Source organism: Neobacillus sp. NPDC097160, from assembly GCF_044762155.1.
In the GTDB taxonomy this organism is placed as follows: Bacteria; Bacillota; Bacilli; order Bacillales; family Cytobacillaceae; genus Neobacillus.
Genome location: NZ_JBIWDU010000026.1, coordinates 1 through 55,888, shown reverse-complemented (window position 1 = coordinate 55,888; position 55,888 = coordinate 1). Strand labels below are relative to the sequence as shown.

At 35.7% G+C, this 55,888-nt stretch carries 45 protein-coding genes and 1 pseudogene; 30 read left to right on the top strand and 16 right to left on the bottom strand.

Features of this window, described 5'->3' with window-relative positions; all coding sequences use genetic code 11:
* Positions 1-464: 464 nt before the first annotated feature.
* The 3 genes and pseudogenes from ACIQXV_RS26825 to ACIQXV_RS26815 all read right to left on the bottom strand — a co-directional run.
* Positions 465-2,147 carry a GMC family oxidoreductase gene (locus ACIQXV_RS26825; RefSeq protein WP_402964528.1) on the bottom strand — a complete coding sequence of 561 codons (1,683 nt, stop codon included), beginning with the start codon at positions 2,145-2,147 and terminating at the stop codon, positions 465-467.
* Positions 2,148-2,799: 652 nt separating this feature from the next.
* Positions 2,800-3,096: a heterocycloanthracin/sonorensin family bacteriocin gene (locus tag ACIQXV_RS26820; RefSeq protein ID WP_402964537.1), complete on the bottom strand. Its 297-nt coding sequence runs from the start codon at positions 3,094-3,096 to the stop codon at positions 2,800-2,802.
* Between the two features lie 1,331 nt (positions 3,097-4,427).
* Positions 4,428-4,738, bottom strand: a pseudogene (locus ACIQXV_RS26815) (tyrosine-type recombinase/integrase); the annotation flags it as partial.
* A 63-nt stretch (positions 4,739-4,801) separates the two neighbouring features.
* Here ACIQXV_RS26815 and ACIQXV_RS26810 point away from each other — a divergent pair.
* Positions 4,802-5,101, top strand: a complete 300-nt coding sequence (locus tag ACIQXV_RS26810; protein ID WP_402964534.1) for a DUF3291 domain-containing protein — start codon at positions 4,802-4,804, stop codon at positions 5,099-5,101.
* Between the two features lie 161 nt (positions 5,102-5,262).
* On the opposite strand, the gene ACIQXV_RS26805 is transcribed toward ACIQXV_RS26810, so the two are convergent.
* Positions 5,263-5,733: a DUF3888 domain-containing protein gene (locus ACIQXV_RS26805; protein WP_402964525.1), complete on the bottom strand. Its 471-nt coding sequence runs from the start codon at positions 5,731-5,733 to the stop codon at positions 5,263-5,265.
* Positions 5,734-6,131: 398 nt separating this feature from the next.
* Between ACIQXV_RS26805 and ACIQXV_RS26800 the strand changes: the two genes are divergently transcribed.
* The 3 genes from ACIQXV_RS26800 (at position 6,132) to ACIQXV_RS26790 (ending at position 9,835) form a co-directional block, all read left to right on the top strand.
* Positions 6,132-7,790, top strand: coding sequence for a cell wall-binding repeat-containing protein (locus ACIQXV_RS26800; RefSeq protein WP_402964522.1), 1,659 nt, complete (start codon positions 6,132-6,134; stop codon positions 7,788-7,790).
* 243 nt (positions 7,791-8,033) lie between these two features.
* On the top strand, positions 8,034-8,834 hold the full coding sequence (locus ACIQXV_RS26795; protein ID WP_402964519.1) for an alpha/beta fold hydrolase: 801 nt from the start codon (positions 8,034-8,036) through the stop codon (positions 8,832-8,834).
* Between the two features lie 20 nt (positions 8,835-8,854).
* Positions 8,855-9,835, top strand: coding sequence for a sensor domain-containing diguanylate cyclase (locus tag ACIQXV_RS26790; RefSeq protein WP_402964516.1), 981 nt, complete (start codon positions 8,855-8,857; stop codon positions 9,833-9,835).
* A 187-nt stretch (positions 9,836-10,022) separates the two neighbouring features.
* Here ACIQXV_RS26790 and ACIQXV_RS26785 read toward each other — a convergent pair whose 3' ends face one another.
* The gene (locus ACIQXV_RS26785) at positions 10,023-10,151 is read right to left on the bottom strand and encodes a hypothetical protein (protein WP_402964513.1); all 129 of its coding nucleotides are present in this window, start codon (positions 10,149-10,151) and stop codon (positions 10,023-10,025) included.
* Positions 10,152-10,590: 439 nt separating this feature from the next.
* On the opposite strand from ACIQXV_RS26785, the gene ACIQXV_RS26780 reads away from it, so the two are divergent.
* From ACIQXV_RS26780 to ACIQXV_RS26760, 5 genes are all read left to right on the top strand, one after another.
* On the top strand, positions 10,591-10,809 hold the full coding sequence (locus ACIQXV_RS26780; RefSeq protein ID WP_402964510.1) for a DUF1659 domain-containing protein: 219 nt from the start codon (positions 10,591-10,593) through the stop codon (positions 10,807-10,809).
* A gap of 107 nt (positions 10,810-10,916) precedes the next feature.
* Positions 10,917-11,135 (top strand): DUF2922 domain-containing protein, encoded by a 219-nt coding sequence (locus ACIQXV_RS26775; RefSeq protein WP_402964507.1) that lies wholly within the window; start codon positions 10,917-10,919, stop codon positions 11,133-11,135.
* A gap of 67 nt (positions 11,136-11,202) precedes the next feature.
* Positions 11,203-11,346 (top strand): YvrJ family protein, encoded by a 144-nt coding sequence (locus ACIQXV_RS26770; RefSeq protein WP_149871858.1) that lies wholly within the window; start codon positions 11,203-11,205, stop codon positions 11,344-11,346.
* Between the two features lie 717 nt (positions 11,347-12,063).
* Entirely contained in the window at positions 12,064-12,264 is a 201-nt protein-coding gene (locus ACIQXV_RS26765; protein WP_402964503.1) for a hypothetical protein, read from the top strand.
* 319 nt (positions 12,265-12,583) lie between these two features.
* Entirely contained in the window at positions 12,584-12,976 is a 393-nt protein-coding gene (locus tag ACIQXV_RS26760) for a hypothetical protein (RefSeq protein WP_402964500.1), read from the top strand.
* Positions 12,977-13,117: 141 nt separating this feature from the next.
* Here the strand turns inward: ACIQXV_RS26760 and ACIQXV_RS26755 are convergent, their stop codons facing one another.
* A complete protein-coding gene (locus tag ACIQXV_RS26755) occupies positions 13,118-13,408 on the bottom strand; it encodes a hypothetical protein (protein ID WP_402964497.1) in 291 nt (96 codons plus the stop codon).
* Positions 13,409-13,837: 429 nt separating this feature from the next.
* Here ACIQXV_RS26755 and ACIQXV_RS26750 point away from each other — a divergent pair, with 429 nt between their 5' ends.
* The 4 genes from ACIQXV_RS26750 (at position 13,838) to ACIQXV_RS26735 (ending at position 15,966) form a co-directional block, all read left to right on the top strand.
* On the top strand, positions 13,838-14,272 hold the full coding sequence (locus tag ACIQXV_RS26750) for a CBO0543 family protein (protein ID WP_402964494.1): 435 nt from the start codon (positions 13,838-13,840) through the stop codon (positions 14,270-14,272).
* 201 nt (positions 14,273-14,473) lie between these two features.
* Positions 14,474-15,013, top strand: a complete 540-nt coding sequence (locus tag ACIQXV_RS26745) for a CBO0543 family protein (RefSeq protein WP_402964491.1) — start codon at positions 14,474-14,476, stop codon at positions 15,011-15,013.
* A gap of 82 nt (positions 15,014-15,095) precedes the next feature.
* Positions 15,096-15,239 (top strand): hypothetical protein, encoded by a 144-nt coding sequence (locus ACIQXV_RS26740; RefSeq protein ID WP_402964488.1) that lies wholly within the window; start codon positions 15,096-15,098, stop codon positions 15,237-15,239.
* Positions 15,240-15,651: 412 nt separating this feature from the next.
* Positions 15,652-15,966: a hypothetical protein gene (locus ACIQXV_RS26735; RefSeq protein WP_402964485.1), complete on the top strand. Its 315-nt coding sequence runs from the start codon at positions 15,652-15,654 to the stop codon at positions 15,964-15,966.
* A gap of 224 nt (positions 15,967-16,190) precedes the next feature.
* Here the strand turns inward: ACIQXV_RS26735 and ACIQXV_RS26730 are convergent, their stop codons facing one another.
* Both ACIQXV_RS26730 and ACIQXV_RS26725 read right to left on the bottom strand, forming a co-directional pair.
* Complete coding sequence (locus ACIQXV_RS26730) at positions 16,191-16,508, bottom strand: hypothetical protein (protein WP_402964482.1); 318 nt, start codon at positions 16,506-16,508, stop codon at positions 16,191-16,193.
* 602 nt (positions 16,509-17,110) lie between these two features.
* Positions 17,111-19,285: a transglycosylase domain-containing protein gene (locus ACIQXV_RS26725; RefSeq protein WP_402964479.1), complete on the bottom strand. Its 2,175-nt coding sequence runs from the start codon at positions 19,283-19,285 to the stop codon at positions 17,111-17,113.
* A 532-nt stretch (positions 19,286-19,817) separates the two neighbouring features.
* On the opposite strand from ACIQXV_RS26725, the gene ACIQXV_RS26720 reads away from it, so the two are divergent.
* The gene (locus ACIQXV_RS26720; RefSeq protein WP_402964476.1) at positions 19,818-20,129 is read left to right on the top strand and encodes a hypothetical protein; all 312 of its coding nucleotides are present in this window, start codon (positions 19,818-19,820) and stop codon (positions 20,127-20,129) included.
* Between the two features lie 145 nt (positions 20,130-20,274).
* Here ACIQXV_RS26720 and nagZ read toward each other — a convergent pair whose 3' ends face one another.
* Both nagZ and ACIQXV_RS26710 read right to left on the bottom strand, forming a co-directional pair.
* Positions 20,275-21,483, bottom strand: a complete 1,209-nt coding sequence (gene nagZ / locus ACIQXV_RS26715) for a beta-N-acetylhexosaminidase (RefSeq protein WP_402964473.1) — start codon at positions 21,481-21,483, stop codon at positions 20,275-20,277.
* A gap of 67 nt (positions 21,484-21,550) precedes the next feature.
* Positions 21,551-23,314 (bottom strand): O-antigen ligase family protein, encoded by a 1,764-nt coding sequence (locus ACIQXV_RS26710; protein ID WP_402964531.1) that lies wholly within the window; start codon positions 23,312-23,314, stop codon positions 21,551-21,553.
* A gap of 932 nt (positions 23,315-24,246) precedes the next feature.
* On the opposite strand from ACIQXV_RS26710, the gene ACIQXV_RS26705 reads away from it, so the two are divergent.
* Entirely contained in the window at positions 24,247-25,050 is an 804-nt protein-coding gene (locus tag ACIQXV_RS26705; protein ID WP_402964470.1) for a cell wall-binding repeat-containing protein, read from the top strand.
* Positions 25,051-25,121: 71 nt separating this feature from the next.
* On the opposite strand, the gene ACIQXV_RS26700 is transcribed toward ACIQXV_RS26705, so the two are convergent.
* Positions 25,122-25,271, bottom strand: coding sequence for a hypothetical protein (locus tag ACIQXV_RS26700; RefSeq protein WP_402964467.1), 150 nt, complete (start codon positions 25,269-25,271; stop codon positions 25,122-25,124).
* 436 nt (positions 25,272-25,707) lie between these two features.
* Here ACIQXV_RS26700 and ACIQXV_RS26695 point away from each other — a divergent pair, with 436 nt between their 5' ends.
* On the top strand, positions 25,708-26,805 hold the full coding sequence (locus ACIQXV_RS26695; RefSeq protein ID WP_402964464.1) for a PspC-like choline-binding domain-containing protein: 1,098 nt from the start codon (positions 25,708-25,710) through the stop codon (positions 26,803-26,805).
* 95 nt (positions 26,806-26,900) lie between these two features.
* Here the strand turns inward: ACIQXV_RS26695 and ACIQXV_RS26690 are convergent, their stop codons facing one another.
* The 3 genes from ACIQXV_RS26690 to ACIQXV_RS26680 form a co-directional block, all read right to left on the bottom strand.
* The gene (locus ACIQXV_RS26690; protein WP_402964461.1) at positions 26,901-29,189 is read right to left on the bottom strand and encodes an EAL domain-containing protein; all 2,289 of its coding nucleotides are present in this window, start codon (positions 29,187-29,189) and stop codon (positions 26,901-26,903) included.
* A 466-nt stretch (positions 29,190-29,655) separates the two neighbouring features.
* On the bottom strand, positions 29,656-33,438 hold the full coding sequence (locus ACIQXV_RS26685; protein WP_402964458.1) for an Ig-like domain-containing protein: 3,783 nt from the start codon (positions 33,436-33,438) through the stop codon (positions 29,656-29,658).
* Positions 33,439-33,744: 306 nt separating this feature from the next.
* Positions 33,745-37,485 (bottom strand): Ig-like domain-containing protein, encoded by a 3,741-nt coding sequence (locus ACIQXV_RS26680; RefSeq protein WP_402964455.1) that lies wholly within the window; start codon positions 37,483-37,485, stop codon positions 33,745-33,747.
* A 433-nt stretch (positions 37,486-37,918) separates the two neighbouring features.
* Here ACIQXV_RS26680 and ACIQXV_RS26675 point away from each other — a divergent pair, with 433 nt between their 5' ends.
* The 3 genes from ACIQXV_RS26675 (at position 37,919) to ACIQXV_RS26665 (ending at position 41,772) form a co-directional block, all read left to right on the top strand.
* Positions 37,919-38,074 carry a hypothetical protein gene (locus ACIQXV_RS26675; RefSeq protein ID WP_402964452.1) on the top strand — a complete coding sequence of 52 codons (156 nt, stop codon included), beginning with the start codon at positions 37,919-37,921 and terminating at the stop codon, positions 38,072-38,074.
* A gap of 244 nt (positions 38,075-38,318) precedes the next feature.
* Positions 38,319-38,522: a hypothetical protein gene (locus tag ACIQXV_RS26670; RefSeq protein ID WP_402964449.1), complete on the top strand. Its 204-nt coding sequence runs from the start codon at positions 38,319-38,321 to the stop codon at positions 38,520-38,522.
* Between the two features lie 667 nt (positions 38,523-39,189).
* On the top strand, positions 39,190-41,772 hold the full coding sequence (locus tag ACIQXV_RS26665; protein ID WP_402964446.1) for a DEAD/DEAH box helicase family protein: 2,583 nt from the start codon (positions 39,190-39,192) through the stop codon (positions 41,770-41,772).
* A 78-nt stretch (positions 41,773-41,850) separates the two neighbouring features.
* Here the strand turns inward: ACIQXV_RS26665 and ACIQXV_RS26660 are convergent, their stop codons facing one another.
* Both ACIQXV_RS26660 and ACIQXV_RS26655 read right to left on the bottom strand, forming a co-directional pair.
* Complete coding sequence (locus tag ACIQXV_RS26660; protein WP_402964443.1) at positions 41,851-42,093, bottom strand: hypothetical protein; 243 nt, start codon at positions 42,091-42,093, stop codon at positions 41,851-41,853.
* A 97-nt stretch (positions 42,094-42,190) separates the two neighbouring features.
* Positions 42,191-42,982, bottom strand: coding sequence for an SGNH/GDSL hydrolase family protein (locus tag ACIQXV_RS26655; RefSeq protein WP_402964440.1), 792 nt, complete (start codon positions 42,980-42,982; stop codon positions 42,191-42,193).
* Between the two features lie 223 nt (positions 42,983-43,205).
* Here ACIQXV_RS26655 and ACIQXV_RS26650 point away from each other — a divergent pair, with 223 nt between their 5' ends.
* The 11 genes from ACIQXV_RS26650 (at position 43,206) to ACIQXV_RS26600 (ending at position 55,612) form a co-directional block, all read left to right on the top strand.
* Complete coding sequence (locus ACIQXV_RS26650; RefSeq protein WP_402964437.1) at positions 43,206-43,955, top strand: YveK family protein; 750 nt, start codon at positions 43,206-43,208, stop codon at positions 43,953-43,955.
* Positions 43,945-44,646, top strand: coding sequence for a CpsD/CapB family tyrosine-protein kinase (locus tag ACIQXV_RS26645; RefSeq protein WP_402964434.1), 702 nt, complete (start codon positions 43,945-43,947; stop codon positions 44,644-44,646). Before ACIQXV_RS26650 ends, ACIQXV_RS26645 begins: the two co-directional genes overlap by 11 nt.
* A gap of 87 nt (positions 44,647-44,733) precedes the next feature.
* Complete coding sequence (locus tag ACIQXV_RS26640; RefSeq protein WP_402964431.1) at positions 44,734-45,495, top strand: tyrosine-protein phosphatase; 762 nt, start codon at positions 44,734-44,736, stop codon at positions 45,493-45,495.
* A gap of 311 nt (positions 45,496-45,806) precedes the next feature.
* On the top strand, positions 45,807-47,633 hold the full coding sequence (locus ACIQXV_RS26635; protein WP_402964428.1) for a polysaccharide biosynthesis protein: 1,827 nt from the start codon (positions 45,807-45,809) through the stop codon (positions 47,631-47,633).
* Positions 47,634-47,719: 86 nt separating this feature from the next.
* A complete protein-coding gene (locus ACIQXV_RS26630; protein WP_402964425.1) occupies positions 47,720-48,973 on the top strand; it encodes a DegT/DnrJ/EryC1/StrS family aminotransferase in 1,254 nt (417 codons plus the stop codon).
* Positions 48,966-49,589, top strand: a complete 624-nt coding sequence (locus ACIQXV_RS26625; RefSeq protein WP_402964422.1) for a sugar transferase — start codon at positions 48,966-48,968, stop codon at positions 49,587-49,589. Before ACIQXV_RS26630 ends, ACIQXV_RS26625 begins: the two co-directional genes overlap by 8 nt.
* Positions 49,590-49,603: 14 nt before the next feature.
* Complete coding sequence (locus ACIQXV_RS26620) at positions 49,604-50,332, top strand: GNAT family N-acetyltransferase (RefSeq protein WP_402964419.1); 729 nt, start codon at positions 49,604-49,606, stop codon at positions 50,330-50,332.
* Complete coding sequence (locus ACIQXV_RS26615; RefSeq protein WP_402964416.1) at positions 50,329-51,558, top strand: glycosyltransferase family 4 protein; 1,230 nt, start codon at positions 50,329-50,331, stop codon at positions 51,556-51,558. Before ACIQXV_RS26620 ends, ACIQXV_RS26615 begins: the two co-directional genes overlap by 4 nt.
* A gap of 75 nt (positions 51,559-51,633) precedes the next feature.
* The gene (locus ACIQXV_RS26610) at positions 51,634-52,710 is read left to right on the top strand and encodes a glycosyltransferase family protein (RefSeq protein ID WP_402964413.1); all 1,077 of its coding nucleotides are present in this window, start codon (positions 51,634-51,636) and stop codon (positions 52,708-52,710) included.
* A 111-nt stretch (positions 52,711-52,821) separates the two neighbouring features.
* Positions 52,822-53,976 carry a glycosyltransferase family protein gene (locus ACIQXV_RS26605; RefSeq protein WP_402964410.1) on the top strand — a complete coding sequence of 385 codons (1,155 nt, stop codon included), beginning with the start codon at positions 52,822-52,824 and terminating at the stop codon, positions 53,974-53,976.
* 274 nt (positions 53,977-54,250) lie between these two features.
* The gene (locus ACIQXV_RS26600) at positions 54,251-55,612 is read left to right on the top strand and encodes a hypothetical protein (protein WP_402964407.1); all 1,362 of its coding nucleotides are present in this window, start codon (positions 54,251-54,253) and stop codon (positions 55,610-55,612) included.
* Positions 55,613-55,888 lie beyond the last annotated feature (276 nt).

Genomic DNA, 55,888 nt, shown 5'->3' with positions numbered 1-55,888 from the left:
AAAGGGACTAATCATTAATCTACTTCAACTATCGGGTGCTTTAGTTGAACATCGAGGATTACTGCGGTAACCCTTTTTCTTGTTCCACTAACGGGCAGGTTAGTTGAAGAATATAATTTAACTTAATTTACTTTAAACCAAATAAAAGCAACAACTACCTTCACATGGTTGTAATTACGGTTTTTATTGAATTGTGTCGCCAAGGTAAAAGCTGAGCTTCCACCACAGTGTAAAAATCACCTGTTCAGGATATTGCTGCGAATCAGAACGGCATTTTGTTATTCATAACGGAGAGGTGATTAGGAGAAATCGAACCCAAAGATTGTTGAGAACAGAATATTTCGAATTATTTATGAGATAAAAAAACGTTGGTCAAATTCTAACCAACATCCTTTTTCATCATTAATAGAAGATGGACTTCTTGTTATATATCTTAGTCTTAAATTAAACTAGATTTCATCTACTCATTCTTGGTCCTGAATAAATTTAACAGCATTTAAACCAATCATTTGGGAAGGCATGGAAGTGTTGCCATCTGGTAAAATGGGGGAGATGGAAAGATCGGCGACTTTCAGGTTCCTAGTGCCAAAGACATTCAGATATCCATCTACAACTCCGCCATTAATACTCCTGGCCATCTTGCATTGACCTCCAAAGTGGAAAATATTGCGATAAGAAGCCCTTACGTAACTTTCTAATTTTTTTCGCTGTTCTTCCTTATTGCTTATCTCAAAGATTTTTTCAGGTGGATATACCACTTTATAAATGCCTTCAGGGTCAAGTTTACGTGCCTTCTTCATAATGTGGAAGGTCTCAATATACTGATCAACCATGAAATCGAGGTCATCAAGATCTCCAAGTGGATTTAGGTCGATGGTAGGATAGGCTTCAGGATCGCTATGTGCGGCCAATATAGTACCCCTACTTTTTGGGTTTAGGTCAAAAAGGCCAATGCTCATAATATTGCTCTTCTTTTTAGGATCAAACCCCCAATTATTAACCAGTACATCTTGAGTGGGGAGAAACGTTGGTGTTGGGGATCCATATATTTGAAGGCGTCGGCCTCCACTTCTGCCGTCTCCTTTAAAAGCTCCCAGTGGAAATGGATTGTCTGGGTCTGCAGTCATGAGATCTAAAATCCGCTTGGTATTAACTTCTACTCCCATTCCCGTCGTAAAATGGGCTTGAAAGTTATGCCCCACATTGGGGCTGTTTATAATTGTTTTAATACCTGCTCTAGCCAGATCATCAGGGTTCCCTATTCCAGAACGTTGTAATATAACAGAGGAAAAATTTCCTGCACTAACAATAATCCCCTTTTTACCGTATACTCTATTTGATTTACCGTTTCGGACAAATTCAACGCCCACGGCAATTTGAACTCCTCCATCATCTTCAAAAAGAATTTTATTCACGGTTGTTTTAGCCAAAATAACTAAATTTCTGCGGCAAACCCCATCTTCATCTGGATGGAACTCATTTCCTTGTGTTACAATTTGTCTATTTAAATAACCTGTAGCAGTGGATGAACGAACGAAGTGTACATTCACTTCCTTATTTAAAAATTGTGATTTAAAAAATGTACAATCCCTTATACCAGTATTGTAATCCTCGACAATGGGAATATTTAATACATCTGATGCTGCTTTTGCTAGCGTATAAGTAAGCCCATCGTTTGGAATGTTTTGCTGTCTAACAAAAATAGGGCCGTTTCTTCCGCGTTCTTCGGGTTCCTGCGTCTTTCCTGTATAAGTTTCATTTTTTATGAATAAAGAACAGACATTGTTATAACTCCATTGAGATCCAACTATTTGTGCCCACTCATCATAAAGTTCACTGCTTCCCCGTACAGCATACATGGCATTATGCTCGGAGCTTCCCCCGATTGTTCTGCCGCTTGATATTCTAAGCTGCTGATTCCCAATACTTGGCTCTGCATTTGTAAGGATATTAAAGGAATGCCTATTATCAGAAGCCAATATCCCTGATACTGCCCCAGAAGGACTGCTTAGTTCTTTAACCATATTTGTTCCTGGTTCCAGGACAATTACAGAGTTTGTTATGTCATCCGATAATTTCTTTGCAATTACCCCACCAGCAGTACCCGCACCTATTACAATATAATCGAAGGTATTTTTTGCGGACATTTCATCATTCCTCTCCAAAGCCTATAAAGTTTGACTAAGAGTCTTATTTAATATGTATTACGAACATCACCAATGTGTGAGTGTCCATATTACCTTCGTACCTTTGCGTCTTTGGTAGAGGTATTACTTTTTTAGGTCAAATGTAATTAATAGCGGTTTGCTTCTCTTAAAGGAAATAGTATGTATTTATAAATGTGTTGCAAGTTATTTTTTTGTATTAACTGGACATCTTTATGCAATTTCACCTCAACAGTCATAAAGCCCAATTAGGAAATATAGGTATGTTAAAATTTAGTAAGTTATTTGGAGAAATTAAAATGAGGGTCAGAGATAAAATTGACACATTTATGTTAGTAACTGCTATGATTCTTGCAATGTAAGTGATTTACCTTAATCCACACTGAAAAGATGGATATTGCTTAATTCCTATGGGGATTTATTGGATTTGTAGGTATTTTTATAGAATCAGCAAAATAGGAGAAAAAACAAATCAGAGTAAGATTGTGAAAAAATGTACTTACACTAACGGGTAGTTTAGTGAGTGCAGGAAGTTCTAATCGTTACGATTAGAACTATCATTAAAGAAGTGCCCTTGCGGCAAATTATGCATGGGCACTTTGTTTCCTTAGATATCCATTTTTTCTTTGGTGAATTAGTAACCGTACAAACCGTTGTATCCGTTGTATCCGTCGTAACCGTTGTAGCAGCTGCCACAGCCACCACAGCCACCACAGCCGCCACAGCCGAAGCAACCGAAGCAACCGAAACATCGGAATCCTCCGCAACGGAATCCTCCACAACGCATTCCACCGCCACAACGCATTCCACCGCCACAACGCATTCCGCCGCCACAACGCATTCCGCCGCCACAACGCATTCCGCCAAAATGACGTGGATCATTGAGGTTTGGATCGATTGGAATTAAATTACCGACTTGGAAATTATCCATTCCTAAAGTTTGAAGTTCATTTTGAAAATTGTGCATTTTTACCTCCCCTTTTTATTTAATTATTAGGCTAAACTGACATCTAAAAAGAGATTTGAACGAAGAAATTTTTTCAGTTTTGTGCAAATAAGAGATACTACGTGTACTCTCTTTAACAAATTATGAATCCTTTTAGGTCGCTGTTACTGATTTAACAGCCTATTTCAAGTTACCCTTCAGCCTTATTTTGTTTTTGGACTAAAGATTGGACTACTCCCCCTGTTTGTATCGGATTGGGTATGTGAAGTGTTTCACTTAAACTATAGAGTGCTTATGTTCCATAAGAGGTCGATGCGGCGACTTTTTTTCTTTGATCCACTAACGGACAGGTTACTTGAAGAAGGAGTATGAAATAAAGGAATTAATTTCGTGTATCAAATAATGAAGAATATAGTAGAATACGCTAGTTGATAATAATGAAAACAGTTATTTGTGAAGAAATTATGAATTTATTCTTATAAAAATGTAAGTGAGGGTGAATAAATTGAATCAACTCCAGAGGCTTACCATATTGGAGCGTTTGTTGATTGTAATAGGAGTTGTTATGATCATTATCCGCTCATTCTTAGTCCCATCTGAAACTTCGTTTACGATATGGCTTACCAGATTGGGCTATCTTTTCTTTTTTTGTGGTGTCATTATGGGTGGGGTTGAAGAATATATGAAAAAACACAAAATTTCCGCTTACATTTTGTTTGGGATAGACATCCTTATAATTTTTGATTATTTTTGGTGGAAAATTTTTTTAAATGGCTTGAAACTTCCTTAACGTGGTAATTCAGCATTTTCCCGACGCAACTCCTTTAGAGAACAAAAGCCTTCCCTTACTTCACTAACGGGTGCATTACTGGAACAACGGTAATGCCCTTTTCTTCTTCAAGTAACGAAGCAGGATTGTTGATCAAGGAGAAAAAAGTAAATATTAATTATTATGTTTGGAGGTGAAGTAACAATATGGATTTGTTTGATAGTTGTTTTTTTGCATTCATAGCTATTATTTATGTTATGAAGTCTAAAGATAAGAAATTAGCAATACTTGTTTTATTAGTAATTTTATCTGTTTACTGTGTTTATCATTTAATAAGTTACTTTTTTAACGTTAATAATATTTTTGGGTTTATTATAACATTCGCTACTTTAGTTATAGTTTTATATTTTACCGAAAAAATATATAGACAAAAGAAAAAATAAGTAGCCGTTGTACAACTAACGGGTGCAATAGTGTAAAAAAGCAGCGGAAGTGTGGTGACCCCAAAAGTTAGAATTTACTCAAACTTTTGGGGTGCAGTACAAAGTATTCTACCCCCCGTTGAAAACATAAATTCAAATAAAGCCTCTTCCATCGGAGTAATGCACGCTTCTCTTAAATGTTCAATTTCCCTCTCCGTTAAAATTTTGGAATTCGTTTCCCTCGTTTAGGTTTTTTGATTTTCGCAGCTTGATTTTTATATTAGCCCTTCTTCGTGTGACCAACGAAATATTGATTTAATAAATCGAATCGATGAGCTAAACTTGATGGTTTTAAGTGTGCACTAGACTTTGCTAAGTATCCTTTCAACTGATCGGTCGTTACTAATTCAATATTCACATCGTTAAAGTGTTGAATGAGTAATTTTGATTGAAGTCTTTAAGCTTTTAATGTTTGTGAAGAGAATCTCCTGAAGAAGCTATAAAGGGGGATGGTTTCCCTGTTCTTACACTAACGGTATGGAAGGACCTTCAATCCTTATATTGTTTTACCTATTCAGGTAAGCATAGGCAAGCGTTGCGAGATAGGAGCAAATGGATGGAGCCTTACCAAGAGAAACACCTTTCATATGTTGTGTGGTGGACAGAGAAGCTGAAGGATGTCTCATGGGCGGAAGCTTCCAAGAGGTACAACTATTATATTCAGAATGGACCCACTCCTTTTGCATTTGATTTTAAGCAAGCGTTTAATGAAAAAGGGGAGACGTGCATGGTTAAGTAGCAGTGGGTTCGCTTGATTCATTGTGAAATCATCCATTTAAACTAAAGATGGCGTTGATCCATGAGGATTGACGGTTTTTTTATGTACTTTATTAGCGGAGTGAATTAAGTCCATTTTTCAAAGAGAAACACCTTACCTTGGAATGATTGGTTAAGCATGACCTAATAGGGTTTTGAAAGAACATACTTAAATAAACGTGGCAGATGATTAAAATTAAACGATGTTGGTTCTTGTAATTCAGGTGGTAATTCATATGTCGCTAAGTGAGTGTGTTCAATCAACTCAACTGAAGGACCGTAAGAGATTCGATAAGTAATGCGGTCCTTGCCAATAGAAACGTTGTGCCCCGTGGTAGGCTCTATTTCAAAAGTAATATCTAACATAAAGCCACGGAAATGTTGTACTCTTTTGGTTTGGATGATATGGATTTTCCACGGAGTAATCCCAGGCGTATTTGGACCGTAGTAGTTCCGCAGCACTTCACTAATATTCGGAGTTAACATAATCATTAGCATATCTTGTAACCGAAGTTCTTCGGAGTCTTGAGTTAGTTCATTTGCTGAAGCCAATTTTATTTGAAAAAATGTAACAAGCACAAGGGATAGTATACAAGCGATTAGCATCTTTTTCATTCTTTGCGATACACCTCTTACCTATATTATTACCTTTTCTAACCAGAAAATGATTTCATTCTTTGGAAACAACATCGTTCTCCCCTTTATCCCTTTTTTTCACACAACTAAACGTTTGATTAAATATGCCGGATCGCTTGATAGGTAAGTCCTTTAATTCATCTAACAGAAAAAAATCTGTCGAAGGAAGTGTAATAAAATAGGTTATATTTATAAATCACATCAAAAATCATTCCGACATTAATAGGTATAATCTAGAGTATCTATTTTTTAGGAAAAATCACTTATCCTTTCATAGACTAATAGGAAAAAAGTAATGCGAATAATATGACAATATCATCAAAATATAGTAATATATTCCTTGTTAATATTTACTAAATTAATAGGGGGAATTGGCTTTGAGAAACAAGTTAACGGCATTCATGCTCGCTGCGTTGCTAGTTTTATTCGCATTACCAGCATCTAACGCATCTGCAGCTCAGAATCAATGGCAGTATCAAAATGGTCATTGGTACTACTATAATGCAAGTGGAGCGCTGCAAAAAGGGTGGCTCTTCCAAGGGCAAAAGTGGTACTACTTGGATTCAAAAGGAATGATGAAAACTGGCTGGGCGACTATTCAAAACGAATGGTATTTCTTTGATGGATCCGGTGCCATGAAAACGGGTTGGCTGAAAGATGGAGTGAACTGGTACTATTTGAATAACAGTGGAGCCATGAAGACCGGCTGGTTAAAAGATGGTGCAAATTGGTACTATTTAAGTAATAGTGGAGCCATGAAGACAGGCTGGTTGAATGACGGCGCGAACTGGTACTACTTAAATAATAGCGGAGCCATGAAGACAGGCTGGTTGAATGACGGCGCGAACTGGTACTACTTAAATAACAGCGGTGCTATGAAGACAGGTTGGTTGAAAGATGGAGCGAGCTGGTACTACTTAAATAATAGTGGAGCCATGATGACCGGCTGGATTAAAGACGGAGGTAAGGATTACTTCCTTCGTGATAACGGTTCATGGGATGAAAATGCTACATTAGAGCCTGATCATGCGATTTATTATACTGTAAATGGAACAGACGCCATTAGTTCTGGAATCTACAAATCTGAACCTAATGGAACGAGCACATTGGTGATAAAGGAAAATGTTTATGATTTAAAGGGCAATCCAAAACCGGCAATCGCTATAGATGATCTTCATCATTACTTTCAAAAAGGTGATATTGCCACTGAAAATTTCGAATGGGCAATAAACCCAATTAAATCGGTTCAAGCTGTCGGGGCGGATCTATATTATACCAACTACCTTTTCTCTGGTGAATATGCAGGAGGGTGTGGCGGCGGTTATGCTGAAATCCTAGAACTATTGAAACGGGATGCCTCAGGTAAAATAACAAAGGTAACGGACGATAAGGTATCATCGACCACACAGGATCAATTCTTTGTTTCTGGTTCCTATATTTATTATGCAAAGGTTGAAAACAAAGCATTCAGTAATTTTACTGTCGTGAAAATAAATCTTACGGATAACAGCAAAGCCACACTTGCAACCGGAGTTGTCGATTTCTGGGTAAAACAAAATACAATTCATTTTGTAAAAGATGGAAAATTACAAACAATGGATTTAAACGGAAATAATATTCAAACTGTTTCAAGTCTTAATGTAAAGCTCTATGGTAAGAACGGCTGTGGTGACTCAAACTATACAGTATCCAATAATGGACTAATAACAGAGGATTACATAAGCGACGAATCTGTTACTTATTTCTACGATTTTGCGACGAAAGCAGTAAATACTTTTTCAGAATCTACTATTTTTGATACTCTTAACGGATATGCTAATATTCTAGATGTTGATGTCAAAAACAAACGTTTTGCCGCATATGTAAATGACTATGACACTGATGAAACTACTCTTGGAATCTATGATTTTAATGGTAATCTCATCAAAAAGCTTATGACAGTTGACGATTACCTCCCAGACCCTCTTTCTATTGATTTTCAAAAGGGAGAATTCCTTTATGTAGAGGGCAGTCAACTAAAACTGATTAAATTTTAATCAATTGGATCCCCTTGTCGATGTGACAGGGGGATTTTTGTTATGGAGAACCGTATCATAAATAAATGAGGTTTATAATAGTGTCAAGTGAAACAGTCTAGCTAATTTGGTTGGGCTGTATTTTTATTAAATTAGTAATACGTAACATAGGTTAAGTAGAAATTAAATGGCAAATTTCACTAGAAATATAAAGTGTATTCGTTCAAAATAAATATAGTGTACAAAGGAAAGGAAGCATTTGTCATGAATGATGTGATGAAACGAAATAATGTGAAGGTAATGGGACAGGGAGAGCAAACGATTATTTTTGCGCATGGATTTGGTTGTGATCAGAGCATGTGGCAATATATCACTCCAAAATTGGCAGAGAGCTATCGAATTATTTTATTTGACTATGTAGGGTCAGGAGATTCAGATATTACAGCGTACCAATCTGAAAAATATAGCACGCTTCATGGTTATATGCAGGATGTTCTAGATATAATTGAAGGAATGGATCTTCAACATATACTATTTATTGGCCATTCGATTAGTTCAATGATTGGTATGCTGGCTGCGATTGAGCGGCCGGATTACTTCGATAAGCTAATTATGATTGCGCCTTCGCCTTGTTATTTAAATGATACAGACGGTTATGTTGGTGGGTTTGAACAAAGTGATATTAAAGAATTACTTGCGATGATGGAGATGAATTTTGCAGGCTGGGCAAGCTATATGGCGCCTTTAGCAATGGACCAACCTAAGGATTCTGAGCTAACTAAAGAACTGGAGAATAGCTTTGTCACAACGAACTCCCGTGTAGCAAAGGAGTTTGCAGAGGTAACATTCTTTTCGGATTATCGATCGAGCTTACCCTTAGTAAAGGTACCTACACTTATTATTCAATGCTCGAAGGATAGCATTGTTCCAATAGAAGTAGGAGAATATTTAAATAAGCATTTACCAAATAGTACGCTTCAAATCATAGATGCAAGAGGTCATTATCCACATATTAGTCAACCATTAGAAACAACTAAGATTATAATAGATTATCTAATGAATTAATTTATCAAAGGGGATTAATTATGGATGAAAGATTAAGAGAGGCACCTTGTGGGTTTATATCGATTGACCGTAATGGCTATATGATGGAGATCAATAAAACCTTCCTTGAATGGATGGGCTGCAAGCAAGAGGATCTAGTAGGAAAGCATTTTGAATCGTTATTAACGACGGGAAATAAGCTGATTTTTCATTCTTATTTTTATCCGAATATTAATTTACACGGGTATGTAGAAGAGCTATTCATTAATCTTAGAAACCAAAATGGTGAATCCGTTCCTTATTTGATGAATGCAAGACGTTTAGAGCAAGGTAGTATAGAAATGATTGACTGTATTTTGGTTCAAATGAAAAAGCGAATTGATTATGAATTAGAATTACGTACGACTAAAAAACAAATGGAAGAGGCCTACATAAAAAAGGATCTAGCTTTTGCAAAACTAGAACAAATCTATCTTGAAATAGAAAAGAAACAGATTGAATTAATGGAAATCAATTCAGGATTAGTTGAAATATCAAATACAGATAAGCTCACAGGCATTCCGAACAGAAGATTCTTTCAAGAAAAGCTGGAAGAGCAGATTGAATGGTACCGCAAAGAACAAAAAACGTTCTCTCTGCTTATTATTGATATTGATCATTTCAAAAAAGTGAATGATACATATGGGCATCAAATAGGTGATATTGTCCTTGTGAAATTAGCAATTATCCTAAAAAATCAGGCGCGGCCTGAAGATATTCCTGCGCGATTCGGTGGTGAAGAATTTACAATAATTCTTCCGAATACTGATGTGGAAGAAGCAATAGCAATTGCTCAGAATCTTAATCAAAAGGTTGAAATAGCTGAATGGAAAGAGACTGGCAGTTTAACAATAAGTATTGGGGCAGCGACATTTACTAAGAAAGATACAGAAGAATCAATCATGAAAAATGCAGATCAAGCCCTCTATGCTTCCAAGGAAATGGGTCGAAATCGAGCCACACATTTTAGAGAGTTATCTTAAAAAAATGAAGCAATAGACAACATCCAATTCCTTCTCTAAAATAAATCAAAAAAGGGCGCTTCAAACTTAAAAAGTACCCTATAGAGTAGACACTTTGAAGGTCTCTCTATAGGGTACTTTTTTAATTAAGTGATTTGGCATAAATACCACTGATATCTTAAAAATAAAACCGCTCGAGTAGGGATATTTATTTTAAAGCCCCACTTTGATTAAAGTAATACCACTTTCCAGAAATCTTCGTCCGGCCCGTCTGCATCGCACCAATGGATTTAAAGTAACAACAGGTCGATCCGCTTAGCAACCAGCCGGTCACCATCGAGCCGCATTTGCTTCATTTTTGGTAAAATTCTTGAGTGAAATGCATTAAATGAGGGTTATTGGCTTCATTTCTAGGAAAAATCTTGAGTGAAATGCATCCAATGAGGGCTATTGGCTTCATTTCTGGTAAATATCCCGAAAGTTATGCACCCAATAGGGACCATTGGCTTCACTTTTAAAAAAAATCCAGAATGAAATGCATCCAATAAACTATTGAATACACTTCTAACTAAAAATTCCCGACTTTTTGATTCTAAATCCATTGAGACGACCACTCTGTAAGTCGCACTTGGCTCAAAAGGCGAATCAAACTCTCCAGTCCGGACCACAATTCCAGCATTCAATCCCAAACAATATATTTATATAAAATAATTCCATCCGCCCTGTCCTTTTCACCAACTTTTATCTATATAGAGAGTGAAAGGAGGTGAGCGACAATGGCAGTAGCGTCATTAGAATCAACGAAGCTTCGCTTGGTGTTTAATGCAGGCGTGGATGACGAGGGAAAACCAATCCTCAAATCGAAGACGTTTAACAACGTCACAAAATCTGCGACCACAGATCAATTATTTCAAGCAGCACAAGCAATCACTGTATTATGCAAAGACACACTAAACAAAGTAGAACGCAACGACAGCATCGACCTCCAGGCATAATCACCAGCAAAAGCTAGTGGTGTCCTCCTCGGGTGGACAGTGTCCACGAACGGTGCCTGACACCAATAGTAACACTAGCCCATTAATAATGATAGGAGGTGAATGAAGTGGCAAAGACCTTGGAATTACAATTTGGGACAGAGTTTGGCAAGACTGCCCGTATTTCGGTTGATAATCCGAAAGAGCCGATTGATGAGGAAATCGTGAAACTTTCGATGGAGCAGATTATTGCATCGGACATTTTCACAACGTCAAGCGGTAGACTCGCAGTATCAAAAGGAGCAAGAGTAGTCGAACGTAATATTACAGATTACGAGCTTGCTTAATAATGAATGAGGCCGGATTCCCTGTGCGAAGGAAGCCGGCCTCTTTTTAAAAAAGGAGGTAAGAAAAGTGGACCAGCTTATTCCAATCATCAGCCAGGTGGGATTCCCGATCGTTGTTACCCTCTATCTGCTTTACCGAATTGAGTCAAAGCTTGATCTAGTGGTTCAGTCGATCCAGACTCTTCCCGAACGGATGAAGGAGCGAACCTAAAGAAAACCCGTTAAATGGTAAGCCGCGGAGGTGTGGCTGCACCGTGAAAAAGAACCCAGCAAGGATCATTAAGTTAATCCAAACTGGGTTCTAAATCTACCAATATTCATACATTTTCGGCAAATTTTTTGTTAATTCAACATTAAATAATCGTTTGATTAAATTCACCCATAACCCTGTTAAATAAATCTTTATCCATCCTTTTCTATGAAAAATTTGTTGAACGTTGAAGGGAAAATAGCAACAATTCATAAAGAACGAGCTGTTCCCCAAAAAAGGTCAACTATCGACCATTTTCCCTAAATAAAAAACTAACCAATTGTTTGTTTGAAAACCGTATAAACGCTGCTATGTAGCGAGTTTACTATTCAAGTAGACAAACTTTTTGTCGCTGATTTTATTCGAAAAAACAACAATATTCCCCAGAAAATGATTCCACTCTTTAAAAGCAACATCATTCTCCACATTATTCCTTTTTTCAACACCAATTAAACGTTTGATTGAAAATGCCGGAACGCTTGAAAGGCAAGCCTTTTGTTTAATTCAAGTAGAAAAAATCTGTCGGAATATCCTATGTGATAAAATATAAATTCCACTTAATTCGCCCTAATACCCAAAATTAAAATGAATCGCGATCCAAGGTATCATCTAGTAAAAAGTTGTCCATCCTAAAGCTATAGAAATAGTTTTATAGTCTAAAAAATTGGGGGTCTTAGAATGGGTAGAGAATTAGGAAGCATATTTAACGAGCTTATATTAGTAAAAAACAGGGAATTAGATGAATGTGAGAGAGAGCTTAATGACGGGAAATATAACAATGTAGTTAAAAAAGCATTACTAGCTTATAAGCACAGCCTGCTGGAGAATTTAGAAATGTATGACCACTATCTGGATAATAATAAAGAACCGATCATTTAATCGTAATGCCCCTAAAGATAATAATAGGTTCCGTTTTGAGGTGCTTTTCTAAAAATCCGTGCCGAAATGGCAGTCGTTTTGACATCGGTATTGGTATATAAAAAAGCAATACTCGCCATAGTAATTGGAAAGTTTCTTTTCACAATTTTTGGATTCTACAATCAACAAGGAAACGAGGAAAGATGTAGTGTACTTTAATAAGCATAAACTTAATGGTGGTTGCTGTTCGAGTTAGAGAGACTAACAGCAAGCTATTTTACAATTTCTAATTGGTATATAATTGTGTGAAGAAATTTTATATTAACGGAGGGTAATAAAAATGAAGATTTTGTTTGATGAAACTTACACTTCAAATGACGGAAAGCGAAGAAGCAGGAATATTTGGTATGGAGATGCTGATATATCTGTTGATGGTGAATATGGAAAAAACATTAATCTTAATGAAGATTTTATGGATAATTTATGCGAAATAATAAAAAATGACTTATCTAAAAATGCAGCAAATAAGCCTACTGAAACTAACTGGTATATTTATGGAAGTGGTGTAACTCAGGACGCTATTGGAGACAATATCCGTCCGACAATTATGGTTCGTGAGAGGTCTGACGAGTTTATAACTAATTTTAATATCAGTGACCACGATTTTGCTGTAAATATTGATGCTATTCTGTTGTTTAAGGCGGATTTTGAAAAACGTTTAGCGAGTCATTGATTAGTAATATCAGTATAAGCATTTTCAAACTATTTGAGGGGATGATTTCATAATGAATTCATTCTCCTTTTTCATCTGGTGGGATTCTTTTTTGTGTGGAGGAATAGTACATTTAAAAATACAGATTGTGAATAATTACACTTAAATTAAACTGACCGTTGAAGAAGGATATATAATACTGGTACTCAAAACGGCACCGAAATTGACAGTAGTTTTGGCACTCTTTTTTAATTGTACCTGGATATTTAATCCATCTAGGTCTGCATCAATCATACGTACCTGCCTGTCCAAACGGTCAAAACGCTCGTGAATTTCATTCTTGCTATCTTCAACATGTTTCTCCACTTTTTCAATATAAGGTGTCAAATCTTTAACAATTGAACCTCTAAAACTATCTATTTTATTTTCTAATCGTTCTTGACCAATTTTCAATTCATTAAGTTCACCGACTCCACGGGGACGGTTCTCATGGCCATTAAAGAGGTTAGTGAGGACCAGCAGAACCGTCCCTATGGTCCACTTGGAAAGAAGAGCAATCTTTTAGGCAAAAAAATACCCCCCTTAGCCCGAAAGCTAAGGGAGTACCTCTAAAAATCCTACTGAGTTTCTTTTTTTGTCCATTTACCTTTTCCTCTAGAACTGTTCATTAATATGGACTTTCTTTATTTTTGGCATAAAATATATAGTTTTACGAACAATAGGGACTATCTGGATTAAATTTTAAATAAATCTTTAATTTAGAAAGGGTGGTTATTTGTTACTTCAAACGATTCAAAATGATTTAAGTAACAAATTAGTAAACTAAATGAGCAAGACTTACATTTTTGGTATGAACATTTTTTATTCCATTGGCGTTGGTGGATGGGAATACTTCTAATAATCATCCCTTTAATTCTTTGGATTAAGTTTAGAAACAAAGAAAGTGCAGATCGATTACATTACGCCGGGCTATTAGTCGCCTTGATATCATCTAATATAGACTACGTAGGGCATTACCTTGGAAAATGGAGATATGACTACGAAGTGGTCCCTTTCGTTTCCAACTATGTTCCTGTTAGCCTTTTCATTCTACCTGTTATAGTTATGTTTCTTCTCCAGATAAAACCAAGAACTCATCCATTCATTAAAGCACTAATCTATGCAATTATTTCTCTAATTGCTCTGCCGATTTTAAAGTGGATAGGGGTATATGTACCCATTCAGTGGAATTACATGTATTCTTTTGTAATCCAATTTTTCGTTTATTTGATTGCACATTTTATTAGCAAAAGGCGTAAATTTAAGGATCTTACATAATGATAGGATAGTAATTAACTCTCCTGTCATTTTGGTTCTAATAAATCAGTCTTTTGGACGCTTCTTTTTTGGGTTACGTTGTTTCGCATAATGGGTCAATTGTTCGTACTATGCAGCAAAAATGATTTATTTAACATCTTTTCAAGTTGATGTATTCATTAGTAACCCATTGGAGAAAATAATTTTCGAAAGGGTGATATCATGTTTGATCGCATAGAAAGTCTATTCAGGCAATCAAGTAAGTTGAAAATTGATTACTGGCTAGCACATGATTTATTCGGTGTTCATTGGTGGTTTATCTTAATTGTAAATCTCATCTCGCTGATTTTTCTTTTTATTTTTATTGATAGAAAAAGGTTCCAACTAATATTGATTGCGTTCCTGGTTAGTTTTACTGTGATTAGTTACTTAAATGAACTTGGTCATTTCTATGGATTTTGGTCGTACCCACATCAATTTCTTGCCTTCTTTCAAAGTTTTAATGCAGTAGATTTTGCTGTACTTCCTGTAATAATTACGCTTATATATCAATATTTCAATAAATGGAGTATTTACATGGTCTTGACAATGGTTATGTCTGCTATTATTGGTTTTATTGCTGTTCCTATATTTGTGCACTTCGATTTGTACAAGTTGCAAAACTGGAATTCGTTCTACTCGTTTTTGACATTAGTTGTTTCATGTTGTTTAGTGAAAATTTTAGTTGATTTTATTAAAATGAAGTCCCAACAACACGCTTAACTTTATTAAATTAATCTATCCCACTCTTAATAAAGTGGTTTTTTAATGAACATTATTGCTCTGAAATAGGTGAACATCATGCTTGATTTTAAACTTTTTAAGGACTGCCCCGACTGTTTATGAACAGGATATGACTTCAGTGATGGCGATCAATGTGACTCTTGCGATGGCACAGGCGAAAGCATTGACCGGTTTACTAACGATTAAGAGGATTAAGTCCTCTTAATCGTTTATTTCGAGATATCAGTCAACGACAACATTAGTTCGCAATTTGTGTCAATTGCGAAGTAAATAAACAACTTCTTCTTCATACAGATAGGTAAGGGTTTGAAGTTATCGCTTCCTTTTCCCCAAGCTTATAACACTATCATTCTTACTAAATCCAGTGCTATTCGACTAAGAGAGAACCCTTCAGGGCGTTACCCCATCATTTGATTTTTCGATATAATCCTTCAGTTCCGACAGGAACTGTCTAGCCTTTACCTGAGTATTGTGACCAACCTCAATTTAAGCCAGAACATTTCGCACAACTAACCTGCCCCTTTAGTAACTAAAATGTAAACAGATTGTTATGCGAATAGCATTGATGGGGCAGACCTCAATGTATACAATAAATACTCGTTAAGGAGTGATGGAAGATGATAACCGTAACAGTAGATAATTTAAAATTCAAGGAACAATTATCGGTGATTGAACAAAACACACTGAAAGATTTTCTGTATACCTGGGTAGGTAGCTCAACCAAAGATTTGGATGATTTTTTTCACCTTCAGTACACAGAAGATGTCTTTGCCAAAATGGAAAAAACAATGAATGACACCGATTTGTTGATTTCTGATGATGATTATTTCAGATACATAACAGTGACGGAAGATAATCAAATTGTAATAGGTGTTTTAGATATGAATTCAGAATTAAAACATAGAATCATTTTACTAGATGAGATTAAATAATTCTTACTTTTCTGTAAGCCCATACAAAAAGAGGCAGCATGGTACACTGTCTCTTTTTCTTTGTTTACTATATGTCTTATGTGACGTTATTTCACAACCTGCCCCTTTAGTTGAACAAGAAATAACTTGAGGTTACTAAAAGATTACTATTATAGATATTTCTTTATTTTAGTAATTTAGCATCAGTTTTATTATACTTCATTTCAGATAAAAACTGCCAAGCGTTAATCCTTAACAGTTATCGTGATTTTCCTTAATTCCCTTATTGGTGAAAAATACCAATAAATTTTAAAAAAGTTACTGAAACTAACAAAATAGGTTTGGTGTTTGTCTATCTTGCTAAAGGGTTGATCAGGAACTCTTACTAATAAATTTTGTCCATTATACCTTAATTTCCAATAATAATAATTACCTGTCTTTATTGCCCTAACTCCAAAAAACTGCATTTTCTCTAAGCACCCGAATTTCTTTAAGAGTGCTTGTAATTCGTCAATTAATAAATAATAATTTTCAGGTAACTCTCTTTTTATTAAATTACCCATTCTACCTTCTCCCTTTAAAATTTCTAATTATAAATATGTAAATTTTTTATCTGCTTATATCTTAAATACATCTTATGCCGAGTAACATTTTATAAGAATACTCTTACTCATTAAATTTGTTTTTTTATCCTGGCTATTATTATTTTAATAATGAATCTAATAGTTGAATAGTTGTCCCATTCCTAAAAGGGTTCATTTGACGCTTTTATCGTAATCACACTAAAATAGTCGTAAATATTGCTTACTGAATTTTATCCAGCTGATAGCAATTAAAACCTTGCTCCTAAAATCATCGAAAATCATTTTTGAGCATACAATTTAAAGAGGCGCCTCTCAAATATTCTTAACCCGTCATATTGACGGTTTTTTTTACGCATCAATACATAACATTATACTTATATACAAAAGTACGCTATGTCACGAAAATGTGACATAAAAGAGAAACGGATTATTATCTTTCTTCCTCCACTAACCCGCCAATTAGCTTAAAGAAAAAAGCCGCCAAAATGGCAGCTGGATTCTTTAACTTTTGTAACCGTTAATAGTACAACTAGAACCTTCTCTTCAATGGAAGTGGAACAAGGTAAGACAAAATATCTATCTTAACCATGCTTATGTTTCTCTTTCTCTTCCTTTTTTCTACGTTTCTCTTCCTCTTTTTTAAGTTTCTCTTCCTCTTTTTTATTGCCATTATTAGGATGTTTTATTAAATTGTCGATTTTTTCCTTTGGTGGAACTTCTGCAGAACTAATACCTTTTATATAAAGTTCATTATTCACTCTGAAGACACTTTTTGGTTGCGTAAAACTGGATGTGTCCGTTCCGAATGTTTGCATCATCGCTTTAAACATTAACTGCGAGATTTTCGTCGTATTTCCGCTCATATAGTTACCCTGGCCGTTTTGAGTATAACCAGTCCAGACAGCCATGGTGTATTGCGGTGTATACCCTGCGAACCAGCTATCATTTGTCGCTGAGCTTGGGTAACCATATCTTTCTCTCGTCTTTACATCAAAATTGGTTGTGCCTGTTTTCCCGGCAACCTCCAGTCCAGGAACATTGGCAGATTTTCCTGTCCCAGAATTGACGACTGTGCGTAGCATGTCAGTCACCATGTAGGCAGTGTAATCATACATCACACGTTTTGATTTCCCCGCAAAATTAACTACTGTACCATCCGGAAAAACAACCTTTTGGACAAAATGCGGTTTATTGTACATGCCATTATTTGCAAAAGCACTGTAGGCCCCTGCCATGGCTAAAGGACTAACGGTATTGCTTCCGATCGAATAAGATTCGTATACTTGGTTATTTTTAAACGTAATGCCGAGTTGTTCTGCAAATTTCTTTGCCTTATCCGTCCCAACCTCACGCATTGTGAGAAGCGCTGGGATGTTATAAGAGTTTTGCAGTGCCGTCCTTATTGTCAGCATTCCATGGTATTGATGATCCCAGTTGGAAATGGACTGGCCGGTTGAATAGGTCGTCTCCTGGTCATTAATCAAATGACCTGTGGACCATTTTAAATGTTCAATCGCAGGGCCGTAATCAAAAATCGGCTTAAAGGATGATCCTGGTTGACGATTGATATCGACGGCAAAATTGTGACCAAGGAATCCTGCTTTATAGTCGTTTCTACCACTTCCTATTGCCCTGACTTCACCTGTTTTTGTATCTAAGAAAACGAATGCCCCCTGAAAATTCGCATCAGGATAGGCGATGATTTCATTGGTATTCATCATTTTGTCTGCAAAATTCTGTGCTTTTGGATCGAGGGTAGTATAAATCGATAATCCATCCTCGCTGATGTCTACATCCTTCAGTTTTCCCTTTACCTCTTTCACAGCGGCATCCAAAAATGCTTCATAAGGCATACTTTGCTCGGTGTTGTTTGCTACAAGTCCCTCTGTTACAGGAACTTTTTCTGCTTCTTTCATTTGTTTTTCCGTTATATAGCCATCTCGAAGCATGGAAATTAAGACAATGTGACGGCGCTTCGTCGCTGATTTTTCGTTTTCCGGTTTGGTCGGATCGTAATTATTCGGACTCTGCGGCAGTCCGGCTAACATGGCTGCCTGAGCGAGCGTCATTTTTTTCAAATCATTGGCTTCGATCCCATAGTAATTCTTCGCTGCAGCCGCAACCCCATAAGAGCGGTGTCCAAGGTAGATTTTGTTCAAATACATCATTAAAATATCGTGTTTGGAATACTTTTGTTCTAGCTGATACGCCAAGTCCCATTCTTGCACTTTTCTCTTTAATGTCTTCTCTGGCGTCAAAAATGAGTTTTTAATGACTTGCTGAGTAATCGTACTTCCACCCTGAGATCCAAAATTTCCGGTTACGTTCACGAAAATGGCCTTGGTTGTCCTTTTCAGGTCAATCCCATGATGTTCATAAAAATGGGAATCCTCTGTGGCGATAAACGCTTGTACCAGCACTTTCGGCACTTGATCATAGGTGATTTTTGTCCGCTTTTCCTTCCCGTATTCATAAAGGAAGTTTCCGTTTTTATCGTAAAATTTTGTGGAAAGTGGATCCACCAGCTTAGAAGAATCTAACGTAGGTGTACCCTTAATCATGAATGCGAACGTAATGGCTCCAGCTCCAGCTGAAACAAGACCAAGCATCAAACAGACGATAATCACCTTTTTTAACAATGACCCTTTTTTCAACAACGGCCCTTTATTCGGTATCCGGTTACTTCTTTCTTTATTTTGTGTAGCCTTTTCAGCCTTTTTTCGTTCCTCACGAGATTGATAGGTTTCTTCTGACATTCTTCTACACTCCTAATGGTGCCTGTCACCGCCCGAAATATGTCTAAAACATTTCGAACAAGTTGAGATCATCGATAATCCGTCCATCGTTTTCATGAACCTGGATATAACGTATTAAAGAAGGATTGATGCAGTAATTCCTTTACAAGAGTAACAGATGGACGTAAATATTGCATGAGCCTAATTTACACATTCGTACGAAATCTTACATTTATAGGTTATTATCCTGTCCAAACGGTCAAAACGCTCGTGAATTTCATTCTTGCTATCTTCAACATGTTTCTCCACGTTTTCAATATAAGGTGTCAAATCTTTAACAATTGAACCTCTAAAACTATCTATTTTATTTTCTAATCGTTCTTGACCAATTTTCAATTCATTAAGTTCACCGACTCCACGGGGACGGTTCTCATGGCCATTAAAGAGGTTAGTGAGGACCAGCAGTACCGTCCCTATGGTCCACTTGGAAAGAAGAGCAATCTTTTAGGCAAAAAAATACCCCCTTAGCCCGAAAGCTAAGGGAGTACCTTTAATGAATCTTACGGATAACAGCAAAGCCACACTTGCAACCGGAGTTGTCGATTTCTGGGTAAAACAAAATACAATTCATTTTGTAAAAGATGGAAAATTACAAACAATGGATTTAAACGGAAATAATATTCAAACTGTTTCAAGTCTTAATGTAAAGCTCTATGGTAAGAACGGCTGTGGTGACTCAAACTATACAGTATCCAATAATGGACTAATAATAGGGGATTACACAAGCGACGAATCTGTTACTTATTTTTACGATTTTGCGACGAAAGCAGTAAATACTTTTTCTTTCTCAATCTACTATTTTTGATACTCTTAACGGATATACTAATATTCTAGATGTGGATGTCAAAAACAAACGTTTTGCCGCATATGTAAATGACTATGACACTGAATTGTTTATAAAATTGAGTAGGAGCTTAAAGTCAAATGATCCCTTGTGAAAAACAGAGACTTTATTCCTTATTTCCGACAGAGTGGTATATATTTTCCGATGATTTGTTAATTTTTTTTAGGTCTACCTTGTTTATTTCTTTATCATTCAGATGATATTTTTCCTTTAATTTCAGGATTCGATAAACACTTTCGTTGATTTGTTTTTCGGTTATGTCTCCTTCTTTAACAGCATTTTGGATGGAGTTAATTACCCGAATCTTATTTTCATAACCATGGCAGACTAAAACAATATCGTTTCCTGCTTTAATGGCCTTTACAGCGGCTTCACCAATGTCATAGTTTTTTAAAATAGCTCCCATTGTTAAATCATCTGTAATCACAACACCGTTAAAATGTAATGTATTTCTTAATAAATCTGTCACAACCTTTCTCGATAGAGATGATGGATTGCCCTGATCAATCTTTTGCATAAGAATATGGGCAACCATTGTCATATCAGCATTTTGCTTAATAGCCTTTTTAAAAGGGACTAACTCCATCTTTTTTAATTCACTCATATCATGATTAACAACAGGAAGTTCTTTATGAGAATCTACTACTGTATCACCATGACCAGGGAAGTGTTTTATGACGGGGATGATATTTTTTGATTGAATTCCTTTCATTTCCGCAATTCCGATGTTAGAGACTGTCTTTTCGTTACTGCCAAAAGCCCTTTTCCCAATTATCGGGTTTTGTGCATTACTATTGATATCCAAAACGGGTGCATGGGTCATATTAAAGCCAAATGCAGCAACTCTTTCCCCGATAGCCTCACCAACTTGATAGGCAAGTTTTGAATTATTTTTATCTCCGATTACTTTGCTATCTGGCAGATTTTTAATGCCAGCTGGCATCCTTGAAATAACTCCCCCTTCTTCATCTACTGAAATGAAGATGGGAATCGTTGTTGTCTTAGTATTTAGTTGTTTTATTTTATTGTTTAATTGTAATAGCTGATCTGAACTCTTAATATTATACTTATTTAAGATAATGCCACCGATATGATGTTCCTTGATGAATTCTTCCGCTTCGATATCCACCTTACCTTCATCCAAACCAAACATGAGCATTTGTCCGATCTTTTCTTCAACTGACATTTCCTTTATTTGTTTATTTATAAAATCTCTGTCAGTCTTGTCCTTAGAATTAATACATCCGGTCAATGTAAGAGTTAGTATCATATAAAAGGTAAAAGGAAAAAAATTTTTTAATAAATATTTTCTCACAAGTGTCATTCCTAACTTCCCTTAATTTCAATTACTAGTCCTTATCTAGTCGTTATTCATTCACCCGTTATAAAAGGTGTTCCATATTCTTTATTGTTTCCTGAAGCAGAGGAAACAGTTTTTCATATTTGTCAAGCAAAGCCTGCGCTTCTTCAAGTTTACCATCAGTTTGGAGTGCCATTATTTCAAGCGCACAAACCTTTTCTTTCTCCTCATTGTTATTCTTAATAGTAGAGGAGATTGCCTCTACTTCAGAAAAATCCTTTTGAAGAAAATACGCTAACGCTGCAAAATAATGACTACGGGCAGTTACTTCAAAGTCTCTGCTATTAAATCGTTCTGCTTCTTTAGGAGCATGAGTCAGAAAATAATCATACCATTTTTTTTCATCTTGATAATCCTTAATTGCAGATTGTAGAAGCTTTTCCGCACCTTTCTTATCTCCACTCTTCCTATTCTCTATTGCCACGGTTACCTTTAAGCGAATGCTGTTCTCATATAATTTCTTATTATAATGATCTATTTTAAGACCCATAGAATAGTATTTTAAAGCATTCCTTTTATCCTTAGCTTGCTCAGAGAGAGTCCCGGCTTTTAATTGTAGGGTTGAATTGCTCGGTTCAAGCGTTGTTAAATCATGAATTAAATCGTCCAATTGCTGCTTCGCCTCTGGGGTGTTCTCAAATCGTAGTTTTAAGAAATAAGTATCTGCTAAACTCCTTTGATAAAGAATATTTTCGGGATCATAGGATACAGCTCGTTTGATTGTTTCTTCCCTAAATGAAAGGGACTTCGATTGCTTGAATTTCGTATACAGCATGTCTGCCGTCATAAAACGATAAGAAAAAAATAGGTTCAAAACCATCATTATGGAAAAAACAATCAGTGGTACTCCTTGAAAAATAACAAATTTTTTATCCTGTATGGTTTTAATACCGGTGGTTTTATCTAGCCCCATCACAAATAACCATATTATTACTAGCCAAATGGTACTATAGGAAAAATTATAATCTAAGAAGCTATGTAGAAAAATACCAAGAGTTGAAACCATAACAGCTACCTGAAGTGTATTTTCTTTTTGTTTTAAGTAATTTCTAAATAATAACCAAAAGAAATAAATTGATACACTAATAAAAAGGATGAATCCGACCCAACCGGTATCAATCAGCCACTCAAGATAACCATTATGTGCCTTATTTGAGATATAAGGCATATGTTGATATTTTTTATAGATTGCAGCCCAAGCTTCTCCTCCAAATCCAATAATCGGAGAGTCGCTGCTTATCTTGAGGCCATCATTAATAAAGATAAGTCGTTCTTGTGCTGTAGCAGCACCAATATTGGTACTGTTAAGCCTTGTTTGTAGTTGGCTTGGTAATTGCCGGAAGATAATTCCTTCGTTCTTAATATCTAAAAAACCAAGAAAGCCAATAATGACAATGGTAACGGGAATTATTATCTTAGAAACTTTTCTTAATTGGATCTTTTCAAATAATACTGACCCTGCCTTACGGGAAATGGAATACTTTATACAAAAAACAAACAATAGAAATAGAACGATACTCACTGTCAGCGTTACCAAACCTGGGTTTTCATTTCCACCTTCCATGAATTTGTAAATAAGAAGGGAAGGTCCAAAAGAAAAAAGAGTATACAGTATGTACTCAAGCTGCCTTTTAAAGCTTAAAAGAAATAGTCCCAACAGGAAAACAAGTGGAAATACAAGAAACATTCCTCTTGACGAGGACTGGACGAAACAAATGATAAAGGGTATAAGCGGAAAGGCGTAAAGGAATATTTCCACTTTAGATATGTCTTTTTTAGTCAGCATAATAATCGAAAATAGGCCGAAAACACTCATTAACATCCCAAAAGTGTTTGCATATTGAAAGACACTTCCAAATCGACCCGCTATAAAGGCCCCGCGAAAATGTACCACCCCATAAAAAGCAAACAATGTAAAATAGGCAAGCCATGCACCTGTTAATTGAAATATAATGGGTAATAAACTCTCGATTGTTTTCACCCGTGCTACCCAATAAAGAAGAATAAAGAAGGCCGCATAGGTAATCCATTGGAACAAAGAATCGATCGCACCCTTAGGGCTTTCCGCTATAAATAAGGAAATGGCGTAAGATAACGGTAATAGCAAAAACGGAATAATCCTTTTTAAACTATTTGCTTCTTTTTTTATAGCAAGGTAAAGCATTAAAATCAAAAATAAAATAGATATGATAACGGAAATGCCATAAAGGCTTGAGTTAAAATATAACCCTTTATAATAGGGTGATAGGATAAAGATTGCAGCGAGAAATAAGAAAAAAAACCAGTTCATAAAATCCTCCGATGTAAGTTGATGTTGAAAATTGGAATTTAAGGTGGTATATCGTTTTTTGATCTATGATTTAAGTAGACAGAATATCTAGGCCTGTTTCCATGAGGAGCTTTTCTAATGACGTTATCTGATCTATTTTTTATTTCATAGTTTAGCGTGTTTTATTAATTTTAGCATCCAGTTGATTATTACTTAAGATTGATATAAACCATTCTTATCAAGAAAATACAAACTATAGTCAAATTTTACTATGACGTTGATTATTACTTAAGATTAATATAACCCGTTCTTATCAAAAAAACACAAACTATAGTCAAATTATACTATGACTTTGAGCTTATAACCTTATCAATGTAGAAATGTTTTGATATAATGGAAAAGTCCTATCAAAATTGGATAATTATACACATAAGAGGGGAAAAGAGACAATGATTAAGAGTAAGTTTTTTTCAATTTTAGCTTCAACTGTATTTATTTTAAGTTTAATTCTACCTATTAGTGCAGGAGCAGAAACAGGGGAATCACAGGGGCAAAGTGTTACAAATACATCTGGGGACGTATACGAAGTTGTCTACGGCGATGTCTATGATGACGTTTACGTCGATGTCTATGACGATGTCTATGACGATGTTTATGATGATGTTTATAACGATGTCTATGATGACGTATATGGTGTGAATTATGATGTAGATGGATGGCAGCAGGTAAATAATAATTGGTACTATGTTAATAGCAAGACTGATAGTTTAGCAGTCGGCTGGTTATTTGCCCCAGACCATAAATGGTACTATCTAAATGCAAATGGAATTATGCAAACTGGCTGGGCTATGGTTAATGGAAAATGGTATTTCCTATCTGAAAGTGGTGCAATGAGTACAGGCTGGATTCTAAATAATAATAAATGGTATTATTTAACCCAAAGTGGAGAAATGAGTAGAGGCTGGATTCTAAATAATAATAAATGGTATTATTTAACTCAAAGTGGTGCAATGAGTACAGGCTGGATTCTAAATAATAATAAATGGTATTATTTAACCCAAAGTGGCGCAATGAGTACAGGCTGGGCTCTATTAGGTAATACGTGGTACTACCTCAATAACAGCGGAGATATGGCCACTGGCTGGAAATTAGTTGGGGGAAAATGGTACTTCTTTAATAACTCTGGTGCTATGAGTGCCAATACTATTGTAGGTGGATATAAATTAGGTAAAGACGGCGCTTGGATAAAGTAACATACTTTAGGACAAACAGAAATGATTCTGTTTGTCCTTTTTATTTAAAGTGGATACAGGTATTTTAAATATCATTGCTTTAGGGAGTGTTTTTGCATTATTTTTAAAGCGCCACTTTGAATAAAGTAATACCATTTTCCGTTCTCCAAATACCAGCCGGTTTTCATCAAACCATCTTTTTGAAAGAAATACCACTTACCGCTGCCAAGCTTCCGATGCAAGTCTCCATTACCCCTGTTACCTATTTCTCAAAAAGGATATTAATTTCAATAACATTCTTTCAATATAATGGCCTTTTTAAAAATATAGGTTATTTATCATGGGAAATTTGTCTTGTATTGTCATATATTATGTTATTATTTTATTTGAATATATTAACGGCGATGACGTTGGGAGTGGATTGTTGGAAAAAGGAAAAGTAAGGTCGGGTGCAGGTTTACCAGCAGGCATTTCACTGACTGATCGAAAGTCTGCAAGGAAAGAAGTTTGATTGAAGACAAATACGAATTAAAGGAAAAAGGTAGCCTTTACGAGGCAATAATAATGTAAAAAAGAGAGTCGATTAATCGAACAACATGAAGCCTAATTTAATAGTGTCTCTTACACTACTCTATGGAAATCTCTATCAAAACAGAAAATGTAAAGGTGTGGGTCTTTTTGTTTTTTACTAAGTTTGCAAAGCTATGGATTATTAGTGCGATCTTTTGCACCGTGTATTTCTTAGCATTTACACTAAATGCTTCCGCAGAAGATTTGTCCACTGGGAAATGTGAAATGACTATTATTGAGGGAATACATGAAGGATATAGCGCTGAAGCTACAGGTCCTTGTAAAGGTATGGTTTCAGGTTATGTATTTGATTCTAAATTTTATATTCAAATCGCTTCAAACGCCTCACTAGTAGAATTTGATGGCCAACAATTTGAAATAATAGATTCTGATTATCAGCCGTGTATATTAACCGTTCATACAAAAAATTTAAGAAGTTACACGGGATGGGTGGACATTTACGAACAGAGGTATTATTACATTAATGGTACACTGCAAGTAGACTGGCTGAAGATTGATGGCAAGTGGTACCGCTTCACTGAGCAGGGCATTCAGATGACAGGATTCACATCCGATGGTGATTATTATTATTATTTAGATAGTAATGGCGCGATGCAAATTGGTTGGGTAAAAATAGATAAAAAATGGTATTTCTTTAATCAAAGTGGAGTTATGCAAATAGGGTGGATAAAAGTTAATGGAATATGGTATTACCTGGATTATCGTGGAATAATGCAAACCGGCTGGATTTTATACAAAGAGCCAAATGATTGGCGACCTTACTGGTATTACTTAGAACCTTCGGGGGCCATGAGAACCGGTTGGTTACTGTATAATAACAATTGGTATTACTTGAAAGCAAACGGGAGAATGTGTTGGGGCGAGTGGTTATACGTGGGCAATAAATGGTATTTGTTCGATGTCGAAGGTGCCATGAAATATGGTTGGCAACAAGCAGATCGAATATCGTATTATTTTAATTATCCATCGGGGGAAATGGCAACTGGATGGAAATACTTAAATAGATTACATTATGCTAATAATGGGTACTACTGGTACTACTTTGATCATTCTGGAGCACCAGTCAAAGGTTGGCAAAAAATTGATTCTAAATGGTATTACTTCAATGAGAATGGTATGATGGCTGCCAATGAAACCATACATGGCTATTATGTAAATGGAAATGGCGTTTGGGTAGAAAAATAGATATATATTTTATAATGTAGTAAGCCCTTCCGGCATTCATACAAGAAAAAGGGAGCAACTAAGTTACTCCCTTTTTCTTAGAAAATACCGTCACATCAAAAGCTAACCACCGCAGTCCGTTCCTTAACCCGCTCCTGTTTAATGGGCAACATCACATGAACGGTCGTTCCTTGATGAAGGACACTGTCGATGACAATTTCCCCTCCATGTTCTTTGACAATTTTTTGGCTAATCATTAATCCCAACCCTGTTCCCTTTTCTTTCGTACTATAAAAGGGTTCGCCAATCATTTTCATCCGTTCTTTAGAAATACCACAACCCTGATCAATAAACGTAATTCTCACGAAGTCGGAGCCTTCCTTACATATTTGCACCCTAATAATTCCGCCAGTTGGCATGGCTTCTACAGCATTTTGAAGAATTCGAACAAAAACTTGTTTTATTTGGTTATCATCACATTGAATAGGTGGCACCGCCAAGCCATACTCTTGTACGATTTCGATATGATTTATTATTAGTTGTGAATCAAATAGTGTAAGCGCTTTTTGAAAAAGAACTTTAATGTCAATATCATGTATTTGACGTGCTGTTGGTTTTGAAAAACAAAGAAACTCATGGACGACTTCTTCAATTTTATTGATTTCTTTCAACAAAATGTCTGTATAAAGCGGCATATCCAATTCCTTTTGCAGAAGTTGAGCAAACCCCTTTATTGTCGTAAGTGGATTCCTTATTTCGTGTGCTATACTAGAAGCTAAATGTCCAACGACAGAAAGCCTTTCTGATTTGCTGTTTAAGTCTTCTGATTGCTTTCTTGCTGAGATATCTCGACCTACCGCAATGAATGATTCTAATTCATGATCTTCCCCATAAACAGGGGTTATTTTAGCCTCAATATCAACCCATCCACCATTGGCATGTCTATGTCGGAATTCCACTTGACATGGCGTCCTTGTTTCGAGCATGGAAGCAAAATGTGTTTGAACAGTAGGAACATCATTAGGGTGAACTAATTTAAAAGCCGAACACCCTTGACACTCTTCAGCAGTTAATCCGAATACCTTTTCATGAGATGGAGAAGCATATCGCACGACACCGCTTTTATCTATTACTACGACTACATCTTGCATATTCTCTGTAATAAGTCGATAATTTGATTCACTTCGCCTTAATTGATCTTCTACTTTCTTTTGATTCGTAATATCGACACACGAACCAATGATGCTATCCACTTGACCGCCTTTTCGAACGGGACGTAATGAAGTAAGATAATGAATTCCATTGAATTCCCCTTCGTACATTATGTTTTCCTCACCATTCCAGGCTCTTTGATGATAGTCTGTTTTTTCTCTCGATTGAAGGAAGGGTAGAAAATTGAATACCTCTCTCCCAATTACTTGTTCAGGAGTGAGACCCATTCGATAGAGTAATTCACCATCGCATAAAGTATAAATAAATTTATCTTTTTCCTTAATCAGTTTAAAAATCATCCCTTGTTGCTGCCTGACGGTGTCGCGCAATTCTCGACGGGTATTTTCTACTATTTCATTCATCCACTTTTGATTGTTGAATTTTTGAGGTATTCCCTCACGAATTACAATTTTCTCAATCTTGACAAAGTGCCTCTCTAGTTCCTTTGGCGGTAAAGGTTTACTAAAAAAGAAGCCTTGTCCTTGATTACAAAGATTTTGCTGAAGAAAAATTAATTGCTCTTTGGTTTCGATCCCTTCAGCAATAACGCCCATTTTTAGTTGGTGAGCCATTTCGATAATCATCTTGACAATCGTTGCATGATTCGAATCCGAAGTAGCATTCCTGATAAAGGATTGATCTATTTTAATTTTATCAATTGGAAGTTCTTGCAAATATTGCAGGGAATTAAAACCTGTACCAAAGTCATCCAAACTGATTTGAACACCAATCCGTTTTAATTCTCTGATTACTCTAGGGGCATGATAGGAATCCAACATGATCCCCTCTGTAATCTCAAACATAAGATAGTGGGGGTCAAGCTTTGTTTCCTTTAGAATGTGACGTACTCGGTCAGCAAACTTTGGTTGATAGATTTGTCGTGCGGATAGATTAACAGACATAAGCAGGGGAGACTGTCCTGTCTCGTGCCAAGCCTTATTTTGCAGGCAGGCTGTCCGTAAAATCCATTCCCCCATGGGGATAATCAACCCAGTCTCCTCTGCCAGAGGAATAAATTCCTCTGGCGGGACTAATCCTTTCTCAGGATGAATCCAACGAATTAAAGCTTCTACACCGATAATTTTACCTGAAATCAAGTCAAGCTTCGGCTGATAATGCAATTGAAATTCATTCCTATCCAGTGCCATCCTTAAATCGGATTCTAATTGCCCTAACTCATGTGTAGATACCATGTTTCACATTTCGCCACCTTATATTCTTTCAACGGACCATACACGATAAAACGAATTATCTTCAACAGATACAAATGGGAAGTATTTAGATGCTGGTTATGGCAATGGTGAGGAGTCTTCTATATACAGTCCAATAATCAAATACACATCGTGCGGTCTATCCTACTTATATATTCTATTACACTTAAGTTCCCTAAATTTAGCACTTTTACCATATGTATTATAAAGGTAATTCTTTTTATTGGGAATGGTGATTGCCAAAATTTTTGTTTTTTTGTCAAAAAGTGTCGGAAATTCATACAACTGTCTATCCCCTTACAGGCAAAAAAATACAGAGCGACTCCAAACTAAAAAAGCCTATAGAGTAGACACTTTGAAGGTCTCTCTATAGGATACTTTTTTAATTAAGTGATTTGGCATAAATACCACTGACATCTTAAAAATAGAACCTCGGGAGTAGGGATATTTATTTTAAAGCCCCACTTTGATTAAAGTAATACCACTTTCCTGAAATCTGCGCCCAGTCTGTCTGCATGGCGCCGCTGGATTTAAAGTAATACCAGGTCGACCCGCTTAGCAGCCAACCGGTTTTCATAGTGCCGCTTTCGTTAAAGTAATACCACGTCGAACCATCTAGCAGCCAACCAGTTTGCATCGCGCCACTACCTTTAAAATAATACCAGGTGGAACCGCTTTGCAACCAGCCCGTTTTCATGGCACCACTGTTATGGAAGAAGTACCAGGTAGATCCGTCTAGGAGCCAGCCAGTCTTCATCGCACCGCTAGTATTGAAGAAATACCAAGTGTTTCCGTCTTTCATCCAGCCGGTTTGCATAGCGCCGCTGTTTTTGAAAAAGTACCACTTCGGACCATCTTGGAACCAGCCAGTTTTCATCGCACCTTTGGTATCAAAGAAATACCAGGTTGCCCCTTCTAAAAACCACCCAGTTTTCTTTTCTCCAGTTGTTTTGTCGTAGAAAAACCAAGTCCCATTCTCTTGGATCCAACCGGAAAGCTTTCCTTTGGAGACGACTAATTTTGTCTCTTCACTTACATTTCCGCTCATGTCAGTTGCAATAATAACTATCTCAGTTCCAGACTTTTGAACCGGGATCGTAACAGAGAACTTGCCATCTAATCCACCAGTAGCGGAACCAATAACAGAATCGTTTACTTTCACTTCCACTTTTGATCCCGCTTCTGCTGCGCCAGAGACAGAAGTATCCTTATCTGTTACTTCATTGACAATTGGTTTAGCAGGAGAAGTAACATCCTTAACAACAACAGTGGTTGCTTCGCTAACATTGCCAGCTTTGTCAGTAGCAGTAATTACTAATTCAGTACCAGCCTTTTGAACTGGGATCGTAACAACAAACTTCCCTGCCGTATCGGCAGTAGCTGAGCTAATCACAGTCCTATTCACTTTCACATCAACTAAAGTGCCTGCTTCAGCCGAACCAGAAACCGAAGTATCCTTATCAGTAACTTCATTCACTACTGGTTTACCAGGAGAAGTAACATCTTTAACGACAACAGTAGTTGCCTCACTAACATTCCCAGCCTTGTCGGTAGCAGAAATGACTAACTCGACGCCTGCTTTTTGAACCGGAATCGTAACCGAGAACTTACCATCTGTTTCTACAGTGCCAGAACCAATAACAGAATCATTGATTTTTACTTCTACTTTAGAGCCAGCTTCAGCCGTACCAGTAACAGAAGCATCCTTTTCAGTCACTTGATTTACAGCTGGCTTAGCAGGAGGGGTAACGTCTTTCACAGCAACCATTGTAGTTTCACTAACATTCCCAGCCTTGTCAGTAGCAGTAATGGCCAATTCAACTCCAGCTGGTTGCATCGGGATGCTTACTGAAAACTTGCCGTCTGTTCCAGCGGTTCCAGTGCCAATGACATTCCCGTTTGCCATTACAGTAATAGTCGCACCGGCTTCTGCCGCACCAGTAATCGCTTTATCCTTATCTGAAACCTCATTTACAACAGGAGTTTCTGGAGGCGTAATGTCTTTTACTAGAACATCTTTTGTTGTTACCAATTCATTAGCTTCATTATAAACTTCAAAACGTAACGTAGTATTCTCTGTTAAGTTAGATACTCCAATGGAAAAATAACCTTTTTCGTCTGCAGTATCCATTTCAATTTCACTATTATTCTCTAAAATCTTTATAGTGGAATGTGGTAATGCCTTACCTGTAATCGTCTGTGAGTTTTTAGTGAATTCATCAATATATATATCTGCAACATTATAAGAATAGTAATAGGTATAACCATATAAGTCTGTAATTTTAACGTTTAATGTATTACTATCACCGATGTAAAAATCGTTTAGTTTAAATGTTCCATCCGTTCTTAATGGCACGTTTTGTCCATTTATTCCAAGTGTGACAAATGGGAGAGTCGCCCCAGTTAGGTTCACTTTACCATTGCTGCTGACAAGCGGGGTATCATAAACAGTAAATGGAACCTCTGTTAAAATTCGATTACTCGCGATCATGCTAGATATATAATTTGATCCGGTAAAAATAGCTTGTCCATTGGATGGTGTGTAATAGCCAAAGTAAATACTATTGGCATGTAGTTCACCTGTAATAGTAAGGCCGCCGTAACTTCTTAATCCACCTAGTACATAAACATTCCCATTAATAATTACATTCCCATTTATATTTAAGATCGCCCCTGGAGAAATGTAAACATCAGAATTAACCGTTTTGTTTGACCAGGTTTCATTTGAGGTCACTATATAGCTGTTTAAAGGTGTTACAGACTTTAGGACAGTAAAATTTCCGGCACTTAAATCTGTTTCAACCGCTTTTACAACAGTAGAATTTTCATTGGTATCTGTGATCACAATGGAATCGACTGTCCATTGTCCAACTTCAGTATTTTTATCAATATACATCTGACCAGTGAAATGTTGGCCGTCGTAAGAAAGGGAAACCGCATGCTTCGTTTGACTTACAGGGCTTACATAGTTAATAGTTGCTTCACTTAAGTTTGTGTCATCGGTTGCATCTATTGTGAAATTTACATAATCTCCTGATTCAACACTATTCTTATCTATTGATAGTTTTGAAAAGGAAGGAGGGTTGAATTCTGTAAAAATTGTAAAATTGCCATTCGGTAGCTTTCCTTCAGGGTCTTGTCCTGGCGATAAATAGGTTTGGTTACCGGTGGTGTCTGTAATAATCATATAATTAATCTTAAACGTCCCAGATTCAATATTTTCATCGATTGAAATATAGCCTTCAAAAACTCCCTTTTCATAATTATAGGATAAAGGGACAGAAAAACTCCTTTGTGAAATAGGAGTATAGTAATATAAACTTACTCGGCTAACCGCCACATCATCAGAAGCTTTGACACTAATATTTACCGTATCTCCAAGAGTAGCTTCTTTTTTATTAACAATGATCTCTTCAAGTGTTGGTTTTGTAACATCGGCTCCACTTGTCCCTGTAACGGTAAATTCCCCATCCTGGAGTTTGCCTTCGGGGTCTTGCCCCTGTGATAAATAGGTTTGGTTCCCGGTGGTATCTGTAATAATCATATAATTAATCTTAAACGTCCCAGATTCAATATTTTCATCGATTGAAATATTGCTTTCAAAAATTCCGTTTTCAGGATTATAGGATAGTGGGACAGAAAAGCTCCTTTGAGAAATAGGAGTATAGTAATATAAACTTACTCGGCTAACCGCCACATCATCAGAAGCTTTGACACTAATATTTACCGTATCTCCAAGAGTAGCTTCTTTTTTATTAACAATGATCTCTTCAAGTGTTGGATTTGTAAAATCGGCTCCACTTGTCCCTGTAACGGTATATTCCCCACCCTGGAGCTTGCCATCGGGGTCTTGCCCCTGAGATAAATAGGTTTGGTTACCGGTGGTATCTGTAATAATCATATAATTAATCTTAAACGTCCCAGATTCAATATTTTCATCGATTGAAATATTGCTTTCAAAAATTCCGTTTTCAGGATTATAGGATAGTGGGACAGAAAAGCTCCTTTGAGAAATAGGAGTATAATAGTATAAACTGACACGGCTAACCGCCACATCATCAGAGGCGTTGACACTAATCTTTACCGTATCCCCAGCAGTCACCTCTTTCTTATCCACACTAATATTCTCCAACACAGGCTTGGTTACATCTGCAGCAGCAAATACATGACTAATTGGCACTGTGCTGATAATTAATAATATTGCTGTAAAAACAGAGACAATTCTTTTCACTAACTAGACCCCTTTTCTGTATATTAAGCAAACACAAATCTAATAGTATCACAATCTATGGTTTTTATTTGGAAATTATTTTAATTATTAACTAGGGATTTATTGGAAAATACAATTAAGGAATAACATTGCAGAAGAGGGCTCTTTGAGCACAGTTTCTTTGAAATTCCACCAATTGAGGGATGTCCTTATAAAAGATAAAAATTATCCTTTTACAGAACAATCCTATTTAGCCATGTAACTAAAGTTGTTAAAACTGAACACAAAAAGACACTCCCTAAAACGATTTTAGGGAGTGTTTCAAATTTATTTCAAAGCCCCACTTTGATTAAAGTAATACCATTTTCCGGAGATCTGTGCCCATCCAGTCTGCATGTCCCCGCTGGATTTAAAGTAATACCAGGTCGATCCGCTTTGCAGCCAGCCTGTTTTCATGGCGCCACTTCCGTTAAAGTAATACCAAGTCGAACCATCTAGCAGCCAACCAGTTTTCATCGCGCCGCTGCCCTTAAAATAATACCAGGTGGCACCGCTTTGCAGCCAGCCTGTTTTCATGGAACCACTGTTATTGAAGAAGTACCAAGTCGAACCGTTTAGGAGCCAGCCTGTCTTCATCGAGCCACTTCCGTTAAAGTAATACCAAGTAGACCCATCTAGCAGCCAGCCGGTTTGCATAGCGCCACTGTCTTTTAAAAAGTACCAAGTGAAACCATCTAAGAGCCAGCCCGTTTTCATCGCGCCTGTGGTATCAAAGTAATACCAAGTCGAGCCTTCTAAAAACCAACCCGTTTTCTTATTTCCAGTTGTTTTATCGTAGAAAAACCAAGTTCCATTCTCTTCGACCCAACCAGAAAGTTTTGCTTTAGAAACGACGACTTTGGTTTCTTCACTGACATTTCCATCTTTGTCGATAGCAGTAATCACTAATTGTGTACCTGCAATTTGAACAGGGACGGTAACTGAGAACTTACCATCAGAACCAGCAGTGGCGGAACCAATAACAGCTCCATTTACTTTGACATCCACTTTAGATCCCGCTTCTGCTTGCCCGGTAACAGAAGTGTCTTTATCTGTTACATCATTCACCACAGGTTTAGCAGGGGAAGTAACATCTTTCACGACAACAGTAGTAGATTCGCTAACATTGCCATCCTTATCGGTGGCGGTAAGGACTAACTCAACACTTGCTTTTTGAACCGGTATAGAAACAGAAAACTTGCCGTCTGTTCCAGCAGTAGCAAACCCAATAACAGAACCAATCACTTTCACTTCAACTTTAGCTCCAGCTTCAGCCGAACCAGTGACAGAAGTATCTTTCTCTGTTACTTCGTTCACCACAGGTTTAGCAGGGGAAGTAACATCTTTCACCACAACAGTAGTAGATTCGCTAACATTGCCATCCTTATCGGTACCGGTAAGGACTAACTCAACACCTGCTTTCTGAACCGGTATGGAAACAGAAAACTTGCCGTCTGTTCCAGCAGTAGCAAACCCAATAACAGAACCAATCACTTTCACTTCAACTTTAGCTCCAGCTTCAGCCGAACCAGTGACAGAAGTATCTTTATCGGTTACTTCGTTTACCACAGGTTTAGCAGGGGAAGTAACATCTTTCACGACTATAGTCGAGGCATCACTTACATTTCCGGCAGCATCCGTTACCCGCACTTCTAACTCGGTGCCGGCCTTCTGCGCAGGAATCGTGACAAGGAACTGCCCATTCTGCCCGACTGTGCTGCTTCCAATTGCGGCCCCATTTGATTCAACAGTAACTGATGCATCTTTCTCTGCGAAACCAGACACAGATTGATCTTGATCCGTGACATCATTCACCACTGGCTTATCCGGTGAAGTAATATCCTTCACCTTAACTTGCTTCGAGGTAATCAGTTGATTTTCAATAGTATACACTTCAAGGGTCAATGTACTATTTTCAGCAAGGTTGTTGACTGGTATCGAGAAATTACCTTCATCGGTAGAAGTAGTATCTCCTAGTAGAGTGTTACCCTCGAAAAGTTTGACTGTTGAGTTTGGCCAAGTCTTACCGGTAATGGCAGAGGAATCTTTAGAAAAATCATCTACGTACATCTCCGCCACTTGATAAGAATGATAATAAGTGTAACCGGAAAAATCCGTTATTTTGACAGATAGGGTATCGCTTGGTCCCACATAAAAATCATTAAGTCTAAATGTGCCATCACTTCTTAATGGAACAATCTGTCCATTAATTGTGACACCGACAAAAGGAAGGGTAGCACCAGTTAAGTTCACTTTTCCATTGTTGCTAACAAGTGGAGACTCATAGAGAGCAAACGGAATATCCTCTAATATGGGAGTGCTAACATTCATACTTGAAAAACTATTTGAGCCATTAAGTACCGCTTGTCCGTTTGATGATGGATAGCTGTAATCAAAGAAATTGACGCTGCTTGCATAAAGGCCGCCTGTGATATTTAGACCACCGTAACTAAATAACCCGCCAAGAACGTAAATATTCCCATTGATGGTAACTCCGCCGTTAACGGTTAATGTTGCACCAGGAGCAATGTAAACATCTGAATTAATCGTTTTATACGACCAATATTCGCTAGTGGATACAATATAACTACTTAATGGAGTGATAGACTTCTGCACGTTGAAATCCCCAGAACTTAAATCTGTTTCCCCGGCTTTCACAACGGTAGAATTCCCATTTGAATCTTTAATTTCAATAGAATCTACTTTCCAACTGCCTAATTCAGTATTAGTATCTATAGCCATCTGTCCAGTAAAATGCTGATTGTCGTACGAAAGAGGAACGGCAACCTTAGATTTACTAACTGGTGAAATGTAGGTAACGGTTGCTTCCTCTAAGTTCGTATCATCGGTAGCATCGACTGTGAAATTGACATGATCCCCAGCCTCAGTAATCTTCTTATTAATAGATAGTTTAGTGAAAGAAGGCGGATTTTCTTCGGTAAAGACGGTAAAGTTTCCGCTTTCAAATTTGTCACCATAATAGGATTGATAAAGGGCTGTTGTGTTTCCGGTGTTATAGATACTTAGCATAAATAATATGTAAGTTCCGGATTCAAAATTATCTGTAATAGGAAGATTACCTTCAAACAATTTGGTTTCATTATTATAATTTAGACCTACTGAAAAACTCTTTTGGGATACAGGTGTTGTGAAGTTGATATTTAAATATCTAACACTTTCAGGCACTTGAGCCTTTACGCTAAAATTAAGTGTATCGCCATAAGTTGCTTCCTTGACATCCACATTTACACTGTTAAGGATGTCTTCTCCACTTGTACCGCTAACTGCAAAATCTCCATTTGCGAACAACTCGTTATTTTTTGACCGATAAAGAGCGATATGAGGACCGGAGCCGTAAGTGCTTAACATGTTGAGGGTGTAAGATCCAGATTCAGTGTTACTTAGAATAGGAAGACTACCATCATAAGTATTTGATTCACTGTTGTAATACATCGATACAGTAATCCGACTATCGGATACAGGGGTATCGTAATATAAATTAATATAGTCTATTCCGTAATTCCCCGTTGCTTTAATACTAAATTTGATCGTATCTCCAAGTTTAACTTCTTTTTTATCACCGGCAATACTCTCAAATAAATCCGTACCACTGGTACCACTTACGATAAAATCTCCATCTTTAAACATATCAAGATTGTAATAACTAAAAGAATTACCAGAAACTTCATATATACTTAACATCTCAAGATGATATGATCCTGTTTCAAAATTGTTTGTAATCGGTATATTGCCTTCAAATAAACCAGAATCGCTATTATAATCCAATCGTACTGTAAAATTCTGATTAGTGACAGGCGATGGGTAATATATGTTAAGATATCGAATCTCTGCTGCATTCGTCATCTTCAAGCTTACTTTGATTGTTTCTCCGGCAGTCACCTCCTTTTTATCTAAATGAATACTTTCCAACACAGGCTTAGTGTCATCTGCAGAAGCAAATACATTACTAATCGGCACTGTGCTGATAATTAATAAAATTGCAGCCAACAACGAAATAACTCTTTTCAATTTTCTACCTCAATCCCTATTAAAATATCTAAATTCAATACTAATATTATCACAATCCATTGTTTTAAAATGGAAATTCTACAATTTCTTGTTTTTGGGGATTACTAAAAAAAATGATAAAAAAGAGGAGGCGTCAAGGCAGTATGAAATGGTGGTTTTTTGGAAAAAGAAAAAACTTCAATCGAAATAATAAAGGGAATAGTGATTGTTTCGAATTAAAATAGCTGGTAATCTCGTTTTTGTAGTCTTAAACGATTTAGAGTTTGATTGTTCTCGGACAGTTTGATGTGTTTACGTTAAAAAAGTCGCCCATAGGAAAGTTTTCGTGGTATTATTTACCTATAATAGTGGGATAATTCAGTTTTCGATATATGTAACTTGAACTATCACTCTATTTAACTCAAAACGTTGTTATTTTAAGGGGGACTTTTCAGTGACACGAAAAACGAGAAGTGATTGTACGGTAGGAACATTTGAAAAGAAGCATGGTCTTCCAGCTGGTACGATCCGAAACGCAGATGGAAGAGATACAAGAAGCGATAAAAAAATTGGTACAATTCGAAAAGAAGCAGAAAGAAATCAAAAATAAAAGGTGAAAAATGGCTATAAAAATGTGTAGTGCAACGACGAAAATATGTGCCATGTGTGCACAATGGAATGGATATCAGGGTGGAAGGAATGTAGCGCCCAAAGTTAATGCGAAAAACTTTTGGGAATATGATTCTGAAGAGGATCAAATTTGTTTTGAAAAGCATTTGAAAACAAAAGCTTGGAATAGCTGCAGCAACTGGCAAAGAAAATACAGCTAGTTGTTTGTTAGGGAGGGGACCTTTATGGGATTTTGGGATAATCTCGGAGACGGGATAAAGACTTTATCGGAAAAGGCAGATAACTATAATCAAGAAGTTAGTAAATATATGGACCAATATGATAGATACAGCACAGCTGATTTACAAAAGAAAGCTAAAAGTGGCGGTCCGTTGGCAAAGAAAACGGCCATTTTGAAAATTTTACGTAACCGGGGAGTAGTAAATTAACAGACCGATAAAACCTCTGAGGACAGTACAATGATTACATGTAATGGTGTAAGCATAGGCACAATGCCAATACAAAAATGAGATTGTCCATTCGGAGAGAAGACAATCTTTTTTTTTCTTCTCCTTTCGTAAAGTCTACTATATTCCATTGTTAAAAGGGTATGTTATTCACATATTTTGATATCATCGATTGGATAAAACGGAAGAAAGGATAGGGTACTGAGCAGGTGTTAAAAAAAATAATGATTTTTTCACTTAAAAGAATCGTCTTTTCACCTAAAGAGAGAGCGATAATTACAACAGTAGAATATGCGGGCAATGGGGTAAAGAAGATTCGTGAAGCCAAAAAAGAGGCTAAGAGAAAAGAGAACTGTCGGAAAAGATAGATAGTTATGCGAATCGCGGTTTTGTACTCACTTTTATTTGGTATCTGTTTGGTTTTATAGTTAGTTTCTATTTAATGAAATGGGGATGGATTGGACGAACTCTGGTTGTTTTGGGATACATCGGTCAGTATCAAAATTTAAGAGAAATCCAGGATTATATCAGCGTTACTCGAGAAAAATTTTTCACAGTACTTTCTTTTATAGGGCTAGTAGCTGTATTCTTTTTCATCTTTTATAAATAAAGCTGGCAATAACGAAGCTAGAGAATAGAGGATAAACACATGAGTTATAGTACGATCATAATAGAAGAAGAGCAGAAAAAAAGAGATGGTAGAATAAAATCTTTATTCCCTCATCAAAAAGATGCATATAAGTCACTTTCTGAAACATTCACTTTTCCGTCGGAACAATATAAAGGTGGACTTGTTGTTATTCCAACTGGCGGTGGAAAGACATTTACGGCAGTAAATTGGATTTGCAGCAATATTCTTTCTAAAGGTATCAAGGTGCTATGGCTTGCCCAGTCATCCAATCTGTTAGATCAAGCATATGAAACATTTATCCATTCAGCTGCCGATATCCATGAACGCAAACAAGTGAACATCAGAGTGGTATCTAGTAGTCAATCGCATTCTGAACCATCTTCTATCAATACTACAGATGATGTATTAATTATTACAACACAGAGTGCTATAAAACAGTATAATTCATCTGTTTTAGATTTACAGGGTAACGTTGTTGAGACAGCTTTTAAAAATTATTTGTTGGCTAATCGTGGTGAAGAATTCTTTGTTGTATTAGATGAAGCGCACCATGCCCCCGCGTATGGATGTCGAAATTTGTTATTGAATATGAAAGATATGCTAGGAAAGTATTATTTACTAGGATTAACTGCGACTCCAACATACACAGATATTAGGAGAAGAGGGTGGCTTTTTGAAATTTTTGATCAGGGGATTTTGTCTCAAGCGAACCAGGCAGAACTGATTGCACAGAATATCTTGGCTTTGCCTAATTACATTGAAAAACCAACAGGTAGAGAGTATGAAGTAGATGACCGATTGTACAATCGGTTAGTTCGGGAGCATAAAGACCTACCAGAAGATATAGTAGAAAGAATTGCTAAGGATTCATTAAGGAATAATTATATTATTAATGAGTATGTTCAGAATAAAAATACATATGGGAAGACTATTATTTTCGTAGACCGTTGGTATCAATGTGTATATATGGAAACAAAATTAAGCGAATTAGGGGTTAATGTGGGATCCGTTTTTTCAAAAATTGATGCTAATTCTGGAAGTGCTGATCTAAGGAACCAAAGAACAAAATCGGATAATGAGAGAATTATAAAAGAGTTTAAAGAAGGAAAAATTGATGTGCTCCTAAATGTGAGGATGCTTGCGGAGGGAGCTGATATTCCAGATGCAAAGACTGTTTTTGTTACACGCCAAACAACAAGTTCTATCCTCTTAACTCAAATGATTGGAAGGGTGCTGCGAGGCAAACGAGCAGGCGGTGGTGAGAATAAAACTGAGGCCAATGTTGTTTTATTTATCGATAATTGGAAACAAGTCATTGATTGGGCAAGACCAGGAATTGGTGAAAAGGGTCCTACTTCTCCGACCGTAAGAGGATACTACCCACTAGAATATATTTCTATTGATTTAGTTGAAAAATTAAGCAGGCAGATTGAAATAGGAGATTTCTCAGGAGTAGCACCTTTCATTAAAACCATTCCAATTGGCTGGTATATTACTAATATTACCGTCAATGTTTCGGGAAATTCGGAGGAAGAGACGAAATCCATCAATGAATATGTTATGGTTTACGAAGATAATGCAGAAGCATTTATAAACCTTATTAACTTTTTACTTGAAGAAAATTCTCTCCATGAAGATATATGGGGAAATGAGGACTTTGATGAGAAGTATCTAAATGAGAAATGGTTTAAAGATGACGTAGATGTTCTGATTAAGCGCTTAGAAAAACAATTCTTTATTGAAGAGAATAAGAGTGTTGGCAACATATTGAATCGAGATATAGGTTGTATAGTGCGCCACATTGTTCAAAATAAGGCAGTGCTAGGTGATATAAGTGCAAGACCGGACTACTATTCATTTGATGTCCGTCACGAATACGATTTAACAACATTGGTACTATACGTTTTAAAAAAGGATTATAATGATCTGGCTCAACTTCAGTATTTAAAAAACGAATTTTCTAAAGCAGGAAGCCTATGGAAGCAATTTTATAAGACCTTTGGAAACTTCAAAATTGCGTTTGAAATTGAAAAACTGCGTATTTTAGAAGGAGAAATAACGGAACTACCAGTAGTAACGCCACCAAACGTTATAAGAAGGGAAAAAGAATTATCAGAGACAGAAAAGGAACACGTTAAACGACGCGATGGTTTTCAGTGCGTTTGTTGCGGATATGACATCAAACGAAGCCTTGAGATTGATCATATTATTCCTTTTTCTATGGGTGGGGAAACATCTATTCAAAATTCACAGACATTGTGTAAAACTTGCAATGGAATAAAGAGTAATAATGCTATCAATTTTAAGGATTCCTATAAATCGCTATTAGTTTCGCCTAAAAAATTTGTGTTATATCCCCCTCGAAGAAATGATAGGCCAATAAATACACTAAAGCGTATCATTAACTTTTATTATCACTGTAATGCTGTGTCGAATATTAATTTGCATACCAGAAAAAATGGTGCTAATTATTCTGTTTGGGAAGTTGAGCTATATCCTGAAAACTCTGTAGCTTGGTTAGAGCAACACAAAGAGGATTTACTATCATACATCCAGAACGATTTAGGATATAAGCATGTAGTTGAGGTTGAAATAAAATAGTAAAAGGAAATACCCCTAATAACTTAAACTTAAATAAAGCACTCCCTAAAGCATACAGCTTAGGGAGTGTTTTCATGTTTATTTCAAAGCCCCACTTTGATTAAAGTAATACCATTTTCCGGAGATCTGTGCCCATCCCGTCTGCATGGCACCGCTGGAATTACAGTAATACCAGGTCGAGCCGACTTCCGCTTCACCACTTATCGCGGTTGACTGATTGGTTACCTCATTCACTTGTGGTGCTGCCGGTGCAGTAACATCTTTTACAACTAATGCGGCAGTTTCACTTACATTGCCGAAACTGTCTGTAGCCGTTACCACTAATTCAAACGAAGATGGGTACTAATGTTGTAAGGGTTACATATTCTCAATATTGTGGAAAAATAAAAGCGAATCTTTCGATTCGCTTGACTATCATTTACTTACTAATTAAAAACTGTAGGATGTAATCACTCCATACCTGATACCCTTTGTCGCTAGGAGCACTTTGATCCGAGGTAAGATAGTCTTTAATGGCCTCCGTGCCTGGGTCCGGCCATGCTGACCAGTGATCGAGATAGTCGATTTGATTTTGTTCAGCATACTTCTTAAGTTCTGCTACCTGTGTAGGGTAGATTCTTGCTTTATAAAGTGGAAAGGATGGTTGAAGGATAAAGGTTGTCTCTGGATTTACCGCTTTAATGTCGTCCATTATTTTGGTGAGATCATTTAACGTGTTCTCCAGTAATACTTCACCGTTATTCATCAAGATAAAAGGCTCAAGCACAATCAAATTTGCTTCCGCTGCAGCTATTTCGTCTTGTTTGTTGCTTTTAACTAATTGGGTAGAAGTGGAATGGTAGGTCTTAAGGTCAACCTGTATGTTTTTCTTTCCAAATGTCTTAAGCAGTTTTTCTTTTACAGTCGGAAATGAACCAGCTGTATCAGAGCCGATGGCAGGAGAACCGACAAACAATACCTTAAATGGTTTCTTTGCATTTTGTGTTTGCTTAAATCGATCAACGGCTGTTGTAGGCCAATTACCTGTATAGGCAATGATGTCTTCATCGGTTCCTTCGTTCTCAATAGTTTGAGTGGTGGCCGCTTTATTGTTGGAAAAGCTTGACGTTTTCTCTGATGCTGCTTCTATTCGTTTATTCCAATAGGAATGACCGAAGAATAGGACGGCTACACAGGCAATTCCAAGTATGATCGTGAAAAAATGTTTCATTATATAGTACCTCCAAATAGTATTGCACATCTATTATAACAGAGAAACATTTGAAAATTAATTCCAATTTCAATTTTAATCTACAAATATTTACAAAAATATGTACAATAAAAAAAGTAAAAGACGACAAAAATGTCAAAAATGTTACAAATAAATCCAAACAGTGACAAATTTTATGGTATACTATTTCTTGGTTTACTTTTTACGATACAGGGAGGACGACATGGAGGAAACAATCAGCTTAAAAGAGGTACTGCAAACAATACGCAAACGATTAAGTTTAATATTGAGCATAACATTTATCTCCGTATTAGTAAGTGGTGTAGTAAGTTATTTTTTCTTAACACCAATTTATCAAGCTTCAACACAGCTTCTTGTTAATCAATCAAAAAACGAACAGGCGCCAGTTCAATATAATGAAGTACAGACAAACCTTCAATTAATTAATACTTACAATGTGATCATAAAGAGCCCGGCGATTCTTGATTTAGTTATTAAAGAATTAAATCTAGATATGACAGTAAGTGAACTTAATGGAAAAATTACGGTTGGAAATGAAACGAATTCGCAAGTTGTTAATTTGTCTGTCCAAGACACAAATGCGAAAATGGCAGCGAAAATTGCCAACAAAACAGCCGAAGTATTCCAAAAACAAATTGTTACTATTATGAGTGTGGATAACGTTAGTATTCTTGCAAAAGCTGAGGTTGCAGACCATTCTTCTCCAATTAAACCAAAACCATTATTAAATGTAGCGATTGCTTTGGTTGTTGGACTTATGGTGGGTGTAGGTTTAGCATTCCTACTTGAATACTTAGATAATACAATCAAAAACGAACAAGAAATCGAAAATCTAATTGGGGTACCGGTACTTGGTTCAATCGCGATCATGGATGAATCAAAACTTAAGAAAAGTAAATTTGGCAATGCGAAACAAAATGCTAGTTTAAGAGGTGAGACGATTGGCTCTTAAAAAAAGGAATAATAAACCAGTAAATAATAAAAGAACTCTGATTACGATGATGGATTCAAAATCACCAATATCCGAGCAGTATCGGACGATCAGGACCAATATTCAATATTCGACAGTCGATAAAAATGTTAGAACCTTAATGGTCACTTCTTCAGGACCTGGAGAAGGAAAATCAACAACCGTTGCCAACCTCGCTGTTACGTTTGCACAGCAAGGGAAAAAGGTATTATTAGTGGATGCGGACATGAGAAAGCCAACTGTTCACTATACCTTTAATCAAACGAACACATTTGGGTTAACGAGTGTATTAACCAAACAAATCCCATTAGAAGAAGCGATTGATGAAACAAGTGTAGAAAACCTATTTGTTTTAACAAGCGGTCCAATTCCGCCAAATCCTGCGGAGTTACTTAGTTCGAAAGCAATGGAACAAATCTTCCAAAAAGCAGAAGAGCTGTATGACATTATCCTTTTTGATACCCCGCCATTATTGGCCGTCACTGACGCTCAGATTTTAGCGAGTCGCTGCGAGGGTACAATTCTAGTTGTCTATAGTGGGAGGACGGAAAAGGATCAAATGTTAAAGGCGAAAGAACTACTTGATTCTGCACAAAGTAAATTACTCGGTGTTGTGTTAAATCATAAGAATATTAAAGATACAAATTACTATTATTATTACGGTACTAAGTGATCAGTATCACTTTGTCTACTATTTATAGCATTATTAAATGGTGATAAACTGGAAAAATGGCGAATAATTGGAAGAGGAGTGGGTCGAATGATAGATATCCATTGTCATATATTGCCGGGCATTGACGACGGCGCCAAGAATATGGAAGATAGCTTAACAATGGCAAGGGAAGCTGTGAAAGAAGGAATTTACACCATCATCGCCACTCCTCATTTAAATAATCAGTATGATAACCGCAGGGAATCCATCCTAGCAATGGTTGATATCCTAAATCAAAGCCTGCAAGAGGCAAACATTAACATGAAGATTTTACCCGGTCAAGAGCCCAGGATATTTGGTGAAATACTAGCAGATTTAGAAAATGGCGATATTCAAACATTGAATGATAGTCAATATTTGTTCATTGAATTCCCGTCAAGTCATGTCCCAAGGTACACAGAAAAGCTATTATTTGATATCCAAGTAAAAGGGCTTACCCCAATCATTGTTCACCCTGAGCGAAATGCTGAATTAATGGAACGACCTGAGGTACTTTACAATTTGGTAGAAAAGGGTGCTTTAACACAGGTAACAGCATCTAGTCTTTGTGGATACTTTGGGAAAAAGATCAAAAACTTTTCGAATCAATTAATCGAAGCAAATCAAACCCATTTCATTGCTTCGGATGCCCATAATGTGGTCAATCGAACCTTTAAAATGGAAGAAGCTTTTGACTTGATAGATTCGAAGTTTGGAACGGACTATGTCTATCTTTTTAAAGAAAATGCGGAGCTGTTGATTAATAAGAAAAATATCATAAAAGAAATGCCGTTTCAAATAAAGAAGAAAAAGAAATTTTTGCTGTTTTAACTGACTAAAACGATTGGAATTAACTGATTACAATATATCAACAAAGTCATGCTTTATGATCTAACTGGCGTAGTTTTATCTAGCCTTTAGCCAAGGAGGCAACTATTTATGCTTTGAGAGGGGGATATCTTTATAGGTTTCTTCTCCTGAAGGTATGTCGGTTAAAGTGTAAATGAAGGATGGATTAGATACACCAATAATAAATATCTAATGAAAGAACAGGTGTTATACACATGAATTTCCATTAGATATTTATTTTTTTGCAAAGATGTTTAGAAAAACGAAATATTAAGAAGAGGGGGAATGTATGGATGACTTACGGAAAAAGGGTAACCGTACTCGCAGCCTTGGATTCATTGATTGTTTTGACGGCAATCTACATAAGCTATTTAACGCTGGTTCCAAATTTAAACGTGTTTAAAATTCCGATGCTGTATGTTACTTGGATTACGTTGTTTATATGCCATCATTTATTTGCTTCTATTTATAAGCTTTATAACAAGGCGTGGGAATATGCGAGTGTTGGCGAGCTAGTTGCAATTGTGAAAGCAGTGACCTTTTCGATAGCCGTAACGGCTGCGATGCAGGAAATTGTGTTTCATAACATATATGTAAGAGCTTTGGGAATTACCTGGATGCTTCATGTACTGTTAATTGGCGGCTCTAGATTTTCATGGAGAATGTTTCGTGACAACATCATGAGCAAACAAAAAGATATTAAACGAACGCTTATTATTGGTGCAGGTGCTGGTGGAACAATGGTAGCAAGGCAATTGCTGGGTAACCATGAGATCGATCTGAAGCCTGTTGCATTTATTGATGATGATCCGAAGAAATATAAATTAGATGTTCTTGGGATACCGGTTGTTGGAGATTCGAGTCATATAAAGGAAACCGTTGAGAAATACAAAATTGATAATATTGTGATTGCGATTCCTTCATTAGGTCAAAAGGAATTGAAACGGATTTTTGAAGAATGTGCAAAAACAAAGGCAAAGACTCAAATTATTCCTAGATTAGAGGATTTAATGACAGGGAAGGTTTCTGTAAATCAATTCCGCGAGGTTCAGGTCGAGGATTTATTAGGCAGGGAACCTGTTGAGTTAGATATAGCGGGCATTTCAGAACGGGTATCAGGGAAAACAGTATTGGTTACTGGTGCGGGTGGTTCGATTGGATCGGAAATCTGCCGGCAGATTTGTAAGTTCAATCCTAGCAAAATTGTTCTATTAGGACATGGTGAGAACAGTATTTATTTGATTGATATGGAGCTTCGTAAACAATATAAAAATCAAATAGAGATTGTGCCCGTGATTGGTGATATTCAGGATCGGACGAGAATGTTTGAAGTCATGGAAGCACATAAGCCGTATGTTGTGTACCATGCGGCAGCGCATAAGCATGTACCGTTGATGGAATATAATCCGAGGGAAGCGGTAAAGAATAATATTTTTGGAACGAAGAATGTGGCGGAAGCAGCGGACACTTTCGGTGTGAATACGTTCGTGATGATTTCTTCGGATAAAGCCGTGAATCCTCCAAATGTAATGGGGGCGACGAAGCGGTTTGCGGAGATGATTATTCAGAGTCTGGCTGCAAATAGTCATACGAAGTTTGTTGCAGTTCGGTTTGGGAATGTTCTTGGCAGCCGGGGGAGTGTTATTCCGCTGTTTAAGAAGCAGATTGCTGCTGGTGGTCCAGTTACGGTAACTCATGAGGAGATGACTCGTTATTTTATGACGATTCCGGAAGCATCACGGCTTGTGATTCAAGCTGGGTCACTTGCACGTGGTGGAGAAGTTTTTGTTCTTGATATGGGTGAGCCTGTTAAGATTGTGGATTTGGCGAAGAATCTTATTAAGCTGTCGGGATATACAATAGAAGAAATCGGGATACAGTTTTCAGGACTTCGTCCTGGGGAGAAGATGTATGAGGAACTTCTGAATGAGAATGAGGTGCATCCGGAGCAGGTGTATCCGAAGATTCATATTGGGAAGGCGAAGGTTATACAAGCTTCTACTTTGGGAGAGTTGATTGAGAGATTGTTAACTATGTCTGAAAAAGATATGCATGATACTTTGATTGATGTGGCCAATAATAGGTTTGATCAATCAGTTCTTTTGTCAACAGCAAATTAGTGAAATAGAATTGATAGTTAAAAATCGGCAAATATAGAATAAAAGTCTAAGGGTCTTATACCTAAATAAAGAGAGGAAATAAAAAAATGATTGATACCAAAATAAGAAATATCCCTTTCTCTCCTCCAGATATTACAGATGCAGAAATTGAAGAAGTAATTAAAGCGATGCAGTCCGGATGGATTACAACTGGGCCAAGAACAAAAGAGTTTGAAAAGAAAATTGCTGAATATGTTGGTGTAAACAAAGCTGTGTGCCTTAACTCTGCTACTGCAGCTATGGAACTTACTCTTCGTATATTGGGAGTAGGACCTGGTGATGAAGTCATTACTTCAGCATATACGTACACAGCATCTGCTTCGGTTATCGATCATGTTGGGGCAAAAATTGTCCTCGTTGATACTGCTCCGGATTCGTTTGAGATGGATTATACAAAACTTGCTGATGCGATTACAGAGAAGACAAAGGTAATTATCCCTGTTGATTTAGCGGGAAAGATGTGTAATTACGATTATATTTATGAAATAGTAGAAAACAAGAGAGGTCTATTTAAAGCTAATAATGAACTACAAACATTATTTAATAGAGTTATTGTAATGACAGATGCTGCTCATGCTTTTGGTGCTGAAAGAAATGAGTTGAAATGTGGACAAGTTGCTGATTTCACTTGTTTCTCATTCCATGCTGTAAAGAATTTGACAACAGCTGAAGGTGGAGCCGTTGTTTGGGGCAGCGGTCTTGGGCTGGATGATGAATGGCTTTATAAACAATTTATGCTTTATAGTTTACATGGTCAGTCAAAAGATGCCTTGGCTAAAACTCAAAAAGGCGCTTGGGAATATGACATTATCTATCCTGCTTACAAGTGCAATATGACTGATATAATGGCCAGTATTGGATTAATACAGTTAGATAGATATGAAGTTCTCTTGGAAAGACGTAAAGAGATTATTGTGATGTATGATAGAGCGCTATTGCCATTAGGTATTCAAAGCTTAGAGCATTATGGTGATGATTTTGCATCTTCGGGACATCTTTATTTGGTGAGGATACCAGGGATTGGTGAAGCTGAAAGAAATAAAATAATTGTACAGATGGCTGAGGCTGGTGTTGCTTGTAATGTACATTATAAGCCATTGCCTATGTTTACTGCTTATAAGAATTTAGGGTTTGATATCAAAGAGTACCAGAATGCTTTTGATGTATATAATAATGAAGTTACGTTACCATTGCATACCTTACTTAGTGATGATGATGTAGAGTATATTATTGGTACTTTCAAAAAGATAGTAAATGAAGTCTTAAGTAAAGGTTCTCAAGTGAGGTCAAAGAATGTATAAGAGTTTTTTTAAACGATTATTGGACTTAATACTTGCAATAATAGCCCTCCCATTTTGGCTAATAATATTAGTTATTATTGGACCAATTATTTATATCCAAGACAAAGGCTCCATCTTTTATAATGCACCTCGGTTAGGGATGAATGGGAAAGTATTTAAGATGTATAAATTTCGTTCGATGAAAATGAATGCACCAGATCTTAGAAATGAAGATGGATCAACTTTTAATTCTGAAGATGATCCAAGACTAACTAAGATTGGAAAGTTTATTCGTAAAACTAGTATCGATGAAACACCGCAACTTTTAAATATTATTAAGGGTGATATGAGTATAATCGGTCCAAGGCCAGACTTACCGGAACACCGTAAACTTTACGAAGGCAATGAGGGTCGGAAATTAGAAATTAGACCAGGTGTTACAGGATATAATCAAGCCTATTTTAGAAATACGGTACCTTGGAAAGAACGAATACAAAATGACATTTACTATATTGATCATCTATCTTGGTGGCTCGATTTAAAAGTGTTTATTAAAACGGCAAATTCAGTATTGAAGCGTGAAGATATTTATGTAATTGATAAAGGTTCAAATAAAAGTACTGATACGGGATTGTAGGATAGGAGACTCTTATGGAAGAAAATAAAATCACCTTCTATGAGTTAGATTGGGATACAGAGTTTTTTGGGGTTACAAGTGCAAAAGCTATTTTGCATAAACCACTTTCACTAAATGAATGGGATGAACTGAAAAGTAGATTTAAAGAATATCAATTTATTTCAATTGAGAATCGTAATTCAGAACCTGTTAATGCACAAATGATTGGGAAAGATACGCATGCGTTTTTAGCAGACGTCAATATACAGTTTATAAAAGAAATTAAAGAGCATAATAATGTGCAAAAAAACATTACAGTTTATCAATCGTTAAAAGAAAATAATCAAATTATAGAAATAGCAGATTTTCAATTCTCAAAGTTTACAGAGGATCCCGAATTGTCTGATCGTGGTGGTGAACAAGTCTATCGACAATGGCTAATAAATTCCTTTGAAAAGCCAAATAAATATTTTGCTTTATCTAAAGACGAGAATGGTGATATTAATGGCTTTCTATTACATTCTTTTTTTGATAATGCCTGTGTAATAGAGCTGATTGCGGTATCACGAGGTGCTGCAAAGGGTGGTATTGGAACAAATTTATTCAAAACAGTTGAAAATGCAGCATTACAAGGTGGGTGCAAAAAAATTAGAGTTGGTACACAAGCTCGAAATATGAGTGCGATTAACTTTTATCATAAAGTTGGTTGTAAACAGGTAGGGTGCCATCAAGTTTACCATTTATGGAAGGGAAAAAAAGAATGAATAGGATTGTAACAATAAATCATTATGGTGTAACGCCAGATATGCCTGGGCCGACAAAGAATTATGAGATGTCGAAGTTTTTTGCTGATAATTATAATTGTAAGTCTGAATTTTGGATTTGTGGATATAGTCATTACATTGGGAAGATGGATAAAAGTTTAGGCAAGCTAAAATTCCAATCTAAAAGACGAATTAATAATTTTTCTATTGTTAAGATAAAAAGTACTCCATATCGAAAAAGTTCATTCTTAAGACAATTAAATATCACTGTGTTTGATTTCTTATCGGCAATTAAAATCTTATTTTCTAGAAATATCGATTTTATTATTTTAACGATCCCGCCTGTAACTATCTTCAGTGTTATAGCTGCAAAGTTAAGAAGGATTAAATTGGTGGTGGATGTAGAAGATCTCTGGCCATTATTTTTAGAAGATATGGGAATGAAGAATAAACTTGTGATAAAGTATATGAATTTTGCAGCTGATTACCTTTATAGTTCTGCTGATGGAATCACTGCTGTTTCAAAGGGTATGCTTAATTATGTTAAAGAAAAAGTAGATTTAAAACCAATGTGGATTTCTCCTTTAGGTGTAAATACAGATAGTTACTTTAATAAAACTGCTGATACTTCATTGATTGAAGATAAAGAGTGGAAAAGTGATTTTAAAATTATGTACCTTGGAGTACATGGTAGGGCTAATGATTTATTTTCAGTATTAAATACTATTAAAGTTTTTAATAACATAACGAATAACGAAAACAATAAAATGGTTTCATTTATTTTTATTGGTGACGGAGAACAAAAACTAAATTTAATTCAATATGCTGATGAATTAGATTTAAAGAACGTTTATTTTGAAGATCCGGTTCCGGGAGACTTGGTTCCAGACTATTTAATCCATGCAGATATATGTTTAACGAATCTAATGAAAATAGAAAGTTTTAAACTAGTAAGACCCAATAAATTATTTCAATATATGGCTCTTGGGAAACCAATTGTCTCAGGTATTTGGGGAGAGTTTCAAGAGATTATAGAAGATGTAGGTTCAGGTATATATATCGATTTTAATAATCAAGAGGAAGCAAGTATTAAATTGTATGAATTAATTTCTAATGAAAAGTTACTTAAGATTATGGGAGATAAAGGAATTGAGTATATAAAGAATCATGGTGATAGGAAAAAGATATTCTCAGATTTTTACACCCATTTAATTGAGGAAATCTGATAATTGAGTACTGGGAAATCTCAGTTATCGACTTTATCGGATTAATCAGTATAGTCACTTGTTAAGGAGCAAAAAATGATAGGAATTATTTATGTTGGCTCAATTAATCGTTGTCCTTATTTAAAAAATTATACAAGCTGCCTTGATGAACTTTCAATTGATTATGAAATAATTTCATGGGATAGGTCAGCAAGTACTCAAAATGAATCGGTAGAGTTTACTGCTAAAAAACATCACATTTTTAACTATCCATCAAAAGAACAGAGAAATCCTATTTATAAAATTAGTGATTTTTATCGTTTTAGTAGGTATGCAAAAAAAATTATTCGAAAACAAAAATACGAGAAGTTGATTGTTTTAACTACCATGTCTGGTGTAGTGATTTTAAAAGAGCTTCGTACTCGATATAAGAATAATTTTATTTTTGATTATAGAGATGCAAGTTTTGAATATTTTGGACCATTTAAATCCATACTAAACAAAATTGTTGTCAATTCTTCTTTTACTAGCATTTCATCTAAAGGTTTTTTACAAGTATTACCCAAAAATATGAATTATGTTATGGCGCATAATTGTTCGAGTTTTGAGACCTGTATTGACAATAATAAAATAAAAAATTCTAAAGTGGTAGTTGGTTATATTGGTGGTTTAAGAGAGACTGACTATATGAAATCACTTGTTGATAGATTTGGAAATGACGATAGGTTTGAATTTATTATACATGGTGGCGGGGAAAATCTCCAAGAGCTAATTGATTACTCTGAAGGGATAAGTAATGTTGTTTTCACGGGAGAATATCAAGAATTACAAAAAAGTAAATTAGTAAAAGAGTTTGATTTGATTTGTTATAACTATCCAAATTCATTTGTTAATGATCTGGCTTTAGCAAATAAATTTTACGATGGTTTATTATTTAGAAAGCCATTAATAGGTAATAATAGTACGTATTCTGGAAAGTTAATAGAAAAACAATCTGTGGGTATAAGTTTGGATTTCGAAGATAAGGAATATAAAAAAAAGCTATACAACTATTATATAAATTATGACGCTCAATCATTTGAAGAGAGTTGTGATAAATTACTTGCAGAAATTCAGAGTGAAAATTATTTTTATAAGAAAAAAATAAAAGAGTTTTTTGTGAATGGAAATTAAAAATAGAAGATAAAACTGTAGTTATTGTTTGAATATAGATATAGCCCTTTGATGGAATTGTATTTATAGAATTACAATTAAATTAAACAAATGGATTTAGAAGGGGAAAAAATGAAGATATTATTTATATGTTTGTTTCCTATTGAAGCAAATAATTCAGCTATGATGAGAAATCTAGCATTAGTAAATGGGTTAATATCTAATAGTTGTCAGGTTGACTTTGTTACTATTCCACCAAGTAAGAATGTTCAAGCTGTTAATAAGAGCGATAATTTTGAAGGAATCAATATTGTTAGGCTGAAAGGTAATGATTTATATAATGCTGTTACATCTGTAAAAGGTAATAAAAACAGTGTTTTGAAAAATCTAACTATATCAGTTTTACGGAAGGTTTATCATAAATTCTCAATTTTTCATTATACTTTAAAAATTGCAAAACATATTGATATTGGAATATTAAATAGCCAAGAATATGATTTAGTTATATCTTCATCTGACCCTAAAACCGCCCATATTACTGCTATTAATTTGATAAAACAAGGTTTAAAATACAAAAAGTGGATTCAGTATTGGGGAGACCCTATGGCGATGGATATAACTAACCATAGTATATATCCTAATTTTTACTTGCGTAATATTGAGAAAAGTTTGTTAAAGGATGCAGATCATATTATTTATGTTTCTCCATGCACATATGAAGCGCAGAAAAAGGCATTTCCTGATTTGGCTAAAAAAATGACATTTGTTCCTATCCCTTTTAGAGAGGGGAAAATATATCCGGAAGTAAAAAAAGATAGGTTTCTAATTGGATACTTCGGCGCTTACATGAAAATATCTAGAAACATTGAACCGCTTTATAATACCTGTGATAGCTTGAATCAAGATGTAGAGCTAATAATAATGGGAGAAACTGATTGTTCATTTGAAACGAAGGAGAATATATCAATATTTCCAAGAGGTGACGCATCAGAGTATGAGGCAAAATCAGATCTTCTAGTATGTGTTTTAAATAAAAGCGGAACTCAAATACCAGGGAAAATATATCATTACGCTGCAACAAACAAACCAATTCTGATTATACTTGACGGTGAAAATAAAGAAACAATCAGAGAGTATTTAGAGCCATATAACAGATATGTTTTTTGTAATAATAATGAGGACGAAATTAATTGGGCTATAAAAGAAATCAAAGAACAAACAGTTCAATATGAACCTTGTGAAGCATTTGATAGTAAGATAATTGCCAGAAGAATTTTGAAACTCTAATTTGTACTATAAAACCTTAAAGATTTGGATATATTCCTTCTTAAATATAATGAGATTGAATTACCTTTGTCTCCGAATTGTTTACTATTTAAATACAGATAAACTTTGGAAATAGGCAGAAAAAATGCATTTAAAAAATGAAAATTAATAAATAAAGTATGATAATATAGTGATTTTGGATTTTTAATAACAATACAAAGGAATTTAAAATTATCATGAATTAATCAACTTAAGCTATGTTTAAGGCACCATTTATGTCGAGAGGGAAGATAAAATGTTATCTATGAATCCAATTGGAAGTGATAAAAAGGCATTTTTTATACTTGTCATATGTTTTATAATTTTTGCGTCATCTATACTGACCTTTTCGTTCCCCGTATTTATTATGCAAGTATTGATGATGTCAATAACTCTTCCGTTAATAACGAGAAAAGATTATAGGATGGTTAAATTATATTTATTTATTTTTGCATACTCTCTTGCTTTTGTATTTCTAATATATATTGCTAATAATTTGTCATATGGTTCTCCTTATTATTTTGGTGGCTCAGATGATATAAATTTTGAGAATGAAGGCAAGATTATAAATAACTCTGGCATGCTAAACCCCAAGGAGATACTAGAATCTGGAATTATTGGTTTTTGGCATAATGCTCCATTTTTCTCATTATACATTTCAGCATTAATTAAGTTCTCTGATTGGTTTGGTGGTTATAATACGTTTTTACCAAGAATTATGAATGTTTATTATTTAGTTTGGATTTGTCTGATATTTGAATACTTTCTCAAAAAATATACTCAATTTACCGACAAAAAGGTTTTTTACAGCATTTTATTTTTTACATTAACCCCGAATATTCAGTATATTAACGCTCATGTATTTAGAGATACCTTTAATCTATTACAAATACTGTTGATAGTTTTATTATTTGAGAAATTGTTAAGCAATCAAAAATATTTTAGAAAAATATTAACGCTAGTAACCTTGCCATTATTAATATATATAACATACTATACTAGAATAAATTCTTTGGTTTTTGCAGGTGCTTTATGCGGTTTAATTTTAGCTAAGAAGTTAAGGATAAATAATATACTATTTTTAATAGCGATTATTCCAATATTATTTATGAGTAATTTTTTTGCTGCTATTAGATTTGATTATTTTATTAAAAGTTATAGTAGTTATACATTAGAATTGGCAGGTAATGGGTTGAGTCGATATGTATTTGAGCAACCATTGATACCTTTTGGATTAATATTTCGAGTGTTTTATGCATTAATCACACCTTTTCCTAATTTTTTTGGTTTATTTAAAGATGAAAAAATGATTTTATTAGATTTTTCAATGTTACTTGTTTTTATCGGTGTAATATTTCAAATTTTATCAGTACCGTTTATTTTAAAGAGGCTATTAAAATTTGATTGGTTATCGTTATCATTTTTAATTTTATTTTTCTCAATAATTAGTACGACATTTACATTTAGACATGTTCTTATCTATTATCCACTTATGGTAGCGGTAGGGGTAGATGGATATTTATCCTTATCAAAAAATAGAAGGGTAAAATATCTCTATTTGAGTGGAACAGTTGGATTATTCTTCGCTTTAATATATATGATATTAAAAGTTTTTTGATTTTTTTTGAAGGGTTATTTTTATACACAAATTTTAATTGGAGAGTGTAATGCATTATTTGTTTAAGCTACTTTTACCAATGATTTATTGTAGGAGAACACTATGAAACATCTTCATATTACGAATACTGAAAAGTTCGTTGAACCTTTTATAAAGTTTGTTAATTCTAATTTTGATATTAATGAACATCAATTTTTTTGCTTCAATACTAATGAAACTGATTTTATAAAAGAAAGATATATCAAATAGCAAAAGTTTGAAAAGCTTTCAATAAAA

Excerpts from the sequence above, each read along its gene's own strand:
- ACIQXV_RS26825 (WP_402964528.1), bottom strand. The coding sequence starts at position 2,147 with ATGTCCGCAAAAAATACCTTCGATTATATTGTAATAGGTGCGGGTACT.
- ACIQXV_RS26820 (WP_402964537.1), bottom strand. The coding sequence starts at position 3,096 with ATGGATAATTTCCAAGTCGGTAATTTAATTCCAATCGATCCAAACCTC.
- ACIQXV_RS26805 (WP_402964525.1), bottom strand. The coding sequence starts at position 5,733 with ATGAAAAAGATGCTAATCGCTTGTATACTATCCCTTGTGCTTGTTACA.
- ACIQXV_RS26795 (WP_402964519.1), top strand. The coding sequence starts at position 8,034 with ATGAATGATGTGATGAAACGAAATAATGTGAAGGTAATGGGACAGGGA.
- ACIQXV_RS26790 (WP_402964516.1), top strand. The coding sequence starts at position 8,855 with ATGGATGAAAGATTAAGAGAGGCACCTTGTGGGTTTATATCGATTGAC.
- ACIQXV_RS26785 (WP_402964513.1), bottom strand. The coding sequence starts at position 10,151 with ATGGTGACCGGCTGGTTGCTAAGCGGATCGACCTGTTGTTACTTTAAA.
- ACIQXV_RS26780 (WP_402964510.1), top strand. The coding sequence starts at position 10,591 with ATGGCAGTAGCGTCATTAGAATCAACGAAGCTTCGCTTGGTGTTTAAT.
- ACIQXV_RS26765 (WP_402964503.1), top strand. The coding sequence starts at position 12,064 with ATGGGTAGAGAATTAGGAAGCATATTTAACGAGCTTATATTAGTAAAA.
- ACIQXV_RS26760 (WP_402964500.1), top strand. The coding sequence starts at position 12,584 with ATGAAGATTTTGTTTGATGAAACTTACACTTCAAATGACGGAAAGCGA.
- ACIQXV_RS26750 (WP_402964494.1), top strand. The coding sequence starts at position 13,838 with ATGGGAATACTTCTAATAATCATCCCTTTAATTCTTTGGATTAAGTTT.
- ACIQXV_RS26745 (WP_402964491.1), top strand. The coding sequence starts at position 14,474 with ATGTTTGATCGCATAGAAAGTCTATTCAGGCAATCAAGTAAGTTGAAA.
- ACIQXV_RS26735 (WP_402964485.1), top strand. The coding sequence starts at position 15,652 with ATGATAACCGTAACAGTAGATAATTTAAAATTCAAGGAACAATTATCG.
- ACIQXV_RS26730 (WP_402964482.1), bottom strand. The coding sequence starts at position 16,508 with ATGGGTAATTTAATAAAAAGAGAGTTACCTGAAAATTATTATTTATTA.
- ACIQXV_RS26725 (WP_402964479.1), bottom strand. The coding sequence starts at position 19,285 with ATGTCAGAAGAAACCTATCAATCTCGTGAGGAACGAAAAAAGGCTGAA.
- ACIQXV_RS26720 (WP_402964476.1), top strand. The coding sequence starts at position 19,818 with ATGAATCTTACGGATAACAGCAAAGCCACACTTGCAACCGGAGTTGTC.
- ACIQXV_RS26710 (WP_402964531.1), bottom strand. The coding sequence starts at position 23,314 with ATGCTGACTAAAAAAGACATATCTAAAGTGGAAATATTCCTTTACGCC.
- ACIQXV_RS26705 (WP_402964470.1), top strand. The coding sequence starts at position 24,247 with ATGATTAAGAGTAAGTTTTTTTCAATTTTAGCTTCAACTGTATTTATT.
- ACIQXV_RS26690 (WP_402964461.1), bottom strand. The coding sequence starts at position 29,189 with ATGGTATCTACACATGAGTTAGGGCAATTAGAATCCGATTTAAGGATG.
- ACIQXV_RS26670 (WP_402964449.1), top strand. The coding sequence starts at position 38,319 with ATGGGATTTTGGGATAATCTCGGAGACGGGATAAAGACTTTATCGGAA.
- ACIQXV_RS26665 (WP_402964446.1), top strand. The coding sequence starts at position 39,190 with ATGAGTTATAGTACGATCATAATAGAAGAAGAGCAGAAAAAAAGAGAT.
- ACIQXV_RS26655 (WP_402964440.1), bottom strand. The coding sequence starts at position 42,982 with ATGAAACATTTTTTCACGATCATACTTGGAATTGCCTGTGTAGCCGTC.
- ACIQXV_RS26650 (WP_402964437.1), top strand. The coding sequence starts at position 43,206 with ATGGAGGAAACAATCAGCTTAAAAGAGGTACTGCAAACAATACGCAAA.
- ACIQXV_RS26640 (WP_402964431.1), top strand. The coding sequence starts at position 44,734 with ATGATAGATATCCATTGTCATATATTGCCGGGCATTGACGACGGCGCC.
- ACIQXV_RS26635 (WP_402964428.1), top strand. The coding sequence starts at position 45,807 with ATGACTTACGGAAAAAGGGTAACCGTACTCGCAGCCTTGGATTCATTG.
- ACIQXV_RS26630 (WP_402964425.1), top strand. The coding sequence starts at position 47,720 with ATGATTGATACCAAAATAAGAAATATCCCTTTCTCTCCTCCAGATATT.
- ACIQXV_RS26625 (WP_402964422.1), top strand. The coding sequence starts at position 48,966 with ATGTATAAGAGTTTTTTTAAACGATTATTGGACTTAATACTTGCAATA.
- ACIQXV_RS26620 (WP_402964419.1), top strand. The coding sequence starts at position 49,604 with ATGGAAGAAAATAAAATCACCTTCTATGAGTTAGATTGGGATACAGAG.
- ACIQXV_RS26615 (WP_402964416.1), top strand. The coding sequence starts at position 50,329 with ATGAATAGGATTGTAACAATAAATCATTATGGTGTAACGCCAGATATG.
- ACIQXV_RS26610 (WP_402964413.1), top strand. The coding sequence starts at position 51,634 with ATGATAGGAATTATTTATGTTGGCTCAATTAATCGTTGTCCTTATTTA.
- ACIQXV_RS26605 (WP_402964410.1), top strand. The coding sequence starts at position 52,822 with ATGAAGATATTATTTATATGTTTGTTTCCTATTGAAGCAAATAATTCA.
- ACIQXV_RS26600 (WP_402964407.1), top strand. The coding sequence starts at position 54,251 with ATGTTATCTATGAATCCAATTGGAAGTGATAAAAAGGCATTTTTTATA.